The sequence below is a fragment of the Affinirhizobium straminoryzae genome, assembly GCF_007004135.1.
GTDB classification, from domain to species: Bacteria; Pseudomonadota; Alphaproteobacteria; order Rhizobiales; family Rhizobiaceae; genus Neorhizobium; species Neorhizobium straminoryzae.
Genome location: NZ_VJMG01000024.1, coordinates 1 through 41,893 on the forward strand (window position 1 = coordinate 1; position 41,893 = coordinate 41,893).

Sequence of the window (41,893 nt, forward strand, 5' to 3'; positions counted from 1 at the left end):
TTGCCGACCTCCTGTCGGCAGGCGGTTTCAGCGAGGCGATGTCCGCCAACGACGCCAAGTTCTGGTTTCATCAGGGAGACTAACAATGACCGCCAGCATCCTGACCGTGGATGATTCCGCCAGCATTCGTCTGACCACGCGGGTGGCTCTGTCCAACGCCGGATACCAGGTGACCGAGGCCGTGGACGGCCTGGACGGCATCTCGAAACTGAAGGGCGGACGTTACGACCTGATCGTGACCGACCTCAACATGCCGGGCATGGACGGCCTGACCATGATCCGCGAGCTGCGCAAGCTGCCCGCACACATGGGCGTTCCGGTGATCTTCCTCACCACCGAGTCCGACGCCGGCATCAAGCAGGAAGCCAAGGCCGCCGGCGCGACCGGCTGGCTGACGAAGCCCTTCGACCCGGAAAGCCTGGTCAAGATCGTGAGAAAGGTCCTCGGCAAATGAGTTTTCCGGATCCGATTGCCGTCTTCCGCACAGAAGCGGCCGAGCTGCTGGAACAGATCGAAGCCGGCCTTCTGGATCTGAACCACGACCTTGCCGACAAGGAACAGGTCGATGCCGTCTTTCGCGGACTGCACACATTGAAGGGCTCCGGAGCCATGTTCGGCTTCGAGGCCCTTGCTGCATTTACGCATCATTGCGAAACCGCCTTCGATCAGGTGCGCAAGGGCATCGTGCCGGCAACCCATGATCTCGTCACCGCGGTCCTCAACGCCACCGACCACATGCGCGCGCTGATCGAGACGCCCGATGGCGATCACGAGGCGATGAGCGAAGCGCTGCTGTCGCGCCTGCGCGCTGCCGTTTCGGCGGCCGGCCTGCCGGCTGAAGCAGCAGCAAGCCATGCGGCACCCGCCGCAGCTGCCCCGGCGGCGTCACCGGCGACCACAGCACCGACGGGCGCCACCACCTATCGCATCCGCTTCTCCCTGCCGGCCAATGCCATGGTCAACGGCACCAACCCGATCGGCCTTCTCAACGAACTGCGCGACCTCGGGACCTGCGCGATCCGCGCCGACCGCTCCCGCCTGCCCGCCCTCGATGATCTCGTGGCCAGCGATCTCTATGTCCGCTGGGATGTGGACCTGGTGACGGAACAGCCGCGCGCCGCGATCGACGACGTCTTCATCTTCGTCATGGACGAGATGGAACTGTCCGTTGAAACGGTGGATGCCGTTCAGGCCGAAGCCCCCGCAGCCCAGCCATCGCCCCAGCCGGTAGCCGCATCCGTTGCCGCTCCGGCAGCAGCAACGCCGACCGCACGAGCAGAACCCGTTCATCCGGCACCGGCTGCCGTTGCCACACCGCCCGCCCCACGCACCACGCCGGCACCCGCCGCCGAGAGCAAGCAGGCAAAGTCGACAGAGAATGTCCGCGTTCCCGCCGAACGCCTGGACGAACTGATGGACCGCGTCGGCGAACTGGTCATTGCGCAGTCGCGTCTCAGCCAGCTGGCCAATGCCAGCGTGGACCTGCAGCTGCGCGCCGTCTCGGAGGACGTGGAACGCCTCTCCGGCGAACTGCGCGACACGATGATGGTGCTGCGCATGGTGCCGGTGGCACAGCTCTTCAGCCGTTTCCGCCGCCTGGTGCACGACCTCGCCATCGAGACCGGCAAGAAGATCGAACTGATCACCGAGGGCGAAACCACCGAAGTGGACAAGAGCGTGGTGGAACGCCTTGCCGATCCGCTCGTGCATCTGGTGCGAAATTCCTGCGACCACGGCCTGGAAACGCCGGAAGAGCGGCTCGCGCAGGGCAAGCAGGCCGCCGGCCGCATCTTCCTCTCCGCGCGCCAGCAGGCCGGCGAAGTGATCATCACCATCAAGGATGACGGCCGTGGCATCAACCGCGACCGTGTGCGCGCCAAGGCGGAAAGTTCCGGCCTCATCGCCCCGAATGCCGTGCTGTCCGACCAGGATCTGTTGCAGCTGATCTTCCAGCCCGGCTTTTCGACGGCCCAGCAGGTCACGAACCTCTCCGGCCGCGGCGTCGGCATGGATGTGGTGAAGCGCACCATCGATGCGCTGCGCGGCACGATCAACGTCGTCAGCCATACCGGCCAGGGATCGGAAATCTCGCTCGCCATTCCGCTGACGCTTGCCATCATCGACGGGCTTCTGGTGCGCGTCGGCTCTGGCCGCTACGTCATCCCGCTGTCGGCGGTCGAGGAATGCCTCGAACTGTCGATCGAGGAAGACATGCGCTCGCGCGGCCGCAGCTTCATCTCGCTGCGTGACAGCCTGGTGCCGTTCATCCGCCTGCGCGATCTCTTCAAGACCGGCACCAAGCCGGACCCGTTCCAGAAGGTTGTCGTGATCTCGACCGGCGCCGAGCGGGTCGGGCTCGTCGTCGACCAGATCATCGGCGACCACCAGACCGTCATCAAGGGCATGTCCAAGCTGCATCATGACGTGGCGACCTTCTCCGGCGCGACGATCCTCGGTGATGGCGGCGTGGCCCTCATTCTCGATGTCGGTCACCTGGTCACCGCCGGCCAGCAACAGGAGGCGCAATTGCGCGCGGCAGGATGAGCGAAGCAGTGAGAAAGATACCGGAAGACCTGTGGAGCGGCCGCGAGGAGCTGGAGGTGCTGACCTTCGACATCGCCGGCGAAATGTTTGCGCTGGAAGCCGTCAAGGTTCAGGAAATCCTGGACCTCCTGCCGGAGACCACCGTACCGGGCGCCAAGCGCTTCGTCGGCAGCGTGATCAACTTCCGCGGCAAGGTCATTCCGCTCGCCGACATCCGCGTCGCCTTCGGCATGGAGGCGACGAAGACCACCATCGACAGCCGCATCATCGTGATCGAGCTGGAGATCGAGGACGAACCGACGCTGATCGGCCTTCGCACCGACAAGGTGAACGAGGTGACCACCCTCCTGAAGGCTGCCGGCGAGCCACCGCCGAGCGTCGGCATGCGCTGGCGTCCCGATTTCATTGATTGCCTCGTCCGTCGCGACGGCGAATTCATCATTATTCCGAACCTGCAAACCATTTTCTCGGCCCAGCACGAGCGGCCGCACCAAGCAGTACAGGCTTAAGGCCGACAAGAGGGGAACATCATGCGCGCTACGATCAAACTCAAACTGGCACTGGCCTTCGGCTTCATCATCGTGATGCTCGTCGCCGTTGCCACGCTCGGCACCATCAGCCTTGCGAATCTGAATTCGACGCTGGAAAACGTGGTTGAGGGGCCCGCCGCGCGTCTGAACCTGGCGCAGAACATGAACAATGCGCAGCTGCAGCAGCTGCGCCAGCAGAAGAACATGCTGCTGGCCACCGACCAGAAACAGGTCCGGGATTATGCGGCCACGGCAGAAACCTACCGCAAGGAATTCGACACCGCCTACCAGGCCGTTCTTCTGCTCGCGACCGAACAGGGAAAGATCCTGTGGAACAAGCTGAACACACTGGAAAACGAATACCGCAAGCAGGACGAACAGATCAGAAGCCTCATCCTGGCAGGTGACCGTGACACCGCCCTGAAGATCTCCACTACGGAAAACCGCGCGACGGTCAACGAGATCGACAAGCTTCTGACGGAAATCGTCGACCTTGAGACGGCCCGCCTCAACGAAGCCAAGCTCGCTGCAGGCGACGACTATCGCCAGACCCGGCTCATCGTTCTGGCCGTCGCCGGCACCGCGCTCATCATTGCGGCCGTGGCGGCGGTCTGGATCGCACTGTCGATCAACCGCGGTCTGAAAAGCGCCGTCGTTGCCCTGCAGAACGTATCGGAAGGCGACCTTACCTCGACCGTTGCGATCAGCACGCGCGATGAAATCGGCGAACTCCTCGGCTATCTCAACACGATGATCGAACGCCTGCGCGGCGTCGTCGGCGATGCAATCTCTGCCGGTGACAACGTCTCGTCGGGCAGCCAGGAGCTGTCGGCGAGCGCCGAACAGCTGTCACAGGGCTCCACGGAGCAGGCTGCGGCTGCCGAGCAGGCGTCCGCCTCGATGGAAGAGATGGCCTCCAACATCAAGCAGAATGCCGACAATGCCGCCCAGACGGAAAAGATCGCCCGCCAGTCCTCGCGCGATGCGGAGCTCTCCGGACAGGCCGTGTCGCGCGCGGTCGGCGCCATGCGCACGATCGCCGAGAAGATCTCCATCGTACAGGAAATCGCCCGCCAGACCGATCTGCTCGCCCTGAACGCCGCCGTCGAGGCCGCGCGCGCCGGCGAACACGGCAAGGGTTTTGCCGTCGTCGCTTCCGAAGTGCGCAAGCTTGCCGAACGCAGCCAGGCGGCCGCCGCTGAAATCTCAGCGCTGTCCGGCGAGACCGTGCAGGTAGCGACCGAAGCCGGCGAGATGCTGAACCGTCTGGTGCCGGATATCCAGAAGACCGCCGAACTGGTCTCGGAAATCTCCGCTGCCTGCCGCGAACAGGATATTGGCGCCAGCCAGATCAATGACGCGATCCAGCAGCTCGACAAGGTGACCCAGCAGAATGCCGGCGCCTCGGAAGAGATGTCGGCCACCTCGGAAGAGCTGGCCGCCCAGGCGGAGGAACTGCAGGCCTCCATCGCCTTCTTCAAGGTGGAGCGTTCAACGCAGCGGGCAAGCCGTACCGAGCCCCGCACCGAGGCAAAGGCTGCCCGGCCAGCCGCCCGCGCGGCACATCCCCAGAAACAGACAGTTGCCGCCCAGCAGGCCCGCGTCAAGGGCTTCGCCCTCGACATGTCCGCCGGCGGTCCCGACGAGGAAGACAGGTATTTCCGCCAGAGCGCCTGAGGCGCATGGCGACCCGATGACATTGCCGCAACCGACACGGATCTGACCAACGGACGAAAGAACGAGACATGCGCTTTACGATCAAACTGAAATTGGGTCTTGCCTTTGGCCTCGTCATTGCGCTGTCGGGAGCCATGTCGGCCGTCGCGATCAGCAACCTCAGCACGCTGAACAGCGCCATCACCGATATCGTGCAGGGTCCGGCCGCCAATCTGAGGGATTCCAGCCGGCTGACCAAGGCGGTGCTGGGCAGCATCCGTTTCGAGAAGAACGCAATCATCAACACGGATCCGGCGCAGATCGCCGGCTTCGTGCGCAATGCCAATGCCGAGCGCGCCAATGTCGGTCGCGCGCTGGAAGCCCTTTCCGACGAAAAGGATCCCGGCATACAGCAGAGCCTGCGGGATTTCCGCCTGACCTTCGAACGCTTCGAGCGGAATCAGGACACCATCCTGAAGCTTGCGACGGAAAATACGGAGGAAAGCAACCGCAAGGCCGGCGAGCTGTCGATGTCGGAAGGGGCGCTTGCCGTCAATGCCATGCTGCAGGCTACGGATGCCATCGAAAAGATGGTGTCGGACAACCTTACCAAGATCGATGGCCAGACGAACGACCAGTATGCAACCTCGCGCAACATCCTTCTGGGTGGCAGCGTCTTCCTCTTCCTGTTCTCCTCCGTCGTTGCCCTCTGGCTGGCGCTCACCATCAATCGCGGCCTGCGCAATGTCGCCGATGTCGCAAGTGCGGTCGCGATCGGTGACCTCAACCGCGAGGTGAAGGTCAAGACCGATGACGAGATCAAGGACGTCATCGATACGGTCAACACGATGACCGCCAATCTGCGCCAGACGGCATCCGCTGCGGAACGCATCGCCCAGGGCGATGTGGCCGTTGCCGTGAAGCCGCTGTCGGACAAGGATACGCTCGGCATCGCCATGGAACGCATGGTGGCCTATCTGCAGCAGACTGCCGGCCTTGCCCGCAGCATCGCCGAAGGCGATCTCACCGTACAGGCCCGCCGCCTGTCGGATCAGGATGCGCTGGGCACATCACTCGAAACCATGATCGAGCGCCTGCGCAGCGTGGTCGGCGATGCGGTGATGGCGGCAGACAACGTGACGGGCGGCAGCCAGGAACTGTCCGCCAGCGCCGAACAGCTGTCGCAGGGTGCCACGGAACAGGCTGCGGCTGCCGAACAGGCGTCGGCTTCGATGGAAGAGATGGCCTCCAACATCAAGCAGAACGCCGACAACGCCGCCCAGACGGAAAAGATTGCCCGCCAGTCCTCGCGCGATGCCGAAAGCTCCGGCCAGGCGGTCGCCCGTGCCGTCGGCGCCATGCGCACCATCGCCGAGAAGATCTCCATCGTACAGGAAATCGCCCGCCAGACCGACCTGCTCGCCCTGAACGCCGCCGTCGAGGCCGCGCGTGCCGGCGAACACGGCAAGGGTTTTGCCGTCGTCGCTTCCGAAGTGCGCAAGCTTGCCGAACGCAGCCAGGCGGCCGCCGCCGAAATCTCAGCGCTCTCCGGGGAAACGGTACAGGTTGCGACGGAAGCCGGCGAGATGCTGAACCGTCTGGTGCCGGATATCCAGAAGACCGCCGAACTGATCTCGGAGATTTCCGCCGCCTGCCGCGAACAGGATATTGGCGCCAGCCAGATCAATGACGCGATCCAGCAGCTCGACAAGGTGACCCAGCAGAATGCCGGCGCCTCCGAAGAGATGTCGGCCACCTCGGAAGAACTGGCCGCCCAGGCAGAAGAGCTGCAGGCCTCCATCGCCTTCTTCAAGGTGGAAACGGCCAAGAATGCCCGCCGCCCGCGCACGGGCACCGGCGCCGAACGCGCGGTGCCGGCCCGCCAGGAGATTGCCCCCCGCAAGCAGTCGGTACGCGCCCAGCAGGCTCGCGCCAAGGGCTTCGCTCTCGACATGTCGGCTGGCGGGCCGGACGAGGAAGACCAGGATTTCAGACAGATGGCTTAACCCTTGCTTTCACAATTCCGGCTACACTGAGCAAACTCAAGCGGCCCGATGCAGGGGCCGCATCCGACCGGTCAACCGGTGCGCACAAGGGTGAATGTCATCGTTCCTGGTGCGGAAAGTTGAAGTGAAATCTCTCTTTCCTGTGGGACATAACAATGCGTTTCACCATCAAGCTCAAGCTGGCCTTGGCCTTCGGCTTCCTGATCCTGCTCTCCAGTGCGACGGTGATTGTCGCCATCATCAATCTCGGCAATCTCAATTCCGCCATCAGCGGCATCGTGCAGGGACCTGCAACGAACCTTCGGATCTCCTCGGACCTGTCGACGGCGATCCTGAACGCGATCCGGGACGAAAAGAACGCCGTGATCAGCAATGATCCACAGCAAATCAACAACTTCGTCACGACCATCCGCGCCAATCTGCAGAAGGCGGATGTGGCTTTGCAGCAGCTGGCACAGAGCCGCAATCCGGCGGTTCTCGAAAAGGTTGCCCAGTTGAATCGTCAGCTGCCGATCTGGAAGCAGATCGATGAGCAGGTCATCAAGTACGCCACCGAGAACACCGAGGAAAGCAATCGCAAGGGCGGCGAACTTTCGATGACCGAAGGACGCAAGGCCTTCAACGAGGTTTTGACCTCGCTCAATGCGGTCAACGAAGCCATTGCTGCCGATCTGCGCACCACGGATGAAGCAACAAACGAACAGTACACCACCTCGCGCAACCTGCTGGTCACCGGCCTTGCCGTGATGTTTGTTCTTTCCGCCGCAGTCGCCTTGTGGATCGCGCTTGGCATCAACAGCGGTCTGAAGAAGATCAAGGCTGTCGCGGATGCCGTTGCCATCGGCGATCTCAGCCAGAACATCGAGATCAAGACCAATGACGAAATCCGCGACGTGGTGGACAGCGTCCGGGTGATGACCGACAATCTTCGCGAAACGGCTCGCGTGGCAGACCATATCTCGAACGGCGACCTGACCATTTCCCCGAAGCCGCTGTCAGACAAGGACACGCTGGGCAAGGCGCTCGAAAACATGGTGCAGCGCCTGCGCGGCGTGGTGGGCGATGCGATTGCCGCCGGCGACAACGTCTCGTCGGGCAGCCAGGAGCTGTCGGCCAGCGCCGAACAGCTGTCGCAGGGCTCGACGGAACAGGCCTCCGCCGCCGAACAGGCCTCTGCCGCCATGGAAGAAATGGCCGCCAACATCAAGCAGAACGCCGACAACGCCGCCCAGACGGAAAAGATCGCCCGCCAGTCCTCGCGCGATGCCGAAGCCTCCGGCCAGGCCGTCGGCCGTGCCGTCGGCGCCATGCGCACGATCGCCGAGAAGATCTCGATCGTGCAGGAAATCGCTCGCCAGACCGATCTGCTCGCCCTGAACGCCGCGGTCGAGGCCGCACGTGCCGGCGAACACGGCAAGGGTTTTGCCGTCGTGGCTTCCGAAGTGCGCAAGCTTGCCGAACGCAGCCAGGCGGCTGCCGCCGAAATCTCCTCGCTCTCGGGCGACACTGTCCAGGTGGCAACCGAAGCCGGCGAGATGCTGAACCGTCTGGTGCCGGATATCCAGAAGACCGCCGAACTGGTCTCGGAAATCTCCGCCGCCTGCCGCGAACAGGACATCGGTGCAAGCCAGATCAACGAGGCGATCCAGCAGCTCGACAAGGTGACGCAGCAGAACTCGAGCGCGTCGGAGCAGATGTCGGCCACCTCGGAAGAACTGGCCGCCCAGGCGGAAGAACTGCAGGCTTCGATCTCCTTCTTCAAGGTGGAGCAGACCAATGGCAACCGTCGGGCTGCGGGTCGCCCCTCCGCGTCGCGGCCTGCCGCCTCCGCCGCACGGCCGAAGGTTCAGGCGCGTCCGGCCTCTTCGGGCGGCACGCAGTCGGTCGCGGCCCAGCAGGCGCGCGCCCGCGGCTTTGCCCTCGACATGTCGTCGGGCGGCCCCGATGCAGACGATGCCGATTTCCGGGAGAGCGCGTAACCATGGCCGTCAACTCAGAAGCCCAGTTCGTCACCTTCAGTCTCGGCGAGGAAATCTTCGCCGTGCCGGTCGAAGTGGTCCGGGAAATCCTGGACCACGAGGAGGCCTTCAAGATCCCGCACGGGCCCGATTATCTGCTGGGCCTGCGCGATGTGCGCGGACAGGGCGTGCCGGTGATCGATCTTCGCCTGCGGCTGGGTCTCAGCCGCACGACAAAGACGCCGCACACCCGCATTCTGGTGCTGGACGTGCCGGTGGAGCAGCGCATGCTGGCGCTGGGCCTGGTTGCCGACCGCGTCTATGAAGTGGTGCCCTTCCAGCCGTCGCAGATCGAGCCGGCGCCGGATATCGGGATCCGCTGGAAAAGCGATTACATTGCCGGCGTCGTCCGTCGTGATGGCGGCTTCGTGGTGATCATCGATCTGGCGCGGCTGTTCTCCGATTCCGGCACGGCACTGGCAGGCGTCGTCGCCTCCCAGCGCGTCGCCTGACGGGAGCATCGATTTGTCCGCAGCATCGCTTCAGAGACAGCCGGTCGACGACCGGTTGAGCCAGCGCAACTTCGATCGGCTGTCCAAGTACATCTACGAGTACAGCGGCATCAAGATGCCGATCACCAAGATCACCATGCTGGAGGGGCGCCTGCGCCGTCGCCTGCGCGTGACCGGGATCGCGACCTTCGATGAATATTGCGACTATCTGTTCAAGCATGACGGCATGGCGCGCGAACAGGTCTACCTGATCGACGCGGTGACCACCAACAAGACGGACTTCTTCCGCGAGCCGAAGCACTTCGAGTTCATGGCGAAGACGGCGGTGCCGGAACTGCTGGCGGGCGGCGTGTCACAGCTCAGAATCTGGAGTTCCGCCTGCTCCACCGGCGCCGAGCCCTATACCATGGCCATGGTTCTGGCCGACCTGATGACGGATCGCCGGGATGCGGACTACCGGGTGATCGCGACGGACCTGTCGACGGAAGTGCTGCAGGTGGCCCGCAAGGCCATCTATCCCATGGACATGCTCTCGCCGATCCCCGCGGATCTGGCGCGCCGCTACGTCATGCAGCCGCGCGATCCCTCGCGCGGCGAGGGACGCATCGTTCCCGCGCTTCGCCAGAAGGTGGCCTTCGGACGCCTGAACCTGATGGACGAAAGCTATTCGGTGCCGGAGCAGCAGCACATCATCTTCTGCCGCAACGTGCTGATCTATTTCGACAAACCGACGCAGCTGCATGTGCTGGGCCGGCTGTGCGACTGCCTGCTTCCAGGCGGTTTTCTGTTCATTGGTCATTCGGAAACGGCAACGGGATTCAACCTGCCGATAAAGCAGGTTGCCAACACAGTGTTCAAACGGGTGTAAGCCATGGCCGCCAAGACGCGCGTTCTCATCGTCGACGATTCCGCCAGCATTCGCCAGGCGCTGACCATGCTGCTCTCCGAGGATCCGGAGATCGAGGTGATCGGTGTCGCGCCGGACCCGTTCGTGGCGGCGCGCAAGATCCGCGAGGAAATCCCAGACGTCATCACGCTCGACGTGGAAATGCCGCAGATGGACGGCATCACATTCCTGCGCAAGGTGATGTCGCAGCATCCCATTCCCGTTGTGATGTGTTCCTCGCTGACCGAGGAAGGGTCCGAGACGCTGATGCAGGCGCTGGAAGCCGGCGCCGTCGACATCATCCAGAAGCCGAAGATCGGTGCGGCCGACCATCTGGCCGAAAGCGCCGAGCGCGTACGCAGCGTGGTGAAGGCCGCCGCCAAGGCGAGACTCGGCAAGATGCGCCGCTTCCGCCCGAAGGATTCCCCGCCCGCCAAGCTGACGGCCGATGCCGTGCTGCCGCCGCCGAAGGTGGGCGCCATGGCCAAGACGACGGAAATGGTGGTCTGCATCGGCGCGTCGACCGGCGGCACCGAGGCACTGCGCGAATTTCTCGAGGCCCTGCCCGCCAATGCGCCGGGCATCGTCATTGTCCAGCACATGCCGGAAAAGTTCACGGCCGCCTTCGCCAAGCGCCTGAACGGCCTGTGCGAGGTGGAGGTGAAGGAGGCGGAGGACGGCGACCCCGTGCTGCGCGGCCATGTGCTGATCGCCCCCGGCGACCGCCACATGCTGCTGGAGCGCCGCGGCGCGCGCTATCACGTCTCGGTCCGCAGCGGGCCTCTGGTCAGCCGCCATCGTCCGTCCGTGGACGTGCTGTTCCGCTCGGCCGCCCGATCGGCCGGCTCCAACGCCATGGGCGTGATCATGACCGGCATGGGCGATGACGGTGCGCGCGGCATGCTGGAAATGCACGAGGCCGGCGCCTTTACCGTGGCGCAGGACGAGGCGAGCTCCGTCGTGTTCGGCATGCCGAAGGAGGCGATCGCCCGCGGCGGTGTCGATCGTATTGTGCCCCTTGACCATATCGCGCTCGAAGTGATGGCGGCCGATCGTCGCCGCTGACCGGCGGCAACCGTCTGCCGGTCAGTTTCCGCCCTGCATGGTTGGCGTTTTCTTAACCATGTTCGGCGAAACTGGTGGTGCACGATGACTGTGCCTCGACGAGCGATTCCGGCTCACGAACCTTCTCTCCAGGATCGACGATGCCCGTCATTACCTTCGCCAACACCAAGGGCGGGGCCGGCAAGACCACGGCCGTGCTGCTGCTTGCCAGCGAACTTGCCCATATGGGTCACCGCGTCACCGTTCTCGATACGGATCCGCAGCACTGGATGTCCCGCTGGTTCGACCTGTCGCCGCCGATGCCGCGCCTCACCGTCACGCCTTATGTGACGCAGGCTTCGCTTGACCGGCACGTGGAAGAGGCCCGCGCCACCGCCGATTACGTGCTGATCGACCTGCCCGGCGTGCGCAGCCCCCTGCTCGCCAAGGCGATCGGCATGTCCGACCATGTGCTGATCCCCATCCAGGGATGCGCCATGGATGCGCAGGGCGGCGCCCATGTGCTGGAACTGCTGCAGTATCTGGAAACCAAGCTCGGCATGCGCGTACCCCATTCGGTGGTGCTCACCCGCGTCAACTCGATGGTGACGACCCGCGCCCTTCTCGCCGTGAAGGGCCTGCTCGCGCAGCGCAATGTCGATGTGCTGAACACGCCGATCATCGAGCGCTCGGCCTTCCGCGATGTCTTCGATTGCGGCGGCACGCTGCATATGCTGGATCCCGCCCGCATCAGCAATCTCGACAAGGCGCTGGAGAATGTCCGGCTTTATGCGGAGGAGATCCTGCGCCGGGTTCCCGCCGCCGGATCGGTCGTGCGGCGCGGCGTAGCCTGACTTTTCCTTTTGCAGACACCTCTGACGCCCCGGCCATCAGGCGCGGGGCGTTTCGTCGTCGTCGAGGACGCGCCAGGCAGCCCCGTCGAGATCCTCGTACTGCCCGTTGCGCAGCGACCAGAGGAAGGCGCCGAGCCCCAGCCCGCCGAGCAGCAGCGCAACGGGAATGAGGTAGATCAGCATGTTCATGCCAGTTTCGCCTCCCGTGTCACCGGTCCGGCCGGTGCCTGTCCTGCCCGGCCGCTCGTCGCAACTGGGCGGCGAAACCGGTTGAGCCGCAGTGCGTTGACGATCACGATCAGCGAAGAGGTGGACATGGCGACGGAAGCGAGCAGCGGTGTTGCATAGCCCGCCATGGCAAAGGGAACGGCGATCATGTTGTAGCCGATGGCGAGACCGAAATTCTCGCGGATCAACCGGCCGGCGCGGCGCGAAATGGCGAGCGCCGTCGGCACCGCATCGAGCCCGTCATGCAGGAAAACGATATCGGCGGCTTGCCGGCCGATATCGGCCGCCGTCGCCGGCGCCATGGAGACATGCGCGGCACTCAAGGCCGGGGCATCGTTGATGCCATCGCCCACCATCAACGCACGGTGGCCGGCAGCGGCAAGGTCGTTGCAGGCCTCCACCTTGCCCTGCGGGGAAAGTTCGGCCTTCCAGCCATCAAGATCTAGGTGTTCGGCCATGGCGGCAACCGTGGTCCGGCGGTCGCCGGACAGCATCAGCGTCGCAAGGCCCTCCGCCCTCAGCGCCGCGACGGCCTCTTCCGCGCCGGGACGCGGCGTATCTTCCAGCAGGAAGCGGGCCAGCTCATCGCCGTTCAGCGAGAGCACCACCTCGGACGCACCGCTATCGGCCTGCGCCACCGTCTCCGGACAGGCAAAGGCGCGGCTGCCGAGGCGATACGTTCCCTCCGGCGTCTCGGCCAGAAGCCCCTGCCCCGGCAGCTCGCGCACCGTCTCGATGAGCGGCACCGGGCCGGCATGGGCCGCATGGAGGGCGCGCGACAACGGGTGGCGCGAATGGGCCGCGATGGCGGCGGCCATCGCCCGCGACGACGGTTTTCCGCGCGCCTCGATCAGCCGCGGGCGGCCGAGCGTCAGCGTGCCGGTCTTGTCGAAGATCACGGTGTCGATTTCGGCAAGCCGTTCCATGGCAGATCCGTCGCGCACCATGATGCCGTGCTGAAAGAGGCGACCGGCAGCGACCACCTGCACCACCGGCACCGCCAGACCAAGCGCACAGGGACAGGTGATGATGAGGACGGCAATCGCGATCAGCAAAGCCTGCTTCCAGTCGCCGCCGAGAATGCCCCAGCCGAGAAAGGTGAGGATCGCCAGGAGGTGGACGGCCGGCGCATAGATGGACGCGGCGCGATCGGCAATGCGGCGATACTGCGCCCGTCCGCCTTCGGCCGCTTCCATCAGCGCAATGATTTCGGCAAGGAAGGACTGGCGCGCGGTGGCTGTTGCGGTGACGATCAGCGAGCCGGTGAGGCTGACGGTGCCCGCCTGCACGGCAACACCCGGACGCACCGCGACAGGCACGCTTTCGCCCGTCGCAATCGACACGTCGAGATCGCTTTCGCCCGACAGCACGATGCCATCGACGGGGACGCGGTCGCCGGCGGCAATCGCAATGCGATCGCCCGGCACCACCTCGGACACCGGTCGGTAGTCGCGGCTCCCGTCCGGCTGCACGACCAGCGCGCCGCGCGGGGCAAGCCGCGCAAGGCCGGTGATGGCGGAGCGGGCGCGGTCCCGCATGATGTGATCGAGCGTGCGGCCGATCAGCAGGAAGAACAGCAGCGAGGCGGTGGCATCGAACCAGGCATGCTCGCCATGGTGCAGGGTTTCCCAGAGCGAGACGGCATAGGAGAGCGTGATCGCCAGCGCGATCGGCACATCCATGTTGGTGCGCCCGTGCTTCAGCACCGACCAGGCGGAGCGATAGAAGAAGCGTCCGCCATAGACGAGCGCCGGCGCTGCGATCATCGCCGAGATCCAGTGGAAAAGGTCGCGGGTAGAGGCATCCGCGCCGGACCAGACAGAAACCGAGAGAAGCATGATGTTGGCAGCGGCAAAACCGGTAACGGCAACGCCGCGGATGAGGTCCGCCCGCAGCCGGTCGCTCGCCTCGAGATCCTCGCCGAACAGGTGCGAATCATAACCGGTGGCGCGCTGGATGGCTTCGGCGAAACGCACCGGATCGGCAGCCTCTCCCGTCCCTTCGGCACGCCAGACGATCGAGACTCGCTTTGTCGACAGGTTGACACGCGCCTTCTCCACGCCTTCGACGCCCCGCAGTGCCCCTTCGATCGCCGTGATACAGGCCCCACAATGAACGCCGGGCACGCTGAGATCCGTCTGCCGCCGGCCCTCGCCGAGATCCCGGGCGGACAGCATCAGCTCTTCGCGGGAGGGAAGCGCGCGGGCTGCGCCGTCCAGTTCCAGCGCGCCTTCGGTTCCGGGCGCACAGCAGCTCATTTCACCTCTCCCAGCACAGCAATGCGACGCGAATGGTGCAGGATCCGCTTGCCGTCCTTGAAAGCACTGACATCGGCAATCCAGTAGCCCTGGGCCACCGGATGGGAGACCTCATAGGCGCCCTTGCCCACATCCGTCAGCGCCACTTCGAAATCCTGGTGGTCGCCCACCGGCCGCTTGAAGATGGCAGTGACCTGATCGGCGAAGACCGGCTGACCTGCCTCGTCGGAAATCACATAGCGGATCAGACCATCGCGGGCGGTCAGGGTACCGGAAATGCCGCTGGCGTTCAGCGCCTTCGCCTCGGCCACCTTGCCGTTGAACTGCTGGCTGGCGACATAGGTGTTGTCCACCACCAGCCCGCTCCAGCTGTGCACCGCCTGATAGGCCATGTAGAAATTGACGGAGATGATCGTGCCGAAGAAGAGGCAGACCACGGCCAGCATATGCCAGCCGGTGAAGACGAATTCCTTGAGCTGACGGGTGGTCATCACTTGCCTCCGGGCGAGTTGAAGGTGGCGTTGTAGACATCGCGCTCATGGCTGGCGCGGTCCTCGGCGATGAAGCGGAAGCCTTCGCGCGCATCGGCAATGGCCTCCTTCGGCAGGGTCACGAAGACCTTCAGCGTGGTGGCCTTGTCCGGTTCCACGGGCACGACGAAGACGCGGTCCGAATAGTCGCTCGACAGCTGCGGGATCTTCATTTCCGCCTTGCTGAGCCCCTGCAGCGACAGAAGAACCGTGCGACGTTCCGGGATCATGTTGAGCAGCCGGATCGTGTAACCGTTGCGAATCGAGCCGTCCGATTCGAGCACATATTGCGGGTTGCGGTCATGGATCACATTGACCTCCAGCCGGTCGCGGCTGAGAAGCGCCACCAGAAGGCCGATGCCGACCGCGCTCCACACGCCGAGATAGATCAGCGTGCGGGGCCGGAAGATGATCCGCCAGTTGAAGTGGCGCACCTGATCGGAGAAGTTGCCGTCAGCGGTGCGGACGCGGGCCGGGTCGATCGCCGTGCGGCCATTGTCGGTGGCAAGCGCCATGTTGGATTCATATTCGTTGAGCGTGGCATAGGCGATCAGCCCGCGTTCGCGGCCGAGCTTGTCCATCACGCCGTCACAGGCATCGATGCACAGCGCGCAGGTGATGCAGGCCAGCTGCTGCCCGTCGCGAATGTCGATGCCCATGGGACAGACGGCCACGCAGGCATTGCAATCCACGCAATCGCCCATCACCTGATTGGCCGCCGCCGCCTTCTTGGCATGCTTGCCGCGGGGTTCGCCGCGCCAGTCGTTATAGGTCACGACGAGCGACTGCTCGTCCAGCATGGCGCCCTGGATGCGCGGCCATGGGCACATGTAGATGCAGACCTGTTCGCGCATCAGGCCGCCCAGCACATAGGTGGTGGCGGTCAGGATGGCCACGGTCGAATAGGCGACGTAATTTGCCTGGCCGGTGACGAAATCGAAGGCAAGGGCCGGCGCATCGGCAAAATAGAAGATCCAGGCACCGCCGGTCGCCACCGCGATCGCCAGCCAGATGGCGTGCTTGACCGTGCGTTTCCAGAGCTTGGACGCGCTCCAGGGCGCGGCATCGAGCTTCATGCGGGCGTTGCGATCCCCTTCGACGAAACGTTCGACCACCAGAAACAGATCGACCCAGACCGTCTGCGGACAGGTATAGCCGCACCAGGCGCGCCCGACGGCGGAGGTGACGAGAAACAGGCCGAACCCGGCCATCACGAGAAGCCCCGCCACGAAGAAGAATTCCTGCGGCCAGATCTCGATGAAGAAGAAATAGAAGCGCCGGCTCGCCAGATCGATCAGCACGGCCTGATCCGGCGCATAGGGACCGCGGTCCCAGCGGATCCAGGGCGTCAGATAGTAGATGCCGAGTGTCACCAGCATCACCAGCCACTTGAACCGCCGGAAACGACCCTCTGCCCGCTTGGGAAAGATCTTCTGCCGCGCGGCATAAAGCGGCTCCGGCACCGGCTGGCCCGAGCGGGCCGGACCTGCGTCAGGCTGTCGATCGCCCGCCTCATCTGCGGGATGTTCTGGTCGTGCGGTTTGGAAAGACATGGGCCCCATCCTTTGTCGACGAGACCCTGCCGTCAAAGCGGCCGCCATTCCTTGACCGAAATCAATAGGCGGGGTGCGACCTTTGCGCCCAATGTGGCGAAGATCAGCATTTTTGCGTATACTCGGCAAAACAGGAGGTGGCTGATGGGCAAGCACAGACTGGAAATCGAACTGACGGATGACCTTCTGTCCCGCATCGACAGCGTCTCGGCCCGCACCAGCCATTCCCGCATGGATGTGGTGGTCGAAACACTGCGGGAGCACCTGCCGGAGGATCGGCCCGCGAAGACACCGGATCCAGAGGCCGCAATCGCCATCCTGGATGCATTTTTGGCAGAGGCGTCCCGCTTTTCCTCCCAACTTTCGGAGCAGGAGGTTCTGGATGAAATTCGAGAATTCCGTGGCGACGAATGACCGAACTGGATAGTCGCCTTTATGTCGATACCAATGTTCTGATCTATATCATTGATGGCAATGATTACCTCAGGCAGAAAGCCAAGCAGACGCTCAATAGCCTCAGACCGAAATTCAGCTTCGTTACAAGCGAATTGACTGTCGGTGAATGTCTTCGGGGCGCTCTGCGGCGTGGCAACAACGACAGCGCCGAAAACTATCGGCGTCTGTTATCCAACCGCGCGTTCATCACGCTTGCCCCTGTCACGCTCTCTCTGATTGAACGCGCCGCCGAGCTTGGCGCTTCTCTCGACATGAAGCTTATAGATTCTCTTCATGTCGCCACCGCCGAGGCCTGCGGTTGCCGACTCTTCATCACAAACGACCGGGGCATTCGCGCCCCGGCCGGTCTTGCCTTGCAGTCTCTGTCGGAAGCGTGACTTATTCGCCGCCGCCGAGAGAATGGATGTAAACGGCCAGCTCCTTGACGGTGCTGTCGCCGAGGCGGGCCTGCCAGGCCGGCATCACGCCATGCTTTGGCTGGCGCACCTGCTGGGCGATCTCCGCCTCACCCTTCACCTTCAGCCAGATGGCATCCGAGAGATTCGGCGCGCCGAACTCGCGGTTGCCCTTGGCGTCCTCGCCATGGCAGGAGGCACAGTTGTCGATGAACACCTGCTTGCCGGGGCCGACCATGGCCGCATCGCGCGGCTTGCCGGTGAGGCTGACCACATAGGCGGCCACCTGACGGATTTCATCGGGCTTCAGGATCTCGCCAAAGGCCGGCATTTCCGAAACGCGCGTCTCCGGGTCATCTGCATAGCGGATACCGTGGGCAATCGTCTGGTGAATGGCCTCGGCGCTACCGCCCCACAGCCAGTCGTCGTCATTGAGGTTCGGATAGCCGGCACCGCCGGCGGCACCCGAACCATGGCACTGGACGCAGTTGACCTTGAAGGCTGCGGCACCGGCCGCCGTGGCGAACTGGGTCATCTGCGGGTCAGCCAGGATCTCGCCGAGCGACGAGGCCGCGATCTTGTCGGTAATGGCGCTCTGTGCCGCCTTGGCGGTCGCGACCTCCCTGGCGAGTTCATTGCGGCTCGAATAGCCGAACATGCCGCGCGTCGCATCCGTCAGCATCGGCCATGCCGGGTACACGACGGTATAGGCGATGGCCCAGAGGATGGTCGCGTAGAAGGTCCACAGCCACCAGCGTGGCAGCGGATTGTTCAGCTCGCGGATGCCGTCCCACTCATGGCCGGTGGTTTCGACGCCGCTGATGTCATCAATATGTCTGTCCGCCATGATCAATCCTCCTTCAGAGGGATTTGTGCGGCGTCATTCGCCGAGGACTTCGCGCCGGGGCGCAGGGTGGAGACCACCACGCCGACGAAGAAGAGAGCCATCACCAGAAGACCCCAGCTGTCGGCGAAGTGGCGCATTGCAGTATAGACTTCCATGGCCTGTCCTCCTCAGCGATAGCCGGTGGCATCGTCATAGGTCGAGAAATCGACCAGCGTGCCAAGCATCTGCAGATAAGCGACCAGCGCATCCATTTCGGTGAGCTTGGTCGGATCGCCGTCGAAATCGCCGACCTTGGCCTTCGGATAGCGGGCGAGAAGCGCGGAGGTGTCGGCGTTCGGATCGGCCTGTGCGACGAGATCGGCGCGGGCGCTGTCGATCATCTCCTGCGTGTAGGGCACGCCGACCAGCGCGTTGGCCTTCAGTTCCATGCCGACATCGGTCACCTTCAGAGGCGTTTCCTTGAGGAAGGCGTAGCTCGGCATGATCGATTCCGGCACCACGTCGCGCGGGCGGATCAGGTGCTGGACGTGCCATTCGTTCGAATAGCGGTCGCCGACGCGGGCCAGATCCGGCCCGGTGCGCTTGGAGCCCCACTGGAAGGGGTGGTCGTACATGCTTTCGGCAGCCAGGCTGTAATGACCGTAGCGTTCCACCTCGTCACGGAACGGGCGGATCATCTGGCTGTGGCAGACATAGCAGCCTTCGCGGATGTAGATGTTGCGCCCGGCCAGCTCCAGCGGCGAATAGGGCCGCATGCCTTCCACCTTCTCGATGGTGTTCTCGAGATAGAAGAGCGGGGCGATCTCGACGATGCCGCCGATCGAAACCACGAGCAGCGAGCCGACCAGAAGCAGCGTCGCATTGCGCTCGATGAACTGGTGTTTGTCCATAAGAGACATGGGATCCGCTCCTTATTCGGCAGGCTGGAGACCGGCAGGAACGGCGCCCGGAAGCGTTTCCTGTCTCTCGTAGCCGAGGATGGTCATGGTGATGTTGAAGGCCATGATGAGCGAGCCCGCCAGATACATCAGGCCGCCGACGGCGCGCAGGACGTAGTAGGGGAACATCGCGGCAACGGCTTCGGCGAAGGAATAAACCAGGAAGCCCTGGCTGTCGTATTCGCGCCACATCAGGCCCTGCTGGACGCCGGCCACCCACATGACGGCGGCGTAGACGACGATGCCGAGCGTTGCGAGCCAGAAGTGCCAGTTGACCATGGCAAGGCTGTAGAGGCGGTTGCGGTGCCACAGCTTCGGAACGAGGAAGTAGACAGCGCCGAAGGAGATCATGCCGACCCAGCCGAGCGCGCCGGAATGCACGTGACCGATGGTCCATTCGGTGTAATGGCTGAGCGAGTTGACCGCCTTGACGGACATCATCGGACCTTCGAAGGTCGACATGCCGTAGAAGGCAATGGCAATCACCATCATGCGGATGATCGGGTCGGTGCGGATCTTGTCCCAGGCGCCCGAAAGCGTCATCAGGCCGTTGATCATGCCGCCCCAGGAAGGCATCCATAGCATGATCGAGAAGACCATGCCGAGCGTCTGCGCCCAGTCCGGCAGCGCCGTGTAGTGCAGGTGGTGCGGGCCGGCCCAGATATACATGAAGATCAGGGCCCAGAAGTGGATGATCGACAGGCGGTAGGAATAGACCGGGCGCCCGGCCTGCTTGGGCACGAAATAATACATCATGCCGAGGAAGCCGGCCGTCAGGAAGAAGCCGACAGCGTTATGGCCGTACCACCACTGCGTCAGCGCATCCTGCACGCCGGAGAAGGCCGAATAGCTCTTCACGCCGAGGAAGGAGACAGGGATCGCAAGGTTGTTGACCACATGCAGCATGGCGATCGTGACGATGAAGGCCAGGTAGAACCAGTTGGCCACATAGATATGCGGCTCCTTGCGCATCAGGATCGTGCCGAGGAAGGCAACCAGGTAGGCAACCCAGACGACGGTCAGCCAGAGGTCGACATACCATTCGGGCTCTGCGTATTCGCGCCCCTGGGTGATGCCGAGCAGATAGCCGGTGGCGGCCATGACAATGAACAGCTGATAGCCCCAGAACACAAACCAGCCAAGGCCGTCACCGCCGAACAGGCGCACGCGACAGGTCCGCTGCACCACGTAGAACGAGGTGCAGATCAGCGCATTGCCGCCAAAGGCGAAGATAACGGCGGAGGTATGAAGGGGACGCACGCGGCCGAAATTGAACCACGGCCCGAAGTTCAGGTCCGGAAAGGCCAGCTGAAGGGCAATCACAACGCCGACGAGAAAACCCACCACGCCCCAGAACGTGGTCGCGATGGTTCCATATTTGATGACCTCGTCGAAATAGCCGGAGCGATCCACTCGCACGGCGGCCTCACCCGCAGGCGCGAACCTGACACGACGCAGCAGGACGATCATGCTGGCGGCAAGCGTGAAGAAGAGCACCCACATATGGGCGGCAAACAGATCATCGTGGGCAAAGCCGGCACCGAGAAGCGCCAGGAACGCCCCCGCGGTCAGCGCCACGATTGGTACGGTATTGTTCATCTTGAACATCCCCCAAAGGCGAACAATGAAAGGGGGGCGATCGCTGCGACCGATCAGACACCCCGCCTGATGGGCACAACTCTCATTTTCGTGAAGACGAGGCCTTGATCTGAATCAACAGCCCGTTGCGCTGCGGGAAAGGCGCGAATGGACAGCCCGCCGGGATTGGATTAGGACGTATTTAAGCAATTGATCAGATGATGCTCTTTCGATGGCTTCAGGGTCAGATGCGCTTGGCACGAGGTGGCACGGTCGTTCGATGGAAATGTTGAAGCAGAGGGCGATCTGGCAGGCCTGCGCACTGGCAGTGATCGGCGGTATCGTCATCGCCATGTGCGTCGCATTCGATGTCGCAGAGGCGATCGCCGTCTGGATCAGCCAGCACGAGGATTACCAGGCCGATGAGGTGATGCTCTCGCTCTATGTTGTCGGCGTTCTCGGCATCCTCTACGGCGCGCTGCGGATCGTTGACCTGAAGCAGGAGCGCAAGCGGCGCGAACAGGCGGAACGGCGCGCCGACTGGATGGCCGTCCATGACAGCCTGACCGGCCTGCACAACCGTCACAGCCTTGAGGACAAGCTGAACCAGATGGGCCGGCGCAACGGCGGCCGCTTCGCCATGCTGATCATCGATCTGGACGGTTTCAAGCGGATCAACGATCTGGTGGGGCATCAGGCCGGTGACGCCGTGCTGCAGGCCGTCGCGGACAGTCTGCGCGAGCATGTGGCAAGCGACTCGGTCTTTCGGCTCGGCGGCGACGAGTTCGTCGTCTTCGTGGACAAGGCCGCTGCAGCACCACAGCTGGCGCGCACGCTGCTGCAGGCGCTGAACCGGCCGGTCGTTTTCCGGGACACCTCGCTGGATGTCGGCGCCAGCATCGGCATGGCGAGCTGCCCGGACAATGCGTCCGATGCGCGCGAATGCCTCCGATGCGCCGATGCCGCGATGTATGCGGCCAAGGCCGCCGGCCGCGGCGCGCTGCGCGCCTTCGACAACAGCATGCGCGAGCAGATGCTGCTGCGCGACCGTGACGAACGCGCCTTGCGTGACGCCATCACTGCCGGCCGCATCAAGCCCTTCTACCAGCCGATCATCGACCTCTCGGACAACAGAATTTGCGGCTTCGAGGCCCTGGCCCGCTGGGAGCGGGAGGACGGGATTGTGGTATCTCCCGGCGATTTCATTCCTCTTGCGGAGGAAACCGGGCTGATCCTGGAATTGACGGAGAGCCTGCTGACCACCGCCTGCCAAGATGCCATGACATGGCCGGGTGACATTCTTCTCTCCTTCAACATATCGCCGATCCAGCTGCAGGATCCGCTTCTCGGCGTGCGCATTCTCAGGATCCTGTCCGCCGCCGGGCTGCCGCCGAGCCGGCTGGAAATCGAGATCACCGAGACGGCGCTTATCCAGGACGTGCGCACGGCCGCAACGATCCTCGGCGATCTGCGCACCGCCGGCATCACCATCGCGCTCGATGATTTCGGCACCGGCTATTCCAGCCTTGCACATCTGTCGAACCTGAGTTTCGACAAGATCAAGATCGATCGCAGCTTCGTATCGTCCTTCCAGGACCAGGAACGGCAGGAAAAGATCGTCAAGGCCATTGTCGGCCTCGGCATCGGCCTCGACGTGCCGACGACGGCGGAAGGGATCGAGACAGCGAACCAGTTGGCCTCGCTGACCGGCATGGGCTGTACCTATGGACAGGGCTATCTGTTCGGCCGTGCCGTCCCGGCTGCGGAGGCTGCCATCATGCTCTCTTCACCGCACTGGCAGGATCTTGCCTCAGGGCAGGACACGACAGCAACGACGAGGCGCGCGCAAAAGCAGTAAGGTTCTTTCAAGTGGCTTTGAAATCAGGGCTTTCGGGAGAAGCTGAACTGGTCGGAGTGGAGTGATTCGAACACTCGACCCCCACGTCCCGAACGTGGTGCGCTACCAGACTGCGCTACACTCCGTGACCAGTGGCGCCTCTATAGACGAGGAGATTTTAATGCACAAGCACCCTTTTCATTTTTTTGTCGCAGAAATTTCGGACCTCGCACGCCACCGCGGCCGGGCAAAGCAGCAACGGACATCGTGATTTCGCCGCATTGCAAAAACTCAATACTTTTCATCTGCATGATAAGGAAATAAGCTTTCCTTGAGAGTGAAGCCCTTGCGGAAACCTGGGGCGTTGCGCGCAAGCCGGAGCAAAGGTGCCTTGTCGCCCGAGGTACCGGACAGAACATTTTGAATGACGAGACAGATGACATACGAAAAGCTTTCCGCGGCCTCGAAAGAACTCTCACGATGGCTTGATGAGGACGCGCTGCCGCTATGGCGCGAGAGGGGCTTCCAGGGTGAGGCGGGCGGCTTTTCGGAAACCGTGACGCTTGGGGGACAGCCGACGGATGCGCACCGGCGTGCGCGCGTGCACCCGCGGCAGGTCTACTGTTTCGCAGAGGCCGGCGTGCGCGGCTGGACGGGAGACTGGCAAACACCCGTTCAGGCAGGACTTGCCTTCTTCGACCGGGTCTACCGTCTGGACAGCGGTTTCTATGGCGCGCTGGCCAATAAGGACGGTCAATTGCTGGATACCAGCTTCGACCTCTACAACCAGGCCTTCGCCATCCTCTCCTTCGTCTACACGGCCAGGGTTTCTCCGGGGAGACAGGCGGAAATGGCGGCGCGTACCTCGGCCATGCTGGCGTCGCTGAAGGCTGGCTACGCGCATCCGGAAGCGGGTTTCGAGGAGGACAATCCCGCCCGCCTTCCGCTCTGTTCCAATCCGCACATGCATCTCTTCGAGGCGAGCCTTGCCTGCGAGGCGGCAGAAGGATTCGATGCGACCGCCTGGACCGCCTTTTCCGACGAGATCGCTGCACTGTGCATGCGCCGCTTCATCGATGGCGAAAATGGTGGCCTGCGCGAATTTTTCAATCACGACTGGAGCCCCTTCGACGGCGAGAAGGGCCGCATCATGGAGCCCGGCCATCAGTTCGAATGGGCCTGGCTGCTGGCGCGCTGGGGAGAACGTCGCGGGAATGCGGAGGCACTGGCAAAGGCCCGTCGACTGTTCGAAATCGGCGAGACGCACGGCATCTGCGCGACACGCAAGGTCGCCGTCATGACGCTGCTCGACGACTTTTCGGTTGCAGACCCGCTGGCCCGGCTCTGGCCCCAGACGGAATGGATCAAGAGCGCGGCACGCCTCGCCGTCTTGTCGCAGGGCCTCGAGCGGGAACGCTATGTTCAATCGGCGCTTGCCGCCTGCGCGGCGCTGTCACTGTTCCTCGACACGCCACTGCCGGGCCTCTGGCGCGACAAGATGAAGGGTGACGGCAGCTTCATCGAGGAGGCGGCACCGGCCAGTTCCTTCTATCACATCCTTTGCGCGATCTACGAACTCGAGGACTGCCTCGCCGCACTCGACAGTGCCTCCGGTGTGGCTGTCTGATCGCAGCCGCTGTCCGATCTCAACCCGTCCCAAGACCCAAGGAAGCATCCATGAAATTCGGCACCAGCGGCCTGCGCGGCCTCGTCACGGAACTGGAAGGGCATGCCTCGGCGCTCTATGCAACCGCCTTCGCCCGTTACCTGCTGGAGAGCGGCAAGGCAAAGCCCGGTGACCCGATCTATGTCGCCGGCGATTTCCGCCCCTCAAGCCCGGAGATTGCGGCGACCTGCATTGGCGCGCTGTCGCGTGCCGGCCTCAGCCCGGTCGACTGCGGCGCGATCCCGACACCGGCGCTCGCCCTCTATGCCATGTCGAAGGGCGCCGCCTCCCTGATGATCACCGGCTCGCATATTCCGGCCGACCGCAACGGCATCAAGTTCTACCGCCCCGATGGTGAAATCGACAAGCAGGACGAACTGGCGATCACCACGCTGGCAGACTCCATGGCCAGTGACCTTCTCGACCTTGCACCTGGTTCTGCGCCAAAGGAGGAAGCGGCAGCCGCGGCCCTGTTTGCCGCGCGCAATGCAGCCATCCTGCCGGAGAACGGTCTTGCAGGCCTGAAGATCGGCGTCTACCAGCACAGCACCGTCGCACGTGACCAGCTGGTCGACGTGCTTGCCGGCTATGGCGCAGACGTTTTGCCGCTCGGCCGCTCCGAAACCTTCATTCCCGTTGATACCGAAGCCGTCTCCGAGCAGTCGATCGCGCTGTTCCGGGCCTGGACTGCCGAGCACCGCCTCGATGCCGTGGTCTCCGCGGATGGTGACGGCGACCGCCCGCTGGTGACAGACGAGACCGGCACGCCGTTGCGCGGCGACCTGCTCGGCCTGATCGTCGCCAACTTTCTCGGCGCCCGCGTGGCCGTCACACCCGTCACCTCCAATTCCGGCATCGAAGCCTCGGGAGATTTCCGCGTCGTGCGCACCAGGGTCGGCTCGCCCTTCGTCATCGAGGGCATGCTTTCAGCCCTTGCCGCGGGCGATGGGGCCGTGATGGGCTTCGAAGCGAATGGCGGCCTGCTGACCGCCTCCGATTTCACGCTGAACGGCACGACACTGTCGGCCCTGCCGACGCGTGACAGCTTCCTGCCCGTGCTGGCCACCCTTTATCTGGCAAGACAGCAGGGCAAGACCCTGTCCGCGACGGCGGCAGACTTCCGCCTGCCAATCGCTGCCGCCGACCGGCTGGAGAATTTTCCGGTTGCGACCAGTTCCGCCCTGATGGCGCATCTGCGCGCCACGCCGGACAATCTGGCGGGGTTCCTCGCGCCGCTTGGCCGTGTCAGATCATCGACCGACGTGGATGGCCTGCGCACGACGCTGGAGGATGGCCGCATCATTCATCTGCGCCCTTCCGGCAATGCGCCGGAAATGCGCTGCTATGTGGAGGCCGCTACGGAAGAGGACGCAGCTTCCCTTCTGCGGCAGGGTCTTGACCTGATCCGCGCCTGGGCTGCCCGAAGCTGAGCAGACCGCTCGCAAAAGTGGAACAACGCCAGCCTCCAGCGCCCTGACGGGCCGCAGTGCCCGTGCCCGACGCGAAGGTGGCGTGCACACCATTGACCTTGCGCGGTCTGCGCGAAATATCATGCGAAAGCATGCGTTTCGAGCGAAGGCTCGCCGTGTCGAGCGCTTGCAACTGAGAATGGTTGACGGACGGAAGGCGACATGGGACCACAGTGCCGAACAAGGAACCAGGTGACCCATGGCGGCTGATGGCATGACGGGCAGCGGATTTTCCTTTCCGGCGGGCGGCGGCCAGATGGGCGCGCTGATCCGCGGCTTCGATTGGGTGGCGACCAGTCTCGGCCCCATCGAGCAATGGCCGCAAAGCCTGAAATCCGTCACCAGCATGCTGCTGCTCTCTCCCGTACCGATCGTCCTCCTGTGGGGTGAGGACGGCGTGATGATCTACAATGACGCCTATTCGGTGTTTGCAGGAGACCGCCATCCGCAACTGCTCGGTTCGAAGGTCCGTGAAGGCTGGGCGGAGGTCGCGGAATTCAACGACAACGTGATGCGCGTCGGTCTTTCCGGTGGCACGCTTGCCTATCGCAACCAGGAACTGACACTTATCCGCAATGGTCGGCCGGAACCGGTCTGGATGAATCTGGACTACTCGCCGGTTGTCGACGAGAGCGGAAAGCCGGCCGGCGTCATCGCCATCGTGGTGGAAACCACACAGAACGTGATCGCCGAGCGGCGCCTGCGCGAAAGCGAGAACCGTTTCCGGGCGCTGACGCTCGCCACTTCCGATGCGGTCTATCGGCTGAGCGCCGACTGGGTCGAGATGCGCCAGCTGGACGGACGCGGCTTTCTTGCCAATCTCTACCGGCCGAGCTCCCGCTGGATCGAGGAATACCTGCCGGTGGAGGACCGGCCGGCCATCGGCGCGGCGATTGCCCGCTCGATCCGCACGCGGCGCCCCTTCCAGATGGAGCATCGCATCCGCAAGGCCGATGGCTCGATCGGCTGGGTTCTGTCTCGCGCCGTGCCGGTGGCCGATGGCAGCGGCGAAATTGTCGAATGGTTTGGCGCCGCCACCGATGTCACCGAACGCCACCGCGCCGAGGCGCGCCGCGAGGCACTCATCCGTCTGACACGCGAGATCCAGTCGCTCTGGGATGCCGAAGAGATCGCGCTTTCGGCCGCCCGCATCATCGGCGAGACTCTGGAGGCAAGCCGCGCCGGCTATGGAACGGTCGACGAGGCACTCGAATCCTTTACCATCGTGAAGGCCTGGAATGCGGAAGGCATCACCGATGTGCGGGAAAACCTGAACCTGAAGCTGCTGCCGGGCATCGTCCAGGACGTGCTCAACGATCGCATCGCTGTCGTCAACGACGTGCTGGAGGATCCGCGCGTGCAGCCGGCGGTCGAGCATCTGCTGAGCCGCAGCGCCCGGGCGCTGGTCAATGTCGGCATCGTGGAGAAGGGACGGATCGTGGCCGTCTTCTTCGTCAATTCCAACAGCGTGCGCCAATGGTCCGGCGAGGATACCGAGTTCATCCGCGAGGTTGCCTCGCGCGCCCATACCGCCATCGAGCGCGTGCGCGCCGAGCATGCGCTGCAGAAACTCGCCAGCTCATTGGAAGCCGATGTCGAGCAGCGCACCCGCGAGCGCGACCGGATCTGGCATAACACGCAGGATCTCAACGTCGTCGTGGACAAGAACGGTATCTTCCACGCCGTCAATCCGGCCGTGACCAAGCTGCTGGGCTGGACGGAGGCGGAGGTGCTCGGACGGCATCTGTTCGACTTCATCATTCCGGAGGATCACGAGGCCACTCTATCCACCTTTGCCATCAATCTCACGGGCGAATTCCCCCCCTTCGAAAACCGCTACCGGCACAAGGAGGGCGGTCATCGCTGGATTTCCTGGGTGGCGGGTGCCGATGGGGATCTCATTTATGGCAGCGGCCGCGACGTGACGCGGGAAAAGGAGGCCGCCGCCGCACTGGCCGCCTCGGAAGAGGCGTTGCGTCAGGCGCAGAAGATGGAGGCGGTCGGCCAGCTGACGGGCGGTCTTGCCCATGACTTCAACAACATTCTCGCTGGCATCAGCGGCAGCCTCGAACTGATCCTGCTGCGCCTGACGCAGGGCCGCATTTCGGACGCCGAGCGCTATGTGGGCGCTGCACAGGGGGCCACGAAACGCGCGGCAGCACTGACACATCGTCTCCTTGCCTTCTCCCGCCGGCAAACGCTCGACCCGCGCCCCACCGATCCGAATGCGCTGGTTGCGGGAATGGAGGAATTGATCCGCCGCTCCGTCGGCCCGGAAATTTCAGTGGAGACGGAGTTGCAGCCGGATCTGTGGCACACGCTGGTCGATCCGGGTCAGCTCGAGAACGCGCTGCTCAACCTCAGCATCAATGCGCGCGACGCCATCGTCGGCAGTGGAAGGCTGATCATCCGCACCCGTAACCAGCAGCTCTCCGCGCAGGCAGCGGCCGAGCGGAACCTGAAACCCGGCGACTACGTGGTCCTGTCGGTCAGTGACAATGGAACCGGAATGACGCCGGATGTGGCAAGCCGCGCCTTCGATCCCTTCTTCACCACCAAGCCCATCGGTCAGGGAACCGGGCTTGGTCTGTCGATGATCTATGGCTTTGCCCGACAGTCGGGCGGTCATGCACTGATCGTCACCGAACCCGGGCGCGGAACGGAGGTGTTCATCTACCTGCCGCGTCACGGTATCGATGCGGTTGCCGCGGATGCACCGCAGACCACGATGGAAAAGGTGCCGCTCGCGCAGGGAGCCGGCGAAACCGTGCTGGTGGTGGATGACGAACCGCTGGTGCGCATCCTGATTACCGAGGTGCTGGAGGAACTTGGCTATAAGGCGCTGGAGGCGGGCGAAGCCTCAGAAGCGCTGCCACATCTGGAATCCGGCGAACGCATCGATCTGATGGTCACCGATGTCGGACTGCCGAACGGCATCAACGGCCGGCAGCTGGCCGACGCGGCCCGAACGCTGCGCCCAGGCCTGAAGATCCTGTTCATCACCGGCTATGCGGAAAACGCCGTGCTGAACCAGAACAATCTGGAACCCGGCATGTATGTGATGACCAAGCCCTTTGCCATGGACGCGCTGGCAAACCGGATCCGCCAGCTGATCCGGGAGTGATCGCTTCGGATCTGGTACGGCATTCGTCCTTCTGAGGAAGTTATCCCTCATCTCGATCGGCAAAGGTACCGCGCACGATGCCGTGGCGCTGGAGTTTGTCGTAGAAAGTCTTGCGCGGAATGCCGAGCGCCTCGATGCTGCGGCGGACGTCGCCGCCGTGATCCTTCAACGTCTGGCGGATGATGTCTGCCTCCAGCCTTGCAAGACGATCGGGCAGCGTTCCGCCCTCTGCCGCAACAGACACCGGCAGCGCAGGCGGATCCTCTTCCTGAGCCGGCTCAAGACCAAGCACGAAGCGTTCCGCGAAATGGCTGAGTTCGCGGACATTGCCCGGCCAGTCATGCATGGACAGATGGCGGGTGACGGCTGACGTGAGATCCGGCACGGTACGACGGAAGCGGGTCGCGGCGCGCTGCGTGAAATAACGGAAGAGAAGCGGCACATCCTCGCGCCGCTCGCGCAACGGCGGAATGAAGAGAGAAACCACGTTCAGCCGATAATAGAGATCCTCGCGAAAATCCCGCCGTTCGGCCGGATCGCCAAGATCGACCTTGGCGGCGGCGACGACGCGGATATCCACCGGGCGCACCTCATTGGTGCCGAGCGGCGTCACCTCGCGCATTTCCAGGACGCGCAGCATCTGCACCTGCGTCCCCGGTGGCATGCTTTCAATCTCATCCAGAAACAGCGTGCCGCCGCTCGAATGCTCGATGCGACCCACGCGCCGCTTCTGCGCACCGGTAAAGGCCCCCTGTTCGTGGCCGAACAGCTCGCTTTCCATGATCTGTTCTGGCAGCGCGCCACAGTTCAGCGCCACGAAATGGCCCTTGGCGCGGCGGCTCCAGCGGTGCAGAAGGCTTGCCACCACCTCCTTGCCGGTGCCCGTCTCGCCCGTCAGCAGCACATCGACATCGGTATCGGCGATCTGGCGCAAGGTGTGCCGCAGCCGCTGCATCACCGGGGTCTGGCCGATGAGAGGCAGTCCCTCCTCCTCCGTCAACTGCGCCTCGCGCAGCCGGCGGTTGTCGAGCACGAGACTGCGTTTTTCGCCCGCCCGCCCCACGCATTGCACCAGCCGGTCGGCAGCAAAGGGTTTGGCAAGGAAATCGTAAGCGCCGTCCCTGATCGCACCGACCGCCATCGGAATATCGCCATGACCGGTCACGAGAATGACGGGCAGATCCGCGTCAATGGCGCGAATGCGTGCCAGAAGCTGCAGACCGTCCAGCCGCGGCATACGAATGTCGGAGACGACAACGCCGGAAAAATCCCTGTCGATGGTCTGCAGGGCGTCCAGCGGCGAGGCGAAAGGCCGGACGGCAAAGCCGGCAAGCTGCAGCGTCTGTGCGGTTGCCTTGAGAAGATCCCGGTCATCGTCGATCAGGATGACAGGTATGTGTGAGGTCATGGCCGGGCCCTCTTCAGTTCCACGGTAAATCGGGTGGCACCAGCCGTGCTTTCCACAGTGATCTGGCCGGCATAATCGCTGACGATGTCCTTGGCGATGACGAGACCAAGGCCGAGGCCAGCCTCCTTGGAGCTGTTGAAGGGCGTAAACAGCTGCTCAAGAATGTCAGGCGGAATGCCCGGACCATTGTCTTCCACCAAAAGCCGCACGGTCTCGTCATCCGCGACGGCGCTGACCCGTACCTGCCCGTCCGGTTGCGTGCCGATCGCTTCCAGCGCGTTCTGGAGGAGATTGATCATCACCTGCTCCAGCCTGAGCCGGCTGCCCACCACGGCAATATCGGGCGATGGAAGGGTAATCGCCAGTGCCTCCATCCGGCCGGCAAACCGGCTTTTCAGCAGCATCACCGCACCGCTGATGACATCCTGCAGGGCCACCGGTCCTGCTGCCGCACGCCCACGCCGTGCCAGCGCCTTCAGATTGTCGGTGATCGCGCCGATCCGCTCGGTCAGGCCGGCGATCTCGCGCAGATTGTCGTCGGCCGGCGCGGTCTGACGGCGCTCCAGAAAGGTCCGCGCATTGTCGGCATAGGCGCGGATCGTGGCCACCGGCTGGTTGATTTCATGCGCGACGCCGGCGGCGACCTGGCCAAGGATCGCCAACCGGTTGGCCTGCACCAGTTGCTGCTGCACCCCCTGCAGGCGCGCTTCGGTGGTCTTGTGATCGGCAATCTCGGCTTCCAGCCGGTCACGGGCACGCGTGAGGTCCAGCGTGCGTTCGGCAACGCGTCGCTCCAGCTCCAGTCGTGCAGCCTGGCCGGCCGCGATGCGCGCCAGCGTCGTCTGCCGCCGCCAGATCCAGAAGGCGACAAGCGCCAGAAGCGGAATGAAGCCGAGCAGGGCGGCAAATTCGGCCTGCCGCAGGCCGGACGCGAGCGCCTGCTCCACCGGCACAAGGTAATGCAGCTGCCATTCGGTAGACGGCACCGGCAACACGAGTTCGATATAGCGCTCCAGCCCCCGGCCGGGCAGCAGCACATCCATCAGCCGGGCGTCAGGGCTCAGCTGCTCCATCGGGATCGTCGGGAGCGGCACCAGCGGCGCCTCGCCGAACTGCAGGCTGGCGCGAATGCCATCGCGCACCGCCGGCGCCAGCGGACCGAGCGTCATGAAGCGCCAGGACGGAATGCTGGTGATCAGCACCACCTGCTGGCGGTCGGTAACGAAGGAGGGCCGCGCGGCGCTGATCCAGTCGTTCTCCAGCTGATCGAACTCGGCTTTCACCACCACGACACCGAGCGGATTGCCGGCAGGCCCAACACGGTTGGAGATATAGAGGCCGGGTCGCCGGCTGACGCTGCCCATGGCGAAATGCTCTGCCCTGCCTTCCGCGATGGCGCGGGAGAAATAGGCGCGAAAGCCGTAATCGCTACCGACAAAGCTGGTGGGGTCGCGCCAGTTGCTGGAGGCAACCGCCACCCCATGGCGATCCAGGACATAGAGAACGGAGGCGTTGGTTCCGACGACGAGATCCTCGAGCTTCCGGTTGAGCGCATCGAGGCGGCCGGCTTCGGGGTCGCGCAAGGCCTCGGTCACATCACGGTCGCGGGCGAGAATCAGAGGCAGCGAGCGCGGCCGCTCCATCACGGCTCTCAGCAATGCCACCTTCAGACCGGCGTCCACCCGCCCCTGCTGCGTGAGGTCCGCCAGCACACTGCGGGTGGCGTAGTGGCGCGACAGAAAAAGCGTGAGCCCCAGGAGAAGGCAGGCGCAGAGCGCAAAGAGGAACCAGGGACTGCGCAACCCTTGCGCCATCCCCCGCCGCTCTCCTGCGCTCTCCAACCCGATTGTCATACCCCACCATGTGCGGAATTCCGCCATGAAGGCAAGGCGAGAATGTGCGAAAAACCGCACATTCTCGCCCTCAACGCCTCAAACGCTATAATTTTTCCTTTTAATTCAAGACCATACTGGAAACCGGAAACTTGGCACGCCGATTGCTGAAAGGTGTCCATCGTCAAATACCGCCCCGGGAGAGCCATGTTGGTTGGGGCGCGATGGAGGACCCGTAGCATGGACATTCATATGGATGCCGCAACACCGCGCGGCAGGATTCCGCTTTATCGGCAGCTTTACGTGCAGGTTCTGGTGGCGATCGCTGCCGGCATCCTGCTCGGTCACTTCTATCCGGATATCGGCGCGGCACTGAAACCGCTCGGCGACGCCTTCATCCGTCTCGTCAAGATGATCATCGCACCAGTGATCTTCCTGACGGTCGCCACCGGCATTGCCGGCATGTCCGACCTGAAGAAGGTCGGCCGCGTCGCCGGAAAGGCGATGATCTACTTCCTGACCTTCTCGACGCTGGCGCTTGCCGTCGGCATGCTGGTTGCCAATGTGGTGCAGCCGGGTTCCGGCATGCATATCGATCCGGCATCGCTCGATGCCAAGGCCGTTTCGACCTATGCCACCAAGGCGCATGAAACCTCCGTCGTCGGCTTCCTGATGAACATCATCCCGGACACCATCGTCGGTGCCTTCGCGCAGGGCGATATCCTGCAGGTGCTGTTCTTCTCGGTGCTGTTCGGTATCTCGCTCGCCATGGTCGGCGATCGCGGCAAGCCGGTCACCGATTTCCTGAATGCCGTCACCGCCCCGATCTTCAAGCTGGTCGCGATCCTGATGAAGGCGGCGCCTATCGGCGCCTTCGGCGCCATGGCCTTTACCATCGGCAAATACGGCATCGGCTCGATCGCCAATCTCGCGATGCTGATCGGTACCTTCTACATCACATCGCTGCTGTTCGTCTTCGTGGTGCTGGGTGCGGTCGCCCGCTACAACGGCTTCTCCATCCTGGCGCTGATCCGCTACATCAAGGAGGAACTGCTGCTGGTTCTCGGCACCTCCTCCTCGGAAGCGGCCCTGCCCGGCCTGATGCAGAAGATGGAACGGGCCGGCTGCAAGCGCTCGGTCGTCGGCCTCGTCATTCCGACCGGCTATTCGTTCAACCTGGACGGCACCAACATCTACATGACGCTGGCCGCCCTGTTCATCGCCCAGGCCACGGATATCCATCTGTCGCTCGGTGACCAGATCCTGCTGCTGCTGGTGGCGATGCTGAGCTCCAAGGGTGCCGCCGGCATCACCGGCGCCGGCTTCATCACGCTGGCAGCGACGCTGTCGGTCGTTCCCTCGGTTCCGGTCGCCGGCATGGCGCTGATCCTCGGCATCGACCGCTTCATGTCGGAATGCCGCGCGCTGACCAATTTCGTCGGCAATGCGGTTGCCACCATCGTCGTCGCCCGCTGGGAAAACGAACTGGATCAGGCAAAGCTTGCCGAGGCTCTAACCGGCCGCCTGCCGGCCGACGCCGCAACCGGTGCGCTGCAGCCGGCGGAGTGAGTTTCCTCCCAGGGAAAGAGGCCGCGAGGTCTCATTCGAAAGGCCCGTCATCAGCCGATGGCGGGCCTTTCGCTTGCGTGCCGGCAACGCTGCGAATCGTCAGGGACCGTTGACCAGCGCCAGGATCAGCTGGTGCACATTGCCGCCTGGGCTAAGCTCCACCCGATCGAATTCGACATTTTTGGCGCGTTCCGCCTTCGACAGGACGCCGAGCTTTGCCGTCAATTGCTGACGGATCTTCTGGCAGTTCGGGTCGTTTTCGACCCTGAGGCCAAGGCTCACATCCTGGATCTGCTGCACCAGCGTCTTGATGAAGCCGCCATGCACCCGCTCATGTGCCTCGACGCCGGCAATGAAGCGCGACCAGCTGGCGGCAACCGCAGGCGGAAGCCGGCTCTCCGGCCGCGGCAGCGTATAGGTGATGACGACCTTCGGCTTTGCCACGGTGATCACGCAGGCATTGCCCTCAACAGCATAGGTGCGCGTCCAGGTCAGCTTGAAGCCGGTATGGGCAATGGCAAGGCCGCCGCCCGCCTTCGGCGCCCGGGCGCCGATCGATTCGTAAAGTTCAGCGCCGGTCTGGCCGCTGATGGCATAGGTCTTCACCTGCTCCACCGCCTGCCAGTCCGCCGGCAGCGCCGCTGACGGAAAGGCCAGGAGGAGCGGTGCCAGAAGGTCCAGCCCGCGACGACGTATCCAGACGATCAAACCGAAGCCTCCTGAAGCAACCGACCCCGCTGGACCTTCTCAACTGGTCGGCGGCGCGCATCATAGGAAAGCGGAGCCGGGTGGCAAGGGCATCCAGGCGCATCACCACGGTATCCGGGAGGCTCAGCCGATCGCCATCAGGCTGGCATTGCCGCCGGCAGCTGCCGTATTGATCGATGTGGACACTTCCTCCAGCAGCCAGTGCAGGCAATAGGCATCCGGTCGGCCCATGGCGTCGGAGGCGGCCGCCTGCGCCAGCACCAGCGGGCCGGGCAGAGCGGCGATGCGCACCATCGCCTGCCGCACGGTGTCTGCCTCTCCCTCGATCAATGCGCCGGCAAAGGGGGCATCTGCCGCCCAGTCGCGGGTGAAATCAATCCTCGCCGCAACGGAAGCTGGCAAGGCGGTGAAATCGATCATCCCGGACGCCTGGTCATCCACGACCGCCATGTTTCCCGTGGCGAGCACGGCGGCGAGTTGTGTCATCAGCCCGGCCTCTGTCTGTGGCACGAGCAGGATGCGGCCGCGCGGATGCAGCGCATAGAGGTTCCGCTCTCCAACCGGCCCCGGCAAAGTTCGTTCGAGACCGAGCGCCGACTGGCCGCCGATGGTGCGGGCAAGCTCGGCCAGGGCGCCCTGCTGGCGATCCTCCAGCCAGCGCGCCAGTGACGAGAGGGCCGGATCGACATGCACGGAACTCGTCTGCGGCGGCTCCGGCGCCACCGCGACCAGGCGGCCGAGATAGAACGGCCCGCCCGCCTTCGGCCCGGTGCCCGAAAGCCCGCGCCCGCCAAAGGGCTGCACGCCGACCACCGCACCAATGACATTGCGGTTCACATAGCGATTGCCGACCTTTATCCGGCTCAGCACATGCGCGATGGTTTCATCGAGTCGCGTGTGCAGGCCAAAGGTCAGGCCATAGCCGGAGGCGTTGATCTCCTCGATCAGACGATCGAGGCCGGTGCGGCGATAGCGCAGCACATGCAGCACCGGGCCGAACACCTCGCGGGTCAGCGCCTGCAGCGAATCGACCTCGATAATGGCCGGGGCAACGAAGGTGCCGGCGCGCGTCTCCTCCGGCAGCGCCGTGCGATGCACCGGGTAGCCGAGGGCCGCCATGCGCTCGACATGCGCCTCGATGATGTCTCGGGCCTCGGCGGTAATGACCGGGCCGATATCGGTGCTCAGCCGGTCGGTGCGGCCAATCGACAGTTCCAGAAGCGCGCCCTTCAGCATGGTCAGCACCCGATCCGCCACCTCCTCCTGCAGGCAGAGGATGCGCAGCGCCGAGCAGCGCTGACCGGCACTGTCGAAGGCCGAGGCGATCACATCGGCGACCACCTGTTCGGCGAGCGCCGAGGAATCGACGATCATGGCGTTCTGGCCGCCGGTTTCGGCAATCAGCGGCACGGGCTTGCCGGATGGCAGCAGTCGCTCTGCGAGAGAGGCCTGGATCAGGCGGGCAACCTCCGTCGAGCCGGTGAACATCACGGCCGAGGTCTGCGGCGCCGAGACCAGCGCCGCGCCGATCCGCCCGTCGCCCGGCAAAAGCTGCAGGGCGGCACGCGGCACACCGGCCTCATGCAGGATGCGCACGGCCTCGGCAGCAATCAGGGGCGTTTCCTCGGCGGGCTTGGCCAGCACCGGATTGCCGGCAACCAGCGCCGCCGCCACCTGGCCGGTGAAGATCGCCAGCGGAAAATTCCAGGGACTGATGCAGGTGACGGGGCCGAGCGGCCGGTGCACCGGCCCCAGCGTGCGGCGCGCCTGTTCGGCATAATAGCGCAGGAAATCGACAGCCTCGCGCACTTCGGCCACCGCATTGGCGGCCGATTTTCCGGCCTCGCGGATGATGAGCCCGAGCAGATGCGGCATCCGGCCTTCCAGAAGATCCGCCGCCTGGTCCAGGCAGGCGGCCCGCTCGACCGGTGAGACGCCCCCCCAGGTCATGCCGTCTGCGGCAGCCACGGCCACGGCCTGCCGCGCCATGTCTTCGCTGGCCGCCGTGACGGTGCCGACGCGATCGCCATGATCGGCAGGATTGAGCACCGGCGCACTGTCGCCCGATATACCGCCAACGGCAACCAGCGGCGCGGCCTGCCAGTCAATCGCGACACTTTCCCGCAGCGCCACCGATAGATCGGCAAGCACGGCCTCGCTGGCGAGATCGAGCCCGGCAGAATTGCGGCGTCCCGCGCCGAAAAGGTTTTTCGGACGGTCGATCCGGTCATGCGGCGCGCCGGGGGATGCCATGGCCTGCACGACATCGACCGGATCGGCCACCAGATCCTCCACCGGCACGCTGGCATCGCCGATGCGGTTGACGAAGGAGGAGTTGGCCCCGTTTTCCAGCAGACGACGCACCAGATAGGCGAGCAATGTTTCATGCGTGCCGACCGGCGCATAGATACGGCACGGACGGTTCAGGTTGGCCTTGCCGACAACCTCTTCATAAAGCGGCTCGCCCATGCCATGCAGGCACTGGAACTCGTAGGAACCCGGCGTGAAATCCGGCCCGGCCAGATGGTAGATGGTGGCAAGCGTCTGCGCATTGTGAGTGGCGAATTGCGGGAAGATCACATCGCGGGCAGCCAGCAGCTTGCGGGCACAGGCAATATAGGACACATCCGTGTGGACCTTGCGGGTGAAGACGGGAAAATCCTCAAGCCCATCGATCTGCGCCCGCTTGATTTCCGCATCCCAATAGGCGCCCTTGACAAGGCGCACCATCAGCCGATGGCCGGAGCGGCGAGCGAGATCGATCACGAAATCGAGGACGAAGGGGCAGCGCTTGCCATAGGCCTGCACCACGAAGCCGATGCCGTTCCAGCCCGCCAGCTGTGGATCGAACGCCAGATGCTCGAGCAGGTCGAGCGACAGTTCCAGCCGGTCCGCCTCCTCCGCATCGATGTTGAGCCCGATGTCATAGGTTTTGGCAAGCAGCGCCAGCGCCGTGACGCGCGGCAGAAGCTCTGCCATCACCCGTTCGGCCTGCGCCCGGCTGTAGCGCGGATGCAGCGCCGAAAGCTTGATGGAAATGCCCGGCCCGGCATGGACGCCCCGTCCGCCGGCGGCGCGGCCGATGGCATGGATCGCCGTCTCATAATCGCGGTAGTAGCGTTCCGCATCCGCCCTGGTGGTGGCTGCCTCCCCCAGCATGTCATAGGAGTAGCCGAAGCCCTTGTCTTCCATCGCCTTGGCGCGGCCAAGCGCCTCCTCGATGGTTTCGCCGGTCACAAACTGCTCCCCCATCATCCGCATCGCCATATCGACGCCGCGGCGGATCACCGGTTCGCCGCAGCGGGCAATCAGCCGCGTGAGCGCCGTCGCAAGGCTGCGATCGTTGACGGTGGCCGTCAGATGCCCGGTCACGACCAGCCCCCAGGTGGCCGCATTGACGAACAGCGAACGACCGCCGCCCAGATGCGACTTCCAGTCACCGGCAGCAATCTTGTCGCGGATCAGCGCATCCCGGGTTGCGGTATCGGGAATGCGCAGCAGTGCCTCCGCCAGACACATCAGGGCGACGCCTTCCTGACTGGAGAGCGCATATTCGTGCACCAGACCTTCCACTCCGCCGCCACGCGGCTTCTGACGCAGCGCCGTTACCAGCCGGCGCGCCGTCTCCCGGACCGCCGCCTTGTCGTTCTCCGCCAGTCGCGCCGCCGATAGCAACGGCTGCAGGCATTCCGCCTCCGGTCGGCGGCAGGCGGCTGTGATCGCCGCACGCAGGGTCGAGGCCTGACCCACCGGTGGGGCAAATCGGGCAAAGGGAGCAGAGGAAGCAACGGAGGACGGAGCGCTTTGCAGGGTCATCGCCGGGATCTCGTTCACGACAAGGGGGAATGAGGAGATCATACGACAAAAGTCTGATTTCAGCTGTTCTGAATTCATGGTCAAAGCTAGACGAATTCATTATTCTTTGCCGATAAAGCCGGAGAAATTGACCATGGATGCAGAGAAAATCGAAGATCTCGACGCCTTCGACCTGAAGATTCTCGATGCCGTGGCCGATAATGGCCGCATCTCGGTGACCGATCTGGCCAGCCGGATCGGCCTGTCGAAAACCCCCTGCAATGCCCGCCTGCGGAGGTTGATCGAGGATGGCTACATCCTGGGCTTCCGGGCCGTCATCAATCCCCGCAAGCTGGGGCTCGATCACGTCGCCTTTGCCGAGGTGAAGCTGTCGGACACCCGGGAACAGGCGCTGAGTGAATTCAACGCTGCAGTCCACAAGATCAAGGAGGTGGAGGAATGCCACATGATCGCTGGCCGCTTCGATTACCTCCTGAAGGTGCGCACCCAGAATATCCGTCGTTACCGGGAGGTGTTGGGTGAAAAGATCTCCAGCCTGCCGCATGTCGCCAGCACCTCGACCTCTGTCGCGATGCAATCCGTGAAGGAGCGGTAGGGAGCGGAAATTGATCTTTACGAGTCAGGATCGGAATGACGTCGTTTTGGACAAGATTATTGTCCTTTTTCCGACAGATCGTACCATTTTAGGGTAAATTGCCCTCGCCGTTTCCGCGCAAGTCTGGCTGAATACGACGGCTCGCTCCTGGAGGAGTCGAGTTTTCCCCCAGATTGCCCTGCCTTTGGCGGGGCTTTTTTGTTTTCAGCGCCCGCCGTGTACGGCGGGCTGCTGTCGGCGCTGCTCCTTGGAACCGCGACCGACCATGCAGGTCGCGGTCCTTTTCGAATGGTCTCGTCAGAGCACGGCACTGCCGGCCATGAAGGCAAGCACCAGGAAAATGAGGAAGACAACGATGGCGATAAAGAACAGAATCCGCGCCACGGTGGCTGTCGCGGCTGAAATCCCGGAAAAGCCGAGAAAGCCGGAGATCAGCGAGATGACGAAGAAGATGAGTGCCCATTTCAGCATGGTATGATCCTGATCGTTCGGTGAATATATGGCTCAACGTCAGCGACCGCGCCCGGGTTCCACAGGGTCCCTCTCTGAAATCATGGGGAAGGAAGGCGGGCCATCTCGTCGGCTGCGGGATCGAGGCGATGGAACAGCCCGTTTTGTGGTACCCGCAGGATATCTAGCGAAGCACGGTTTTTCCATGCTAGGCACGACCGATGGATGCAATCTGACCTCGGGACGGTTGATTGCTGCATGACATCCCGTCCCGCCGCTGCCCGGCCTTCCTCGCCGGGCAGAGTATGTCGCCAGAATCCGGAGACTTGCCCATGACCTTACATACCGGCGCGCCTGCAGGCACCCGTGGCCTGCTCTTCAGCGGACCTGGCCTCATGCTGTTCGGCATGCTGATGTTTGCCTTGAACGATGCCATGGGGAAATGGCTGGTGGCGAGCTATGGCCTTGGCCAGGTGATCCTGCTGCGCAGCGTGGCAGCGCTGGTGATTCTCGTCCCGTTTCTCTGGAAGGATGGCTGGACGACGCTCCGCGCGGTCGAGCGGCCACGCCTGCAGGCTGCCCGTGTCTTCTTCTCGACGCTTGAAATCTTCTGCTTCTACTATGCCGTCATGTCCATGCCGCTCGCAGACGTGATGACCTACTGGCTGGCAGCGCCGATCTATGTCGCAGCACTTTCCCCGCTCCTGCTCGGAGAGAAGGTCGGCTGGCGGCGCTGGAGCGCCATCGCCGTCGGCTTTGTCGGGGTGGTCATCACACTCGAACCCTCGAGCGCGATGTTCACTACGCCTGCCCTGATTTCCATCCTGGGCACTGGCGCCTTCGCCTTCATGCTGCTCTCCGGCCGCAGCCTGCGCAACACGCCGGACAAGGTACTGGTCTTCTTCCAGATTTCCGGCGCGGGGCTGGTCGGGCTGGTGATGGCACCGTTCGACTGGGCACCGCTCGGCAGTCCGGCGGCGCTGATCATGCTCTGCCTGCTCGGCATCATCGCCATGGGCGCGCATATACTGGTCAACCGTGCGCTGAAAACCTCGGATGCCGCGAGCGTTGCGCCGCTGCAGTATACGCTGCTGATCTGGGCCGTTGTCTTCGGCTTCGTCCTGTTCGGGGAAGTGCCGCGCCTGACCATGGTGATCGGCGCGACGCTGATTGTCGGTTCCGGTCTCTTCATCTTCTTCCGCGAGCAGCAGTTGAAGCGGCGCGACAGGGTGCTGCCCGCAGTTCCCGAATAGTCTTCAGCCCTGCAGGAGACCGCGCCGCGCCAGGTTCTGCATCAAGGCACCGGTGCCGAACTGCCATTCCGGGCAGGCATCGCTGCGATCGACCCAGTTGACAAGACGCCCAAGCTTCGGCGTGGCGATCTCCACACGATCGCCCACCTCATGGGTGAACCCCTGGCCTTGGCCGCGGCGATCCTTGACGGGCGCGAACATGGTGCCAAGGAACAGCATGGCACCATCCGGATACTGGTGGTTCCTGTTGAGAAGCTGGCGGGCAAGATTGGACGGGGCACGGCTGATCGCCGACATCGCGCTTTCGCCGGTCATCACGAAACCATCGCGCCCCTCGACCAGCAGGGACACCCTTGCGACCTCGAGATCCGACAGCGTAAACGCATCGTCGAACAGGCGGATAAAGGGACCGATCGCCGAGGAGGCATTGTTGTCCTTGGCCTTGCCGAGCAGCAGGGCCGAGCGCCCCTCGACATCGCGCAGGTTGACGTCATTGCCAAGTGTGGCGCCGACGATCACACCGTCGGAGCGGATGGCAAGCACCACTTCCGGCTCCGGATTGTTCCATTCGGACATCGGGTGAATGCCCACGCGCTGACCGCAGCCGACTGAAGACATCGGCTGCGCCTTGGTAAAGATTTCCGCATCCGGACCGATTCCGACCTCAAGATATTGCGACCATAGGCCCATGTCCTGCAGCAGTGCCTTCACCTTGGCAGCCTGCTCGGACCCGGCAACGACGCCGCGCAGGCTGTCGCCGATCACAGGAGCAAGCTTGGCGCGCACTGCGTCGGCGCGCGAGGCATCGCCACGGGCCTGCTCCTCGATGACGCGCTCCAACATGCTGTCGGCGAAGGTCACGCCCGCAGCCTTCACGGCCTGGAGATCGCAAGGAGCCAGAAGATCGCCCGCCGAACCGTCAAGATAGGCCTCGAGCGGTCCAAGATCCTCATAAGCCTTACCGTGCAGATGCTTGGGGAGATCAGGCAGTTCGAGCAGCATGGACACGGTCGGAGCAAGCGTGGTGAGGTCCAGCAAGCGCTCCTGGCGCAGGAGAACGACACAAGGCCCATCTTTCTGCTTCGACCAGACCCGGCCAATCAGAAGGGCCTCCTCATCCTCCGGCAGAATATCCGCCGCCCGCACGCGCATGTCCATGTTCAACACGACCTCCCTTGATGTCAGACCACACCCTCCACGGCGCGGCTTTCCGGATCTAGGACAGATTTGCGGGGATTTCCACGCTGAAGTGGTTTTAGGGAACAGATGTCGATAGGGCGCAATCCGTTCGCCAGACACCGTCAGGAGCGCCGAGGTCAGACCAGAAGCCACTCACGAATACCTCTATGCACCGTGCTGCGCTGTCTATCCCTTTGACCTTCTCCCCTGGAAT

At 63.7% G+C, this 41,893-nt stretch carries 33 protein-coding genes and 1 tRNA gene; 19 read left to right on the top strand and 15 right to left on the bottom strand.

From position 1 onward, the window contains the following. Nucleotides 1-85 precede the first annotated feature (85 nt). From FNA46_RS10495 to FNA46_RS10540, 10 genes are all read left to right on the top strand, one after another. The gene (locus FNA46_RS10495) at nucleotides 86-454 is read left to right on the top strand and encodes a response regulator (protein WP_143125150.1); all 369 of its coding nucleotides are present in this window, start codon (nucleotides 86-88) and stop codon (nucleotides 452-454) included. After that, nucleotides 451-2,544 (top strand): chemotaxis protein CheA, encoded by a 2,094-nt coding sequence (locus FNA46_RS10500; RefSeq protein WP_143125151.1) that lies wholly within the window; start codon nucleotides 451-453, stop codon nucleotides 2,542-2,544. Before FNA46_RS10495 ends, FNA46_RS10500 begins: the two co-directional genes overlap by 4 nt. After that, nucleotides 2,541-3,053: a chemotaxis protein CheW gene (locus FNA46_RS10505; protein ID WP_143125152.1), complete on the top strand. Its 513-nt coding sequence runs from the start codon at nucleotides 2,541-2,543 to the stop codon at nucleotides 3,051-3,053. The genes FNA46_RS10500 and FNA46_RS10505 overlap by 4 nt, the downstream gene beginning before the upstream one ends. 21 nt (nucleotides 3,054-3,074) lie before the next feature. Beyond that, entirely contained in the window at nucleotides 3,075-4,751 is a 1,677-nt protein-coding gene (locus FNA46_RS10510) for a methyl-accepting chemotaxis protein (protein WP_143125153.1), read from the top strand. Nucleotides 4,752-4,819: 68 nt separating this feature from the next. Then, the gene (locus FNA46_RS10515; protein ID WP_143125154.1) at nucleotides 4,820-6,736 is read left to right on the top strand and encodes a HAMP domain-containing methyl-accepting chemotaxis protein; all 1,917 of its coding nucleotides are present in this window, start codon (nucleotides 4,820-4,822) and stop codon (nucleotides 6,734-6,736) included. A 155-nt stretch (nucleotides 6,737-6,891) separates the two neighbouring features. Further along, nucleotides 6,892-8,715 carry a methyl-accepting chemotaxis protein gene (locus tag FNA46_RS10520; RefSeq protein ID WP_143125155.1) on the top strand — a complete coding sequence of 608 codons (1,824 nt, stop codon included), beginning with the start codon at nucleotides 6,892-6,894 and terminating at the stop codon, nucleotides 8,713-8,715. 2 nt (nucleotides 8,716-8,717) lie between these two features. Beyond that, on the top strand, nucleotides 8,718-9,206 hold the full coding sequence (locus tag FNA46_RS10525) for a chemotaxis protein CheW (protein WP_143125156.1): 489 nt from the start codon (nucleotides 8,718-8,720) through the stop codon (nucleotides 9,204-9,206). A gap of 13 nt (nucleotides 9,207-9,219) precedes the next feature. Then, nucleotides 9,220-10,074 carry a CheR family methyltransferase gene (locus tag FNA46_RS10530; RefSeq protein WP_143125157.1) on the top strand — a complete coding sequence of 285 codons (855 nt, stop codon included), beginning with the start codon at nucleotides 9,220-9,222 and terminating at the stop codon, nucleotides 10,072-10,074. A gap of 3 nt (nucleotides 10,075-10,077) precedes the next feature. Then, the gene (locus FNA46_RS10535) at nucleotides 10,078-11,157 is read left to right on the top strand and encodes a protein-glutamate methylesterase/protein-glutamine glutaminase (protein WP_143125158.1); all 1,080 of its coding nucleotides are present in this window, start codon (nucleotides 10,078-10,080) and stop codon (nucleotides 11,155-11,157) included. A 140-nt stretch (nucleotides 11,158-11,297) separates the two neighbouring features. After that, nucleotides 11,298-11,990: a ParA family protein gene (locus FNA46_RS10540; protein ID WP_143125159.1), complete on the top strand. Its 693-nt coding sequence runs from the start codon at nucleotides 11,298-11,300 to the stop codon at nucleotides 11,988-11,990. Between the two features lie 36 nt (nucleotides 11,991-12,026). Here FNA46_RS10540 and ccoS read toward each other — a convergent pair whose 3' ends face one another. Genes ccoS through ccoG form a run of 4 tightly spaced genes read right to left on the bottom strand, consistent with a single transcriptional unit; the run spans nucleotide 12,027 to nucleotide 16,559 of the window. Then, nucleotides 12,027-12,179 (bottom strand): cbb3-type cytochrome oxidase assembly protein CcoS, encoded by a 153-nt coding sequence (gene ccoS, locus FNA46_RS10545; protein WP_143125160.1) that lies wholly within the window; start codon nucleotides 12,177-12,179, stop codon nucleotides 12,027-12,029. Then, nucleotides 12,176-14,476 carry a cation-translocating P-type ATPase gene (locus FNA46_RS10550; protein ID WP_143125161.1) on the bottom strand — a complete coding sequence of 767 codons (2,301 nt, stop codon included), beginning with the start codon at nucleotides 14,474-14,476 and terminating at the stop codon, nucleotides 12,176-12,178. Before FNA46_RS10550 ends, ccoS begins: the two co-directional genes overlap by 4 nt. Further along, the gene (locus tag FNA46_RS10555; RefSeq protein WP_143125162.1) at nucleotides 14,473-14,967 is read right to left on the bottom strand and encodes a FixH family protein; all 495 of its coding nucleotides are present in this window, start codon (nucleotides 14,965-14,967) and stop codon (nucleotides 14,473-14,475) included. The genes FNA46_RS10550 and FNA46_RS10555 overlap by 4 nt, the downstream gene beginning before the upstream one ends. Continuing rightward, a complete protein-coding gene (gene ccoG / locus FNA46_RS10560) occupies nucleotides 14,967-16,559 on the bottom strand; it encodes a cytochrome c oxidase accessory protein CcoG (protein ID WP_143125163.1) in 1,593 nt (530 codons plus the stop codon). Before ccoG ends, FNA46_RS10555 begins: the two co-directional genes overlap by 1 nt. Before the next feature lie 144 nt (nucleotides 16,560-16,703). On the opposite strand from ccoG, the gene FNA46_RS10565 reads away from it, so the two are divergent. Both FNA46_RS10565 and FNA46_RS10570 read left to right on the top strand, forming a co-directional pair. Beyond that, entirely contained in the window at nucleotides 16,704-16,973 is a 270-nt protein-coding gene (locus tag FNA46_RS10565; RefSeq protein WP_143125164.1) for a hypothetical protein, read from the top strand. Continuing rightward, on the top strand, nucleotides 16,970-17,392 hold the full coding sequence (locus FNA46_RS10570) for a type II toxin-antitoxin system VapC family toxin (protein WP_143125165.1): 423 nt from the start codon (nucleotides 16,970-16,972) through the stop codon (nucleotides 17,390-17,392). Before FNA46_RS10565 ends, FNA46_RS10570 begins: the two co-directional genes overlap by 4 nt. A 1-nt stretch (nucleotide 17,393) precedes the next feature. Here FNA46_RS10570 and ccoP read toward each other — a convergent pair whose 3' ends face one another. The 4 genes from ccoP to ccoN are packed head-to-tail and all read right to left on the bottom strand — an operon-like array spanning nucleotide 17,394 to nucleotide 20,794. Then, a complete protein-coding gene (gene ccoP, locus FNA46_RS10575; protein WP_143125166.1) occupies nucleotides 17,394-18,257 on the bottom strand; it encodes a cytochrome-c oxidase, cbb3-type subunit III in 864 nt (287 codons plus the stop codon). Between the two features lie 2 nt (nucleotides 18,258-18,259). Further along, on the bottom strand, nucleotides 18,260-18,412 hold the full coding sequence (locus FNA46_RS10580; protein ID WP_143125167.1) for a cbb3-type cytochrome c oxidase subunit 3: 153 nt from the start codon (nucleotides 18,410-18,412) through the stop codon (nucleotides 18,260-18,262). Between the two features lie 12 nt (nucleotides 18,413-18,424). Beyond that, complete coding sequence (ccoO, locus tag FNA46_RS10585) at nucleotides 18,425-19,156, bottom strand: cytochrome-c oxidase, cbb3-type subunit II (RefSeq protein ID WP_143125168.1); 732 nt, start codon at nucleotides 19,154-19,156, stop codon at nucleotides 18,425-18,427. Between the two features lie 12 nt (nucleotides 19,157-19,168). Continuing rightward, entirely contained in the window at nucleotides 19,169-20,794 is a 1,626-nt protein-coding gene (gene ccoN / locus FNA46_RS10590) for a cytochrome-c oxidase, cbb3-type subunit I (RefSeq protein WP_143125169.1), read from the bottom strand. 259 nt (nucleotides 20,795-21,053) lie between these two features. Here ccoN and FNA46_RS10595 point away from each other — a divergent pair, with 259 nt between their 5' ends. Beyond that, nucleotides 21,054-22,631, top strand: a complete 1,578-nt coding sequence (locus FNA46_RS10595) for a putative bifunctional diguanylate cyclase/phosphodiesterase (RefSeq protein ID WP_246103005.1) — start codon at nucleotides 21,054-21,056, stop codon at nucleotides 22,629-22,631. 48 nt (nucleotides 22,632-22,679) lie between these two features. Here the strand turns inward: FNA46_RS10595 and FNA46_RS10600 are convergent. Then, nucleotides 22,680-22,756, bottom strand: a tRNA-Pro gene (locus FNA46_RS10600). 290 nt (nucleotides 22,757-23,046) lie between these two features. On the opposite strand from FNA46_RS10600, the gene FNA46_RS10605 reads away from it, so the two are divergent. The 3 genes from FNA46_RS10605 (at nucleotide 23,047) to FNA46_RS10615 (ending at nucleotide 28,869) form a co-directional block, all read left to right on the top strand. Then, nucleotides 23,047-24,237, top strand: coding sequence for an AGE family epimerase/isomerase (locus tag FNA46_RS10605; RefSeq protein ID WP_143125178.1), 1,191 nt, complete (start codon nucleotides 23,047-23,049; stop codon nucleotides 24,235-24,237). 50 nt (nucleotides 24,238-24,287) lie between these two features. Beyond that, nucleotides 24,288-25,706 (top strand): phosphomannomutase, encoded by a 1,419-nt coding sequence (locus FNA46_RS10610; protein ID WP_143125170.1) that lies wholly within the window; start codon nucleotides 24,288-24,290, stop codon nucleotides 25,704-25,706. Between the two features lie 238 nt (nucleotides 25,707-25,944). After that, nucleotides 25,945-28,869 carry a PAS domain S-box protein gene (locus tag FNA46_RS10615; RefSeq protein WP_143125171.1) on the top strand — a complete coding sequence of 975 codons (2,925 nt, stop codon included), beginning with the start codon at nucleotides 25,945-25,947 and terminating at the stop codon, nucleotides 28,867-28,869. Nucleotides 28,870-28,909: 40 nt separating this feature from the next. Here the strand turns inward: FNA46_RS10615 and FNA46_RS10620 are convergent, their stop codons facing one another. Both FNA46_RS10620 and FNA46_RS10625 read right to left on the bottom strand, forming a co-directional pair. Then, on the bottom strand, nucleotides 28,910-30,277 hold the full coding sequence (locus FNA46_RS10620; protein ID WP_143125172.1) for a sigma-54-dependent transcriptional regulator: 1,368 nt from the start codon (nucleotides 30,275-30,277) through the stop codon (nucleotides 28,910-28,912). Further along, a complete protein-coding gene (locus FNA46_RS10625; RefSeq protein ID WP_246103006.1) occupies nucleotides 30,274-32,091 on the bottom strand; it encodes a sensor histidine kinase in 1,818 nt (605 codons plus the stop codon). The genes FNA46_RS10620 and FNA46_RS10625 overlap by 4 nt, the downstream gene beginning before the upstream one ends. 258 nt (nucleotides 32,092-32,349) lie before the next feature. On the opposite strand from FNA46_RS10625, the gene FNA46_RS10630 reads away from it, so the two are divergent. Beyond that, nucleotides 32,350-33,678 (top strand): dicarboxylate/amino acid:cation symporter, encoded by a 1,329-nt coding sequence (locus tag FNA46_RS10630; protein ID WP_185969800.1) that lies wholly within the window; start codon nucleotides 32,350-32,352, stop codon nucleotides 33,676-33,678. Nucleotides 33,679-33,777: 99 nt separating this feature from the next. Here FNA46_RS10630 and FNA46_RS10635 read toward each other — a convergent pair whose 3' ends face one another. After that, nucleotides 33,778-34,383: a DUF922 domain-containing Zn-dependent protease gene (locus FNA46_RS10635; RefSeq protein ID WP_425468710.1), complete on the bottom strand. Its 606-nt coding sequence runs from the start codon at nucleotides 34,381-34,383 to the stop codon at nucleotides 33,778-33,780. A 126-nt stretch (nucleotides 34,384-34,509) separates the two neighbouring features. Further along, nucleotides 34,510-38,202, bottom strand: coding sequence for a trifunctional transcriptional regulator/proline dehydrogenase/L-glutamate gamma-semialdehyde dehydrogenase (gene putA / locus FNA46_RS10640; protein ID WP_143125174.1), 3,693 nt, complete (start codon nucleotides 38,200-38,202; stop codon nucleotides 34,510-34,512). 133 nt (nucleotides 38,203-38,335) lie between these two features. On the opposite strand from putA, the gene FNA46_RS10645 reads away from it, so the two are divergent. Further along, nucleotides 38,336-38,797 carry an Lrp/AsnC family transcriptional regulator gene (locus FNA46_RS10645; RefSeq protein ID WP_143125175.1) on the top strand — a complete coding sequence of 154 codons (462 nt, stop codon included), beginning with the start codon at nucleotides 38,336-38,338 and terminating at the stop codon, nucleotides 38,795-38,797. 297 nt (nucleotides 38,798-39,094) lie between these two features. Here FNA46_RS10645 and FNA46_RS10650 read toward each other — a convergent pair whose 3' ends face one another. Beyond that, complete coding sequence (locus FNA46_RS10650; protein WP_143125176.1) at nucleotides 39,095-39,268, bottom strand: DUF1328 domain-containing protein; 174 nt, start codon at nucleotides 39,266-39,268, stop codon at nucleotides 39,095-39,097. 311 nt (nucleotides 39,269-39,579) lie between these two features. Here FNA46_RS10650 and FNA46_RS10655 point away from each other — a divergent pair, with 311 nt between their 5' ends. Next, nucleotides 39,580-40,500 (top strand): DMT family transporter, encoded by a 921-nt coding sequence (locus tag FNA46_RS10655; protein WP_188134490.1) that lies wholly within the window; start codon nucleotides 39,580-39,582, stop codon nucleotides 40,498-40,500. Between the two features lie 3 nt (nucleotides 40,501-40,503). Here FNA46_RS10655 and FNA46_RS10660 read toward each other — a convergent pair whose 3' ends face one another. Then, complete coding sequence (locus tag FNA46_RS10660) at nucleotides 40,504-41,658, bottom strand: fumarylacetoacetate hydrolase family protein (protein WP_143125182.1); 1,155 nt, start codon at nucleotides 41,656-41,658, stop codon at nucleotides 40,504-40,506. Nucleotides 41,659-41,893 lie beyond the last annotated feature (235 nt).

Excerpts from the sequence above, each read along its gene's own strand:
- FNA46_RS10540 (WP_143125159.1), top strand. The coding sequence starts at position 11,298 with ATGCCCGTCATTACCTTCGCCAACACCAAGGGCGGGGCCGGCAAGACC.
- FNA46_RS10595 (WP_246103005.1), top strand. The coding sequence starts at position 21,054 with ATGGAAATGTTGAAGCAGAGGGCGATCTGGCAGGCCTGCGCACTGGCA.
- ccoN (WP_143125169.1), bottom strand. The coding sequence starts at position 20,794 with ATGAACAATACCGTACCAATCGTGGCGCTGACCGCGGGGGCGTTCCTG.
- FNA46_RS10570 (WP_143125165.1), top strand. The coding sequence starts at position 16,970 with ATGACCGAACTGGATAGTCGCCTTTATGTCGATACCAATGTTCTGATC.
- FNA46_RS10615 (WP_143125171.1), top strand. The coding sequence starts at position 25,945 with ATGGCGGCTGATGGCATGACGGGCAGCGGATTTTCCTTTCCGGCGGGC.
- FNA46_RS10550 (WP_143125161.1), bottom strand. The coding sequence starts at position 14,476 with ATGAGCTGCTGTGCGCCCGGAACCGAAGGCGCGCTGGAACTGGACGGC.
- FNA46_RS10505 (WP_143125152.1), top strand. The coding sequence starts at position 2,541 with ATGAGCGAAGCAGTGAGAAAGATACCGGAAGACCTGTGGAGCGGCCGC.
- FNA46_RS10610 (WP_143125170.1), top strand. The coding sequence starts at position 24,288 with ATGAAATTCGGCACCAGCGGCCTGCGCGGCCTCGTCACGGAACTGGAA.
- FNA46_RS10645 (WP_143125175.1), top strand. The coding sequence starts at position 38,336 with ATGGATGCAGAGAAAATCGAAGATCTCGACGCCTTCGACCTGAAGATT.
- FNA46_RS10510 (WP_143125153.1), top strand. The coding sequence starts at position 3,075 with ATGCGCGCTACGATCAAACTCAAACTGGCACTGGCCTTCGGCTTCATC.
- ccoG (WP_143125163.1), bottom strand. The coding sequence starts at position 16,559 with ATGTCTTTCCAAACCGCACGACCAGAACATCCCGCAGATGAGGCGGGC.
- FNA46_RS10655 (WP_188134490.1), top strand. The coding sequence starts at position 39,580 with ATGACCTTACATACCGGCGCGCCTGCAGGCACCCGTGGCCTGCTCTTC.
- FNA46_RS10625 (WP_246103006.1), bottom strand. The coding sequence starts at position 32,091 with ATGGCGCAAGGGTTGCGCAGTCCCTGGTTCCTCTTTGCGCTCTGCGCC.
- FNA46_RS10650 (WP_143125176.1), bottom strand. The coding sequence starts at position 39,268 with ATGCTGAAATGGGCACTCATCTTCTTCGTCATCTCGCTGATCTCCGGC.
- FNA46_RS10555 (WP_143125162.1), bottom strand. The coding sequence starts at position 14,967 with ATGACCACCCGTCAGCTCAAGGAATTCGTCTTCACCGGCTGGCATATG.
- putA (WP_143125174.1), bottom strand. The coding sequence starts at position 38,202 with ATGACCCTGCAAAGCGCTCCGTCCTCCGTTGCTTCCTCTGCTCCCTTT.
- ccoS (WP_143125160.1), bottom strand. The coding sequence starts at position 12,179 with ATGAACATGCTGATCTACCTCATTCCCGTTGCGCTGCTGCTCGGCGGG.
- FNA46_RS10495 (WP_143125150.1), top strand. The coding sequence starts at position 86 with ATGACCGCCAGCATCCTGACCGTGGATGATTCCGCCAGCATTCGTCTG.
- FNA46_RS10525 (WP_143125156.1), top strand. The coding sequence starts at position 8,718 with ATGGCCGTCAACTCAGAAGCCCAGTTCGTCACCTTCAGTCTCGGCGAG.
- FNA46_RS10605 (WP_143125178.1), top strand. The coding sequence starts at position 23,047 with ATGACATACGAAAAGCTTTCCGCGGCCTCGAAAGAACTCTCACGATGG.
- FNA46_RS10535 (WP_143125158.1), top strand. The coding sequence starts at position 10,078 with ATGGCCGCCAAGACGCGCGTTCTCATCGTCGACGATTCCGCCAGCATT.
- FNA46_RS10580 (WP_143125167.1), bottom strand. The coding sequence starts at position 18,412 with ATGGAAGTCTATACTGCAATGCGCCACTTCGCCGACAGCTGGGGTCTT.
- FNA46_RS10520 (WP_143125155.1), top strand. The coding sequence starts at position 6,892 with ATGCGTTTCACCATCAAGCTCAAGCTGGCCTTGGCCTTCGGCTTCCTG.
- FNA46_RS10620 (WP_143125172.1), bottom strand. The coding sequence starts at position 30,277 with ATGACCTCACACATACCTGTCATCCTGATCGACGATGACCGGGATCTT.
- ccoP (WP_143125166.1), bottom strand. The coding sequence starts at position 18,257 with ATGGCGGACAGACATATTGATGACATCAGCGGCGTCGAAACCACCGGC.
- FNA46_RS10630 (WP_185969800.1), top strand. The coding sequence starts at position 32,350 with ATGGACATTCATATGGATGCCGCAACACCGCGCGGCAGGATTCCGCTT.
- FNA46_RS10500 (WP_143125151.1), top strand. The coding sequence starts at position 451 with ATGAGTTTTCCGGATCCGATTGCCGTCTTCCGCACAGAAGCGGCCGAG.
- ccoO (WP_143125168.1), bottom strand. The coding sequence starts at position 19,156 with ATGTCTCTTATGGACAAACACCAGTTCATCGAGCGCAATGCGACGCTG.
- FNA46_RS10515 (WP_143125154.1), top strand. The coding sequence starts at position 4,820 with ATGCGCTTTACGATCAAACTGAAATTGGGTCTTGCCTTTGGCCTCGTC.
- FNA46_RS10660 (WP_143125182.1), bottom strand. The coding sequence starts at position 41,658 with ATGGACATGCGCGTGCGGGCGGCGGATATTCTGCCGGAGGATGAGGAG.
- FNA46_RS10565 (WP_143125164.1), top strand. The coding sequence starts at position 16,704 with ATGGGCAAGCACAGACTGGAAATCGAACTGACGGATGACCTTCTGTCC.